At 48.7% G+C, this 57,531-nt stretch carries 56 protein-coding genes (1 of these 56 only partly in view); 33 read left to right on the top strand and 23 right to left on the bottom strand.

The features are described from left to right. On the top strand, positions 1-96 hold the final stretch of the coding sequence (gene purL / locus RW114_RS07095) for a phosphoribosylformylglycinamidine synthase (protein WP_340122042.1). It extends 3,852 nt beyond the left edge of the window; the window shows 96 of its 3,948 coding nt (coding positions 3,853-3,948); the start codon falls outside the window, past its left edge; it ends in the stop codon at positions 94-96. 303 nt (positions 97-399) lie between these two features. Continuing rightward, on the top strand, positions 400-1,320 hold the full coding sequence (locus RW114_RS07090) for a PilZ domain-containing protein (protein ID WP_340122041.1): 921 nt from the start codon (positions 400-402) through the stop codon (positions 1,318-1,320). A 264-nt stretch (positions 1,321-1,584) separates the two neighbouring features. On the opposite strand, the gene RW114_RS07085 is transcribed toward RW114_RS07090, so the two are convergent. The 4 genes from RW114_RS07085 to RW114_RS07070 form a co-directional block, all read right to left on the bottom strand. Continuing rightward, a complete protein-coding gene (locus tag RW114_RS07085; protein WP_340122040.1) occupies positions 1,585-1,995 on the bottom strand; it encodes a hypothetical protein in 411 nt (136 codons plus the stop codon). Positions 1,996-2,068: 73 nt separating this feature from the next. Continuing rightward, complete coding sequence (locus tag RW114_RS07080) at positions 2,069-2,383, bottom strand: glycine zipper 2TM domain-containing protein (protein ID WP_340122039.1); 315 nt, start codon at positions 2,381-2,383, stop codon at positions 2,069-2,071. Positions 2,384-2,732: 349 nt separating this feature from the next. After that, the gene (locus tag RW114_RS07075) at positions 2,733-3,746 is read right to left on the bottom strand and encodes a Gfo/Idh/MocA family protein (protein ID WP_340122038.1); all 1,014 of its coding nucleotides are present in this window, start codon (positions 3,744-3,746) and stop codon (positions 2,733-2,735) included. 22 nt (positions 3,747-3,768) lie between these two features. Then, positions 3,769-4,029, bottom strand: coding sequence for a DUF5062 family protein (locus RW114_RS07070; RefSeq protein ID WP_340122037.1), 261 nt, complete (start codon positions 4,027-4,029; stop codon positions 3,769-3,771). Positions 4,030-4,445: 416 nt separating this feature from the next. Between RW114_RS07070 and RW114_RS07065 the strand changes: the two genes are divergently transcribed. The 4 genes from RW114_RS07065 (at position 4,446) to RW114_RS07050 (ending at position 9,061) form a co-directional block, all read left to right on the top strand. Then, positions 4,446-4,796 carry a c-type cytochrome gene (locus RW114_RS07065; protein ID WP_340122036.1) on the top strand — a complete coding sequence of 117 codons (351 nt, stop codon included), beginning with the start codon at positions 4,446-4,448 and terminating at the stop codon, positions 4,794-4,796. Between the two features lie 271 nt (positions 4,797-5,067). Further along, the gene (locus RW114_RS07060; protein WP_340122035.1) at positions 5,068-6,000 is read left to right on the top strand and encodes a DmsE family decaheme c-type cytochrome; all 933 of its coding nucleotides are present in this window, start codon (positions 5,068-5,070) and stop codon (positions 5,998-6,000) included. Positions 6,001-6,020: 20 nt separating this feature from the next. Beyond that, positions 6,021-8,324 carry an MtrB/PioB family decaheme-associated outer membrane protein gene (locus tag RW114_RS07055; RefSeq protein ID WP_340122034.1) on the top strand — a complete coding sequence of 768 codons (2,304 nt, stop codon included), beginning with the start codon at positions 6,021-6,023 and terminating at the stop codon, positions 8,322-8,324. A gap of 11 nt (positions 8,325-8,335) precedes the next feature. Continuing rightward, positions 8,336-9,061, top strand: a complete 726-nt coding sequence (locus RW114_RS07050) for an elongation factor-1 alpha (RefSeq protein ID WP_340122033.1) — start codon at positions 8,336-8,338, stop codon at positions 9,059-9,061. A 216-nt stretch (positions 9,062-9,277) separates the two neighbouring features. On the opposite strand, the gene nqrF is transcribed toward RW114_RS07050, so the two are convergent. The 6 genes from nqrF to RW114_RS07020 form a co-directional block, all read right to left on the bottom strand. Then, positions 9,278-10,513: an NADH:ubiquinone reductase (Na(+)-transporting) subunit F gene (nqrF, locus tag RW114_RS07045; protein ID WP_340122032.1), complete on the bottom strand. Its 1,236-nt coding sequence runs from the start codon at positions 10,511-10,513 to the stop codon at positions 9,278-9,280. A gap of 27 nt (positions 10,514-10,540) precedes the next feature. Further along, positions 10,541-11,152 (bottom strand): NADH:ubiquinone reductase (Na(+)-transporting) subunit E, encoded by a 612-nt coding sequence (gene nqrE / locus RW114_RS07040; protein ID WP_340122031.1) that lies wholly within the window; start codon positions 11,150-11,152, stop codon positions 10,541-10,543. After that, entirely contained in the window at positions 11,145-11,960 is an 816-nt protein-coding gene (locus tag RW114_RS07035) for a Na(+)-translocating NADH-quinone reductase subunit C (protein WP_340122030.1), read from the bottom strand. The genes nqrE and RW114_RS07035 overlap by 8 nt, the downstream gene beginning before the upstream one ends. Continuing rightward, on the bottom strand, positions 11,960-13,159 hold the full coding sequence (locus RW114_RS07030; RefSeq protein WP_340122029.1) for an NADH:ubiquinone reductase (Na(+)-transporting) subunit B: 1,200 nt from the start codon (positions 13,157-13,159) through the stop codon (positions 11,960-11,962). Before RW114_RS07030 ends, RW114_RS07035 begins: the two co-directional genes overlap by 1 nt. Continuing rightward, entirely contained in the window at positions 13,152-14,501 is a 1,350-nt protein-coding gene (locus tag RW114_RS07025) for a Na(+)-translocating NADH-quinone reductase subunit A (RefSeq protein ID WP_340122028.1), read from the bottom strand. Before RW114_RS07025 ends, RW114_RS07030 begins: the two co-directional genes overlap by 8 nt. Before the next feature lie 113 nt (positions 14,502-14,614). Next, positions 14,615-15,316, bottom strand: a complete 702-nt coding sequence (locus tag RW114_RS07020) for an arginyltransferase (RefSeq protein ID WP_340122027.1) — start codon at positions 15,314-15,316, stop codon at positions 14,615-14,617. A 165-nt stretch (positions 15,317-15,481) separates the two neighbouring features. Between RW114_RS07020 and RW114_RS07015 the strand changes: the two genes are divergently transcribed. The 4 genes from RW114_RS07015 to RW114_RS07000 all read left to right on the top strand — a co-directional run bounded on the left by RW114_RS07015 (position 15,482) and on the right by RW114_RS07000 (position 21,122). Beyond that, on the top strand, positions 15,482-15,778 hold the full coding sequence (locus RW114_RS07015; RefSeq protein WP_340122026.1) for a hypothetical protein: 297 nt from the start codon (positions 15,482-15,484) through the stop codon (positions 15,776-15,778). Between the two features lie 779 nt (positions 15,779-16,557). After that, positions 16,558-17,862 (top strand): sigma-70 family RNA polymerase sigma factor, encoded by a 1,305-nt coding sequence (locus tag RW114_RS07010; protein ID WP_340122025.1) that lies wholly within the window; start codon positions 16,558-16,560, stop codon positions 17,860-17,862. 85 nt (positions 17,863-17,947) lie between these two features. Further along, positions 17,948-19,870 (top strand): ATP-dependent zinc metalloprotease FtsH, encoded by a 1,923-nt coding sequence (ftsH, locus tag RW114_RS07005; RefSeq protein WP_340122024.1) that lies wholly within the window; start codon positions 17,948-17,950, stop codon positions 19,868-19,870. 163 nt (positions 19,871-20,033) lie between these two features. Continuing rightward, positions 20,034-21,122 (top strand): alkene reductase, encoded by a 1,089-nt coding sequence (locus RW114_RS07000; RefSeq protein ID WP_340122023.1) that lies wholly within the window; start codon positions 20,034-20,036, stop codon positions 21,120-21,122. Positions 21,123-21,176: 54 nt separating this feature from the next. On the opposite strand, the gene RW114_RS06995 is transcribed toward RW114_RS07000, so the two are convergent. Then, positions 21,177-22,031, bottom strand: a complete 855-nt coding sequence (locus RW114_RS06995; RefSeq protein WP_340122022.1) for an NAD-dependent epimerase/dehydratase family protein — start codon at positions 22,029-22,031, stop codon at positions 21,177-21,179. Positions 22,032-22,033: 2 nt separating this feature from the next. Beyond that, positions 22,034-22,969 (bottom strand): YbgA family protein, encoded by a 936-nt coding sequence (locus tag RW114_RS06990; protein ID WP_340122021.1) that lies wholly within the window; start codon positions 22,967-22,969, stop codon positions 22,034-22,036. A gap of 426 nt (positions 22,970-23,395) precedes the next feature. Here RW114_RS06990 and RW114_RS06985 point away from each other — a divergent pair, with 426 nt between their 5' ends. The 4 genes from RW114_RS06985 (at position 23,396) to RW114_RS06970 (ending at position 27,846) form a co-directional block, all read left to right on the top strand. Next, positions 23,396-24,802, top strand: a complete 1,407-nt coding sequence (locus tag RW114_RS06985; RefSeq protein WP_340122020.1) for a cytochrome ubiquinol oxidase subunit I — start codon at positions 23,396-23,398, stop codon at positions 24,800-24,802. 85 nt (positions 24,803-24,887) lie between these two features. Then, positions 24,888-25,883 (top strand): cytochrome d ubiquinol oxidase subunit II, encoded by a 996-nt coding sequence (cydB, locus tag RW114_RS06980; RefSeq protein WP_340122019.1) that lies wholly within the window; start codon positions 24,888-24,890, stop codon positions 25,881-25,883. Between the two features lie 110 nt (positions 25,884-25,993). Next, positions 25,994-26,422 carry a DUF1499 domain-containing protein gene (locus RW114_RS06975; protein WP_340122018.1) on the top strand — a complete coding sequence of 143 codons (429 nt, stop codon included), beginning with the start codon at positions 25,994-25,996 and terminating at the stop codon, positions 26,420-26,422. Between the two features lie 62 nt (positions 26,423-26,484). Continuing rightward, positions 26,485-27,846, top strand: coding sequence for a cryptochrome/photolyase family protein (locus RW114_RS06970; RefSeq protein WP_340122017.1), 1,362 nt, complete (start codon positions 26,485-26,487; stop codon positions 27,844-27,846). 77 nt (positions 27,847-27,923) lie between these two features. Here RW114_RS06970 and RW114_RS06965 read toward each other — a convergent pair whose 3' ends face one another. The 4 genes from RW114_RS06965 to RW114_RS06950 all read right to left on the bottom strand — a co-directional run bounded on the left by RW114_RS06965 (position 27,924) and on the right by RW114_RS06950 (position 31,030). Continuing rightward, the gene (locus tag RW114_RS06965) at positions 27,924-28,826 is read right to left on the bottom strand and encodes a TIGR01777 family oxidoreductase (RefSeq protein WP_340122016.1); all 903 of its coding nucleotides are present in this window, start codon (positions 28,824-28,826) and stop codon (positions 27,924-27,926) included. A 294-nt stretch (positions 28,827-29,120) separates the two neighbouring features. After that, positions 29,121-29,990: an alpha/beta hydrolase family protein gene (locus RW114_RS06960; RefSeq protein WP_340122015.1), complete on the bottom strand. Its 870-nt coding sequence runs from the start codon at positions 29,988-29,990 to the stop codon at positions 29,121-29,123. 7 nt (positions 29,991-29,997) lie between these two features. Then, positions 29,998-30,591, bottom strand: coding sequence for a hypothetical protein (locus RW114_RS06955; protein ID WP_340122014.1), 594 nt, complete (start codon positions 30,589-30,591; stop codon positions 29,998-30,000). A 112-nt stretch (positions 30,592-30,703) separates the two neighbouring features. Next, entirely contained in the window at positions 30,704-31,030 is a 327-nt protein-coding gene (locus RW114_RS06950; RefSeq protein WP_340122013.1) for an EthD family reductase, read from the bottom strand. 114 nt (positions 31,031-31,144) lie between these two features. Here RW114_RS06950 and RW114_RS06945 point away from each other — a divergent pair, with 114 nt between their 5' ends. Next, complete coding sequence (locus RW114_RS06945; RefSeq protein WP_340122012.1) at positions 31,145-32,017, top strand: LysR family transcriptional regulator; 873 nt, start codon at positions 31,145-31,147, stop codon at positions 32,015-32,017. A gap of 359 nt (positions 32,018-32,376) precedes the next feature. Next, positions 32,377-32,679, top strand: a complete 303-nt coding sequence (locus RW114_RS06940) for a hypothetical protein (RefSeq protein ID WP_340122011.1) — start codon at positions 32,377-32,379, stop codon at positions 32,677-32,679. Here RW114_RS06940 and RW114_RS06935 read toward each other — a convergent pair. Both RW114_RS06935 and RW114_RS06930 read right to left on the bottom strand, forming a co-directional pair. After that, a complete protein-coding gene (locus RW114_RS06935; protein WP_340122010.1) occupies positions 32,633-33,016 on the bottom strand; it encodes a hypothetical protein in 384 nt (127 codons plus the stop codon). The two genes, RW114_RS06940 and RW114_RS06935, sit on opposite strands and share 47 nt — an antisense overlap. A 48-nt stretch (positions 33,017-33,064) precedes the next feature. Then, positions 33,065-33,202, bottom strand: a complete 138-nt coding sequence (locus tag RW114_RS06930; RefSeq protein WP_340122009.1) for a hypothetical protein — start codon at positions 33,200-33,202, stop codon at positions 33,065-33,067. A gap of 212 nt (positions 33,203-33,414) precedes the next feature. On the opposite strand from RW114_RS06930, the gene RW114_RS06925 reads away from it, so the two are divergent. The 10 genes from RW114_RS06925 (at position 33,415) to RW114_RS06885 (ending at position 44,160) form a co-directional block, all read left to right on the top strand. Continuing rightward, the gene (locus RW114_RS06925) at positions 33,415-33,744 is read left to right on the top strand and encodes an exosortase system-associated protein, TIGR04073 family (RefSeq protein WP_340122008.1); all 330 of its coding nucleotides are present in this window, start codon (positions 33,415-33,417) and stop codon (positions 33,742-33,744) included. Between the two features lie 456 nt (positions 33,745-34,200). Continuing rightward, on the top strand, positions 34,201-34,716 hold the full coding sequence (locus tag RW114_RS06920) for a Mut7-C RNAse domain-containing protein (RefSeq protein ID WP_422614795.1): 516 nt from the start codon (positions 34,201-34,203) through the stop codon (positions 34,714-34,716). Continuing rightward, the gene (locus RW114_RS20955) at positions 34,700-34,951 is read left to right on the top strand and encodes a Mut7-C RNAse domain-containing protein (protein ID WP_422614794.1); all 252 of its coding nucleotides are present in this window, start codon (positions 34,700-34,702) and stop codon (positions 34,949-34,951) included. Before RW114_RS06920 ends, RW114_RS20955 begins: the two co-directional genes overlap by 17 nt. A gap of 485 nt (positions 34,952-35,436) precedes the next feature. Next, on the top strand, positions 35,437-36,027 hold the full coding sequence (locus RW114_RS06915; RefSeq protein ID WP_340122007.1) for a PilZ domain-containing protein: 591 nt from the start codon (positions 35,437-35,439) through the stop codon (positions 36,025-36,027). A 25-nt stretch (positions 36,028-36,052) separates the two neighbouring features. Continuing rightward, on the top strand, positions 36,053-37,048 hold the full coding sequence (gene birA, locus RW114_RS06910) for a bifunctional biotin--[acetyl-CoA-carboxylase] ligase/biotin operon repressor BirA (protein WP_340122006.1): 996 nt from the start codon (positions 36,053-36,055) through the stop codon (positions 37,046-37,048). Then, positions 37,048-37,779, top strand: a complete 732-nt coding sequence (locus RW114_RS06905; RefSeq protein ID WP_340122005.1) for a type III pantothenate kinase — start codon at positions 37,048-37,050, stop codon at positions 37,777-37,779. Before birA ends, RW114_RS06905 begins: the two co-directional genes overlap by 1 nt. 143 nt (positions 37,780-37,922) lie before the next feature. Further along, positions 37,923-39,152: a nucleoside recognition domain-containing protein gene (locus RW114_RS06900; RefSeq protein ID WP_340122004.1), complete on the top strand. Its 1,230-nt coding sequence runs from the start codon at positions 37,923-37,925 to the stop codon at positions 39,150-39,152. Beyond that, entirely contained in the window at positions 39,153-40,445 is a 1,293-nt protein-coding gene (mtaB, locus tag RW114_RS06895; protein ID WP_340122003.1) for a tRNA (N(6)-L-threonylcarbamoyladenosine(37)-C(2))-methylthiotransferase MtaB, read from the top strand. Further along, positions 40,442-41,497 (top strand): FAD:protein FMN transferase, encoded by a 1,056-nt coding sequence (locus tag RW114_RS06890; protein WP_340122002.1) that lies wholly within the window; start codon positions 40,442-40,444, stop codon positions 41,495-41,497. Before mtaB ends, RW114_RS06890 begins: the two co-directional genes overlap by 4 nt. Positions 41,498-41,514: 17 nt before the next feature. Continuing rightward, on the top strand, positions 41,515-44,160 hold the full coding sequence (locus RW114_RS06885) for an MMPL family transporter (RefSeq protein WP_340122001.1): 2,646 nt from the start codon (positions 41,515-41,517) through the stop codon (positions 44,158-44,160). Positions 44,161-44,189: 29 nt separating this feature from the next. Here RW114_RS06885 and RW114_RS06880 read toward each other — a convergent pair whose 3' ends face one another. From RW114_RS06880 to RW114_RS06870, 3 genes are all read right to left on the bottom strand, one after another. Continuing rightward, entirely contained in the window at positions 44,190-44,618 is a 429-nt protein-coding gene (locus RW114_RS06880) for a YcgN family cysteine cluster protein (RefSeq protein WP_340122000.1), read from the bottom strand. Between the two features lie 139 nt (positions 44,619-44,757). After that, entirely contained in the window at positions 44,758-45,591 is an 834-nt protein-coding gene (locus tag RW114_RS06875; RefSeq protein ID WP_340121999.1) for a PHP domain-containing protein, read from the bottom strand. Between the two features lie 99 nt (positions 45,592-45,690). Then, positions 45,691-47,544: an ABC transporter ATP-binding protein gene (locus RW114_RS06870; RefSeq protein ID WP_340121998.1), complete on the bottom strand. Its 1,854-nt coding sequence runs from the start codon at positions 47,542-47,544 to the stop codon at positions 45,691-45,693. An 82-nt stretch (positions 47,545-47,626) separates the two neighbouring features. On the opposite strand from RW114_RS06870, the gene RW114_RS06865 reads away from it, so the two are divergent. The 7 genes from RW114_RS06865 to lysS all read left to right on the top strand — a co-directional run bounded on the left by RW114_RS06865 (position 47,627) and on the right by lysS (position 55,960). Further along, entirely contained in the window at positions 47,627-49,531 is a 1,905-nt protein-coding gene (locus RW114_RS06865; RefSeq protein WP_340121997.1) for a transglycosylase SLT domain-containing protein, read from the top strand. An 81-nt stretch (positions 49,532-49,612) separates the two neighbouring features. After that, positions 49,613-50,128, top strand: coding sequence for a 3-hydroxyacyl-[acyl-carrier-protein] dehydratase FabA (fabA, locus tag RW114_RS06860; RefSeq protein WP_340121996.1), 516 nt, complete (start codon positions 49,613-49,615; stop codon positions 50,126-50,128). 11 nt (positions 50,129-50,139) lie between these two features. Beyond that, entirely contained in the window at positions 50,140-51,363 is a 1,224-nt protein-coding gene (fabB, locus tag RW114_RS06855; protein ID WP_340121995.1) for a beta-ketoacyl-ACP synthase I, read from the top strand. Positions 51,364-51,435: 72 nt separating this feature from the next. Continuing rightward, positions 51,436-52,341, top strand: a complete 906-nt coding sequence (ttcA, locus tag RW114_RS06850) for a tRNA 2-thiocytidine(32) synthetase TtcA (RefSeq protein ID WP_340121994.1) — start codon at positions 51,436-51,438, stop codon at positions 52,339-52,341. Beyond that, positions 52,338-53,072 (top strand): SAM hydrolase/SAM-dependent halogenase family protein, encoded by a 735-nt coding sequence (locus tag RW114_RS06845; protein ID WP_340121993.1) that lies wholly within the window; start codon positions 52,338-52,340, stop codon positions 53,070-53,072. Before ttcA ends, RW114_RS06845 begins: the two co-directional genes overlap by 4 nt. 166 nt (positions 53,073-53,238) lie before the next feature. After that, positions 53,239-54,337, top strand: a protein-coding gene (gene prfB, locus RW114_RS06840; RefSeq protein ID WP_340121992.1) for a peptide chain release factor 2 whose coding sequence is annotated in 2 segments (ribosomal slippage) — positions 53,239-53,313 and positions 53,315-54,337 — 1,098 coding nt in all. Because the reading frame shifts where the segments join, the coding sequence is not laid out codon by codon here. A 123-nt stretch (positions 54,338-54,460) separates the two neighbouring features. Next, positions 54,461-55,960: a lysine--tRNA ligase gene (gene lysS / locus RW114_RS06835; protein ID WP_340121991.1), complete on the top strand. Its 1,500-nt coding sequence runs from the start codon at positions 54,461-54,463 to the stop codon at positions 55,958-55,960. A 135-nt stretch (positions 55,961-56,095) separates the two neighbouring features. Here lysS and gloB read toward each other — a convergent pair whose 3' ends face one another. Further along, positions 56,096-56,860, bottom strand: a complete 765-nt coding sequence (gene gloB / locus RW114_RS06830; protein ID WP_340121990.1) for a hydroxyacylglutathione hydrolase — start codon at positions 56,858-56,860, stop codon at positions 56,096-56,098. 100 nt (positions 56,861-56,960) lie between these two features. Beyond that, entirely contained in the window at positions 56,961-57,290 is a 330-nt protein-coding gene (locus tag RW114_RS06825) for a DUF2845 domain-containing protein (RefSeq protein ID WP_340121989.1), read from the bottom strand. Between the last annotated feature and the right edge of the window lie 241 nt (positions 57,291-57,531).

Genomic DNA, 57,531 nt, shown 5'->3' with positions numbered 1-57,531 from the left:
TTCAGAACGCTGCAAAATTCATGGCACCCGGATGATTGGGAGGAATACGGTGCGTGGATGCGCCTGTTCAGGAACGCCAGAGTTTGGGTAGGCTGATCTTGTCCACGGAAAGCACGAAAAGCACGAAAAGCACGAAAAGCACGAAAAGCACGAAAAGCACCAAAAACGGGTGAGGAAATTGAATCATTAGTGCTGGTTGTAAGGCGAAAACAGTTGAACCGTAACTTCTCATGAGTTGTAAGTGGCACTCATAATCAAACTGGCTAAGCGTGGAATGCAGGTAAGTCGGTCATTAAGAGTCTTTTAATTTTTTTTCGTGTCTTTCGTGCTTTTCGTGGACTAATATCAAATATCTAGCGATATAAGGTTTAAAGGTTACAGCTTGTGGATAAAGTCAACATGACGAAAAATAAAAATCGCAGAGATTTTTTTCGTATTTATGATGAGGTTCATCTTTTTTATAAAAAAATAGATGAAAAGCTGGTGACCGAACCGTACTCTATTTTCGATACTATTTTAAATAACCTGTCATTATCTGCCGATATTGACAGGATATCCCACGATTCTGAATTGCTGTCGTCAGACTTAGAAAAAATATCGCCGGATGTTATGATTCCGGACTCTAAAATCAAGGAAAATAAAACCCACAACGTCAATATCGGTGCCAACGGCATGGCTTTTATTTGCGAGGACGCGCTTGAAGAAGGTGACTACCTGATCATCAAAATAGTGCTGGTATCCAGCATGGCTGTCATCGTAACTTACGGTCAGGTTGTTTTTTGTGAAGCAATGCCATCAAATGGCAGCCGATATCCGCATTTTGTCGGTGTTCATTTTGTCAATATGAAGGATGAAGATCGGGAATTACTAATTAACCATGCAAACAAAAAACAGCGGCAACATCGATGGGTTAATGGATTTCTACTAGCCGTCGTTCTTACAGTTTTCATTGCCCCCGATACGGTATTCGGTTCATTATTCGAACTGTCCCATTTCCTGCTTGAGTTTTCCCATATTGCATTTGAGGTTGTCGAGACGGCTCTTGATGAGTTCGTTGAACATCTTTTTCATACCGATCTTCAGCAGACTCAGCTTATTGTGTTTTATATTTTAGTGTCTTTTGTTGTCTGTGGACTTTACCTTCTGTGGCGGGTATTGCCGCCTTTTTACCGGCATAGTAAAGAAAACCTGTTGGCAAGCTATGCGCACAAGAAAGCAAGTCTGCTTTATTGTTGGTGGGAGCAGTCTTTGTTCAATAAAATTAAACTGGTCGTAATCGGCATCGCGACCATCACTCTCTATGTTCTTTTTGGACTATAGGCTGATCAAATCAGCGTCAAAATGATGATTCGGAGTTCAAAGCTGGCTTTGAATGATTTTCTTAAGCCGTTCATGCCGAATCCAGAGCAAAGACGCGGTAGGAGCGGGCCATGCCCGCGATATTTTGGTAACGATGTGTGAAATCTTAACCCATAGTTTTCGCGGGCATGGCCCGCTCCTACAAAGCTTAAGCTGTTAGCGTACCCCATACATTTGTTGATTGTAGAGGATTAGTCGGCCCAATATTTCATTGGGCCGATTGGACTACCATCTTCTTGGGTAGTCCTGGCCAACTCCGTTGCCAATGAAAGAACCGGCGGCGGCACCCAGTCCGGTAGCAATAGGGTCGCCACCCCCCAGTTCATAGCCGAAAACGCTGCCTATAACTCCACCGGCTAAACCTTGGTGGGAGCGTGGATCGTTTGAATACTGCGGTTGTTGGTAATAACGAACCGGCGGTTGCTGATAATAGCGAACTTCAGGTTGCTGATAATAGTAATTGACTTGTGGTTGCTCATAATAGTCATCGTGGTGGCGACCATGATGACCATGATGTCCTCCATGATGTCCCCAGCCGTGACCACGGTGTCCCCCGCCGTGACCATCAGCATAAGATAATGGTGAAAACAGGATGACAGCGGCAGTTAATTGAATTAAAAAAAATAATTTTTTCATGATATTTTCTCTTTGAGTTATTGGATTCGGTGTTGAGTTAATAAAATCAAGTTTGCCGGTCAATTAAACAGGGTTAGCGTCTTCCGGCAACGCCATTGCCGAGATAAGAACCTGCGGCAGCGCCCAGTCCCGTAGCAATTGGGTCGCCATTACCTATTTCGTAGCCTAAAACGCTACCGACAACACCGCCGGCTAAACCCTGGTGAGAGCGCGGATCTTGAGGCTGTGAATATCGAGGCTGTTGCTGATAATATCTGGCCTGTTCGGAATGATGATGCTTGTGGTGTTTTCTGCCATGACCGCGACCTTCGCCTCCTGACGCGTAGGATGCAGATGAATATATAATGGTAAACATAGCCAATAGAGTAAAAAAAAGTGATTTTTTCATGGTTATCTTCCTTAAATGATTAATTTAATCTGGTTGTATATGAGTCGGTACAGGCATGATGCCCAGTCATAAGCTTTGAGCTCATATTATTCGCCTGAACCTTAATGGCCGCTTAACAAATTGAATTGCTTGATGGTGGCGCTAAAGTTATGCTTGAATTGCAGTCTCCTCGTTTCGTACAACAATTAATTACCTGAATGATTTCGCTGTTTCGCTTATGGCGGGTAATAGCGTCCAATTGGAATCAACATTTACATAGGTACCGTCGGAACTCTCGACAGCATAAGCTGTTGGATTCATCCGCCGTTGCGGAAAACCGCATTACCCCGCCTGATCGCATGTTCGTGGTTTAACCCAGTCTGACCCGTTGGCCACTAGCCGAAGATTGCAAGGCGGCAACGATGATTTGGCAATTGGCTTGGGCATCTTCCAGCGACAGCTTCGGAGCAGTGCCATTTAATACGCAAGCGCTGAAATGTTCGATTTCCAGCCGGAAATGATTTGCCGCAGGCAGCGGCTCTTCACCGAGTTGACCATCTTCAGTCCACCATGAAATTACCGGTACATCGCCGGGCATAGACCAGACGTTGTGACATTTAATACCGCCTTTGGTGCCGATAATTTCATATTCACAGCGTCTTGCGCGTTCAAAGCTGAAATCGAAATGCGCGTATTTCCCGTCGCCGAAATCGATGATGCCGCTGGTCGCAATGTCCGCGCCGCTTTCGACATATTTGGCTATGGCCGTTACCGCGACAGCTGGCTGGTTAAAAAACATCCGCGCTGAATGGATCGCATAACAACCGATGTCCCACATCGCGCCGCCGCCGTTTTCGACGCTTTCTGTCAGACGATAGAGCCTGGCAGGTTTCATCATGAAAGAAAAACTGGAGCGCACCGACCTGACTTCGCCGATGAGTCCCGACTGAATCAATTCCTGCACGCGCTGATGTTGCGGATGGAATCGGTACATAAAGCCTTCCATGACGGTGACTTTATGCCGCTGTGCGGCGGCTTTAATGGCTGCTATGTCGGTTACGGTTAACGCCATAGGCTTTTCGCACAATACATGTTTGCCGTGTTCGATGGCGCGCAACGTCCATTCGGCATGTTCGTGGTTGGCCATCGGTAGGTATATGGCATCGACTTCAGGATCATCGAGTAACGTTTGCAGGTCGTCGTAAGTGCGCACCTGCTGCTGTTGCGGTGCGTATTGCGCCAGCGTTTGTGCGGCGGCACCGGGGCGACGACTGGCTATCGCAACCAGCTCGGCATTGGACGCTTCGACGATAGCAGGCATCAGACGCTCGTTGATGCGCGCCGCACCTAAAATGCCCCAGCGCAGTTTGGTTTTGTTGTTCATTGGATTTACCTTGAATTAGGGTTTACTGCAAAAGAGGGTGATCTTTCGGCAATTGTCGCGCTATCCATAACGCTAGTTTATGTTTCATGTTCACTCCGTTTTCCTGGTCAATCGCCAGCGGCTGAATAAGTTGGTCATTGACCAGCAGGCGATAAAGACATTCAGTCTTGTCTTTTGATGAATCCGTCGAGGCAAAATTTGCGTAGCCACGATTTTTCGCATAATTTTCACCAACTTCCATCGCTTTTTTCAGCAGCCGGGATTCGTTTTTTAACTTAGCCATTGATGCGTGTCCTTTGCTAACATTGAGTTGTTGTTGCTTTAAAAATTAAGCGACTAAAAAGGCTGATTTATTCTTTTTGGAATTGAGTAAATAGCCGTTCGTTGAGTGTTTGCATTTTAACTCCTATCTTTCCATTGCGTCTTGAATGCGTGATAAAAATTCAGATTTAAGCGGGCGATTCATCAAATGTTGGCGTAACTGAAGGCTAGCGATTTTCGGGATAAGCTGTGCGCGGACTGCTTGCTTGCATCTTGAAAAGTCATCAACAAAAAGCTTGAATCATTGGTTTGATTATTATTGCTATAGCTGCCGAATTAAAATAAGAGGTGGCTATGGGTGTTTTCTTTGACAATAGTACATTAGTTGACTACATTTATAATGTAATGTTAATTATTCTTTACTCTTGAGGCACATTCATGAAACGTTTATATTCGTTAAATCTGCATACCTTTTTCGCTATCGCCCTGACCACATTGTCTTTATCTGTTCATGCAGAAACACTCGATGTCGATGCTGCGAAAGCCTTTGCTAAGCAAAACAATTGTTTTAAATGTCACGGCACTAACAAAGATAAAGACGGTCCTGCATTCGCCAAGATTGCCGCCAAGTTTAAGGATGATCCTAAAGCGGAAGAAAAGATATTGCAGCACCTGATCTCGGGAGTTAATGTCAAGTTTCCCGATGGACACGAAGAAGCTCACATGATCTTGAAATCGGACGATTCCAAAGAAATTAATAACTTAGCGGCTTGGATTTTGTCCTTTTAATAGCTGATATCTGCCGGGTGGCAGACTTCTGGTCTGCAACGCGCCTTTCCCCGAAAATCCTGTTTGTGCTGAATTCAGCCAACTTTAGTTGGCTGTCTGAAATATAAAAATTGCACTAATCTGCGAGCTAGCAAAGCCTCGCAGGAGTAAGCAGTAAGTTGTATTTTATTTGAATCGCCTTGGCTGAGCGCTGACTGTCGATCTTTAAACCTGTTGGAACTACTGTCTAATGAAAATAATAATTAAAATTATCCTGCTATGCGGACTAATAATGATGTCTGCACACGCCGAAAACATACCGACACCAGCGGCGACACCTGCACCAGTCGGCAAGGTCGCTGATAAGACTGCCGCTGATGCGTTAGACAGAGACTCGGAATGTACCCGGTGTCACGATGAAAACGAAATAAAGCCTATTCTTTCTATTTATCAAACCGCGCACGGCAATAAAGCCGATTCGCGTACGCCATCCTGTCAATCTTGCCATGGCGAGAGTGAAAAACACCTGAGTGGCAAGAGTGCGGCTCCCGATGTTGTCTTTGGCGCTACGTCCGGTGCCTACTCGCCGAGCGAGGTAAACGAGCAAAATACAGCCTGTCTGACCTGTCACGAAAAAGATCCAACACGCACGCACTGGCAGGGCGGCGCTCACCAGGTTGCTGACGTAGCGTGCAGTTCATGCCACGTAAGCCACACGGCACATGACAAGGTGCGTGACAAGAAGACTCAACCCGATGTCTGTTTTACCTGCCACAAAGAGCAAAGGGCGCAAACGCGCAAATTTTCTCACCATCCGATTACGGAAGGCAAGGTCGCTTGTTCCGATTGCCATAACCCGCATGGTTCAGCCGGGCCAAAAATGCTTGCTAAAAACACGGTCACCGAAACCTGCTACACCTGTCATGCCGAAAAACGCGGGCCATTCTTGTGGGAACATCAGCCGGTGACCGAGGATTGCACCAATTGCCATACCCCGCACGGCTCCAACATTACGCCGCTACTCAATTCGCGTGCGCCATTCCTGTGCTCGGAGTGCCATGATGGTCCGCATCGCAGCACGAATCCGGCTGCCGGTAGTGCTGCAGGCACACAAGGCGGACTGACTGCTGTGCCAAGCGAAAATTTCACAGGACGGGCTTGCTTGAATTGTCACAGTTTGGTTCATGGTTCGAATCATCCTGCCGGCGCCCTGTTACAACGCTAAACCGAAATTCGGAGACAATCATGAAAACTCGCAATGAAGAATTGAAAGTCAGCGCCTTGGTTTTAGCGGTGCGCTGCGCATTGATGGTCGTTTTTGCCTTGCCGCTGGGTGCGCATGCAGATGATGAAGATGAGGCGATTGCCTTAAAACATCCTAGCAACACGGTAGAGTTTGGCGCATTGTATTCCAGCCAAAATTCGGCCAAATTCGGTGAATACAACGGTCTGGATGATGAGGGCTTCTATGGCCTTGGCGGCTTCGATGTGCGTGGCGGCAAGGGCTACGATAGCAAAGATAGTGCTCTGCGCTGGAAGCTAAACGGAGCAGACCTCGGTACTACCTCCCGCACACTCAGTGGCTCAATCAGTGATCAGGGTAAATGGAAATTTAGTGCAGGTTACGACGAATTGCGCCATAACATCACGGATACTTTTCAAACACCGTTACAAGGCAAAACCGGCGGGAATGAATTTAACTTACCTGAAGATTTTGGCACAATTAACGGAAACAATGCTTTTCCTAGTGCCAGAGAGCTGACTCCGAACCAGTTAGGTGCTTTCCATACCGAAAAAGAGTACACCACGCGCAGAAACGCACCCATCAGCGCCTCATATACCTTCAATCCACAGTTTAATGCACAGGTTGATTACAATCACCTTGAGCAGACAGGTGCCAAGCTGATTGGTACCGCATCACAGGGCGGGATAAATCTCCTTGGTGGATCTACTGGGCGCGCCGAGGCCGTTAACATCATCATGAACCCGACCAGTTACACGACCGATAACATCAATGCCGCGCTGAACTGGACCGGAGACAAGGCGCATCTGACCGGCGGCTACTATGGCTCGCTGTTTCATAATGATTACAACAGCCTGAGCTGGCAGAATGCGCTCGCCAGTAATGTAAGCGCTTGCTCGGGTCCAGATTGCTACGTTAACAACACCATGAGTACGGCGCCGACCAACAGTCTTCACCAGGCGAACCTGAGTGGTGGTTATGCCTTTTCACCAACCACAAAGCTGGCCGGTGGATTTTCTTACGGCTACAACAAGCAAGATAGTAGTTACGCTGCGACCAGCATAATGCAAGCCAGTGGAGTGCCTTTTGAAATGATACAGGGTGGACTGCCTGCCTCGTCGCTGAATGGGCAGGTGGAGACTACACATGGGGACTTAAAGTTAACTAATCAGAGCATCAAGGATCTTACCCTGAGCGCCGGGGTTAAATATAATGAGCGTGATAATCGCACGAATTCAGACATCTACAATTACAAGAACACCGCTAATATTCTTTATACGGGAATCAATACGCCCTATAGCAATAGAAAGACGCAATACCAGGCGGCAGCCGATTACCGTATAACTAAGGGGCAAACATTACGCTTGGCTTATGATCGTGACCACCTCAGGCGCTGGTGTAACGGTGTAGTCGGTGGGGCTGAATGCCTGGCGAGTCCTTCCAGTGACGAGGATAAAATCGGTTTGAGCTACCGGCTAAAAGCGATAGAAGACGTTAATTTTAATGCCGGCTACAGCTTTGCTACCCGCAATGCGGATTTTAATGACATCTACCAAGCAAATACCGGCGACTATGAGGAGAACCTAAATAGCCAAAATAAAGTAGGCTTCGTGGCTTACCCTTATGACTCGCGCAAGCAGCATGTGATGAAAACCGGCGTCAATTGGCAGGTTACCCGAAAACTGGATTTGGGTGTGAATGGCCGTTATACCTTTGACGATTACAATGCGACGCTAGGTGTGCAGAAGGGGCACTCAGCGGGCGTTAATGTCGACGCTACTTATAGCTACGCTGAAAATAGCAGTGTTTCTGCCTATTGGAGCTGGCAAAATCGGGAGAGAGACTTACGCAGTGGCTTCGATGGCAGTCCACTGACTGCACCTACACAAATCTGGACTAATCAGCTTACAGACACCGGCAATGCCGTTGGCCTTCTTACCCGACATGGAGGGCTGATGGGCGGCAAACTGGAAATCATCGGTGATTTTTCGTATGCCCTAGACGAGACCCGCTACTCAACGCAGGTGCCTTATCTTGCCACTTGTGGAAATGCCAATACGCTGAGTTGTGGCACTTTGCCAGCCATTAGGAACGAGCTGCTCAGCTTTAAACTCACCGGTAATTATAAAGTCCATAAAAATGGCAAGGTTGCTTTGGCCTACATCTACCAAAAATTAAATAGCAATGACTATTTTTATAACGGACAGCAGTTTGGTTTTACACCAAACCGCGTTATGCCAACCGGACTGCAGGAGCAGGATTACACGGTTAATGTAGTCGCCCTGTCTTATTTGTATAGTTTTTAGGAGTATTGATAATGATTGAACCAAGGGATGATTTAACCTTAGGCAAGCTTTCTTTGACCTACAGGGTTTTATTCACCGGCTTTTTATTGGTGATGGGTTTGGGTTTGCTGATGGCGGGCGCCCAGATCATGCTCACGCATGGCATGGCCGATGGTAAGCCGGGCTTATCGATGAATGATATTGTCTACAGTTATTATGGCAATCGCTCAGGTTCCAAGATGGAGGCTGCCCTTACCGGTAAAATGAAAGACAAAGCGCCGGCAGATGTTAATTTTACGCTGATCAAGTGGGTGCGTGACGATGCCCCTGTTGCAGAGTGGGACAAGGTGGGGCCTTTATTAGAAAAACACTGTGCTTCTTGTCACGATGAGGAATCGGGTTTGCTGGAAGTGGCTAAACTTGACGTAGCAAAAAATTTGGCCGAAATCGATCATGGCAGCAGCATTGCCACATTGACACGTGTTTCCCATATCCATTTGTTCGGTATCGGCTTCATTTTCCTGTTTGTCGGCTGGATTTTCGGCATGGCCGAGTTTAATCAGCTCTGGAAATTGATCCTGATAGCAACACCTTTTGCTTTTCTGGTTCTGGATATTGCATCGTGGTGGCTGACCAAGTTCTGGCCGGGATTTGCCTGGCTTACCATGATTGGCGGTATTGGCTATAGCTTGGCATCAACAGTGATGTTTGCGACCTCACTGGCGCAAATGTGGTTGCCGCGCTGGACGCAGAAATAATCCCCAAATGATTCCATAAAAAACATTCCAAATTTGCACATTTTTACCTGGTGTAGCGTAAAGCCCGCCGTTCAGGGTATAGCTATTTATACAACTTAAAAATGCTAAGCGGGACGGGTTCTGATTCTGTATGTCGCCATGCTTTCGTATGCATTCCCACGCGGAGCGTGGGAACGAGCCATGCACGAAGTCGATAGGCGATAATCACTAAAACGCTTAACTGCCAAATTTATCGAACATGATATTTTTTGCATTGACGCCAAGATCATCAAGCATTTTTTCCACGGCGGTTATCATCATCGGCGGCCCGCACAGGTAATACTCGCAGTCTTCGGGAGCCGGGTGATCTTTCAGGTGATTTTCGTACAGGATTTGGTGAATAAAACCGGTCGCCCCCTGCCAATTATCTTCCGGCTGAGGATCTGAGAGTCCGATCGTCCATACAAAATTTTCATGTTCCTGAGCTAGCCGGTTGAAATCGTCGTTGTAAAAAACTTCGCTCAAACTCCTCGCGCCGTACCAGAAAGAGATTTTACGCTGGGCATGCAGGCGTTTTAACTGGTCTAAAATGTGGGAGCGCATCGGTGCCATTCCTGAGCCGCCACCGACGAAGATCATTTCACGATCGGTCTCTTTGGCGAAAAATTCGCCGTAAGGGCCGGAAATGGTGACTTTATCACCCGGCTTTAAACTGAAAAGATAGGATGATACCTTGCCGGGGGGAACATCGATTTGTTTGGGCGGCGGGGATGCAATACGGACATTCAGCATGACAATACCCGTCTCTTCGGGGTAGTTGGCCATCGAGTAGGCGCGCGAAACCGGTATATTAACGGTGGAGTGGTATTGCCAGAGATTAAACCGGTCCCAATCCGCCCGGAATGGCTCTTCTATATCGAAGTCGCTGTATTTCAGGGTATGCGGGGGAACCTCGATCAGGATGTAACCGCCGGCACGAAATTTGAGCAGTTCACCCGGGGGCAACTCCAGCACCAGTTCCTTGATAAAGGTTGCGACATTATGATTCGAGCGCACCCGGCATTGCCATTTGTTGACGGTCAATAATTCATCCGGCAGCTCCAGCGCCATGTCTTGCTTGACCGCCAGTTGGCAGGATAAGCGATAGTGTTCTCGTATTTGCTTGCGGGACAGATTGGCCCGTTCGGTATCCAGTATCTCTCCCCCGCCGCTTTTGACGATCACCTTGCATTGGCCGCAAGTTGCTCCACCGCCGCACGCGGAAGGCAGGTAAATGTGCTGTTCGGCTAAGGTATTCAGTAATTTACCGCCTGTGGCGACCTCTAAAGCTTTGTCGGTATCGTCGTTGATGAACAATTTTACTTTGCCGCCGACGATCAGCCTGGATCGGGCCGCCTGAATGATGAACGTCAATAACAGCACGATCAGGGTAAACAAAGCCATACCCAGGATGATTACGTTTACCTCGCTCATTAGTCTTCTCCCTTGACTTTCATCGATCTACAGCTCAATTCCGGAAAAAATCATAAACGCCATCGCCATCAGCCCGGCAGTAATAAAAGTTATCCCCAGTCCTTTCAAGCCATCAGGTACATGGCTGTATTTCATTCTTTCCCGTATTCCTGCCAGGCCGATAATCGCCAACGCCCAGCCGGTACCGGAACCGGCCCCGAAAACCACGCTTTCCCAAAACCGGTAATTGCGCTCGACCATAAACAGACTGCCGCCTAAAATGGCGCAATTGACGGTAATTAACGGTAAAAAAATACCCAGCGCGTTATACAGCCAGGACACATATCTATCCAGAAACATTTCTAAAATCTGGACAGTTGCCGCGATGACGCCGATATAGGTGAGCAAGCCGAGAAAGGTCATATCCACGCCGGGCAGACCGACCCAGGACAAGGCATTGTATTTAAGCAGGTAATGGTAGATCAGATTGTTAATCGGCACGGTAATCGATTGCACCACAATGACGGCAATACCCAAGCCGACAGCGGCGCTCATTCGCCGGGATATCGCCAGAAAAGTACACATTCCCAAAAAAAAGGACAACGCCAGGTTTTCTATAAAAACCGAGCGGATAAACAGGCTCAGATAATGCTCAAACATCGCTATGCCCCCGAGGTAGGTGCCATTCCTGCCTGAGTCTTGCCAGCAGGGGGCCGTAACCCTGTTCGCCGAGCCAGTAATTCAACAGGCGATCAACGCCGCGGCTGGTCAAGGTGGCCCCGGCAAGGCCATCGACCTGATGGTCGGCATCGGCTGACTCCGCATCTACTTCGCCTCTGAGGACTTTAATGATCACGCGGCCCTCGCGGTCAAAAGCCTGCTTGCCCGGCCATTGCTGTTTCCAGCGCGGGTTATCGATTTCCCCGCCCAGTCCGGGGGTTTCGCCATGTTGATAAAAGCTTAGGCCGGTAATCGTTTGTAAATCCCTGTCCAGCGCGACAAAGCCGTAGAGCGTCGACCACAAGCCTTTGCCAAACACCGGCAGGATCAGTTTTTCCGCCTGCCCGGCTGTTTTGACCAAATACACCGGCATATATTTGGAGCGGCGGTTTATCTTGGCGCTATCCAGATTGGCAGGTACATTTTCGCCCAACTCGGGGTCGTTGGCGAAACGCTGAATGTCAAAATCATCCAGCGTAAAATCGGGGCTAATGCGCTGTTCAGCAACGGGATCACCGCTAGCCAGGTCGATCAGTACCGGTTCGATGCGCTGCTTATAAATCTCGTCACTGTTGCCGTCAGGCTGATAGAGGTCTGCTGCAATTAAAATATTGTTGATTTTATTCAGCCGCTGATTTTCTTGTTGCCGAGCATTCAGCAACACCACCGCACCGGAAACCAAAAACGAGCAAACCAGACAGAGGCTTAAGACCACCTTAATAGACTGTTTGAGGCTGTCATTGCGCATCAGCCAAATCTCCGCTGCCGTCTTCGGATATGTGCGCTGATCACGATTCGGTCTATCGTCGGCGCAAATATATTGGCAAACAAAATGGCCAGCATAATGCCTTCGGGAAAACCCGGATTGATTACCCTGACCAGCACCGTCAGTGCGCCGACCAGCAGTCCGAACAGCCACTGGCCGGTCTGCGAATGGGCGGAACTGACCGGATCGGTAGCCATATACACGGCGCCGAACGCAAACCCGCCGAGCAGCAGATGCCACAGCGGCGTTACCGCAAACATCGGGTTGCTGTTGCTGCCGATTTGATTGAATAACGTAGCCATAGCGGTCATGCCCAGCACCACGCTTAACATGATCCGCCATGAACCGACTTGGCTGATAAGGAGTATGGCCGCACCGATTAAACAGGCAAATACCGAGGTTTCGCCCATCGAGCCAGGCATCCATCCCCAAAAAGCCTCCTGCCAGGTGACGGAAAGTATGCGCTCAGGATCGGCAAGCTCCGCCAACGGCGTCGCCCGGCTATAGCCGTCCACTGCGACCCAAACATTATCGCCGGTCATTTGCTGGGGATAGGAAAAATACAAAAAACAGCGACCTGCCAGAGCCGGATTCAGGATATTCATCCCGACGCCGCCAAAGACTTCTTTAGCGAGCACGATGCCAAAGGAAATGCCCAGTGCGACCTGCCACCAGGGCATGTCAGGGGGCATAATCAACGCAAAAAGCAGGCTGGTAACCAGAAACCCTTCATTAATCGGCTGTCTTCTGACACAGGCAAACAAAACTTCCCAGAAACCGCCCGCCAGCAGCGTAACCAGATAGATCGGAAAAAAATACAAAGCACCGTGCACGGTATCGGCCACGATATTGTCCGGTGCGATGCCTACATCGAGTAGGGTCAAGATAGTTCCGCGCCAGCCTTTTACATCGATTGCCCCCACATCCTGCAAAGCCAGATTGGCTTGCAACCCGGTATTGTAGAGCGCCATGATCACCGTCGGCAGCAATGCAATGACCACGGTAATCATCAATCTTTTAAAATCCAGCGCATCCCGGACATGAGGCGCGCCTCGGGTGACGGTGCCCGGGGTCAATAAAAAATTATCGGCGGCGTCATACAGAGGCCGCAGGCTTGCCCAGCGCCCGCCGGGCGAAAACAAGGCTTTCAGCCTAGCCGATAAAGGCTGTTGTTCAGTCATGATCTTCCTCCTCAAGCAGCTCCAGGTTGCTGCGCAGCATGGGGCCGAATTCCAGTTTGGACGGACAGACAAAAGCGCATAGAGCCAAATCCTCCTCATCCAGTTCCAGACAGCCAAGCTTTTCTGCCTCTTCAATATCTTCGACCGCTAACGCCCGAAGCAGAAACAACGGCATGATGTCTAAAGGCATGACCCGTTCAAAATTGCCGCTGGGAATAATGGCGCGCGTTTCGCCCTGTGTGGATGTGGTGAAATCGCAGGCCCGATTTGGAAAAAACCGGGATAGGACAACGCGCTTGATCGAAAAACGATTAAGCCCCGGATTTAGCCAACCGAGTAGTTCGCGCTGGCGGTCTTCAGGCAGAACCGAGACCTGCTGGTGATAACGGCCCAAGAAAGCCGTTTCGCCTTGGGCATGGAATCCGGACAGCACCGAACCGGATATGACGCGATGTTCCCCCGGCAGCAGCTGATCTGCGGTCAAATCATCCAATGCTGCGCCGATTCTGGATTTATACAGCCTCGGCTGTTTTACCGATGGTCCAGCCAATGCAATGATCCGATCCACATGGAGCCGACCTGAGCTAAACAGTTTGCCGACCGCAATAACATCCTGAGCGCCGATGTGCCAGACCGTTTTACCGCGCCGAACCGGGTCGAGAAAGTGGATATGGGTGCCGACATTACCGGCAGGGTGAAGGCCGGAAAAATCATGGATAGACAGGTTGTCAATAGCTATGGCCGGCAAGACTGTTTCGGGCGACTTGCAAAGGAAAAGCGCACCTTCGGTCAACCGGGATATCAGTTGTACGCCGTTGGCAAAATCCTGCTCTTGGTCTTGCAGGATCTTATTCATGGCAGGCGCCAATGGATTGGTGTCTATTGCGGTAATGAAAATGGAATGCGGAATAATGGCAGGATCCGCAACCTTGCTGTAGGGGCGGGCGCGCAATGCGGTCCATAGACCCGATTCCAATAACTGCCCGATAACCTGTTCGCGCTTCAGTGCGGCCAGCTCAGTTGCCGTATAGCGGTTGAAAGTGGCTTGCCCGTCTCCGTTGAGCTCAATCACCACAGACTGCAAGATGCGCCTGGCGCCGCGATTGATGGCTTTAATATAGCCGGTTCCGGGAGACGTGAATCTTACCGCCGGCTTATTCTTATCGGTAAACAGCAATTGACCTTGTTGAACCGTATCCCCGACCTTTACCGCCATTGCCGGCCAAAGGCCAAAATAATCGCCACCGAGTACCGCAACAGTTTGAGGTACTTTAGAGCCTTTAATGAGTTGCTCAGGTTTGCCTTTAATCGGAAGGTTCAGACCTTTATTGATTTTGATCATGGCATATTCGGCTTTATCAGTTCATCGTGAATATTTTAATGGTATTAATTTCCAGTGAATTTAAGCGTGACACAAAACCGCCTATTTGCCAATATTTATCCGGTTCAGGGTTGTCAAGGGCTTATCCAGGTCCACTGTTGACCGATAAAGCCTTGCAGAGGCCGGTATTGGTCTTTGTAGTTCATTTTCCGGCAGTCGGCAATCCAAAAACCCAGATACAACCACTCCAGGCCCTGATTCTGTGCATGTTGTATTTGCCACAGCACTGCATAAACGCCGAGGCTGTAGCTGGAAAATTTGGGGTCAAAGAAGGTATAAACGGCAGAGAGGGCGTCATCGAGGCGGTCTACAATCGCAACGGCAGCAAGTTCATCGGCACAAAAAAACTCTATAAATTGGGTGTTACACCATGAGCTGCCTAAAAATTTAATGTACTCGTCGGGACTGGTGTTTGCCATGTTGCCTTCGGCATGACGTTGATTTTGGTAGCGCAGATAAAGATCGTAATGGGCTTGTTCGAAAACGGCGGGTTTGATGATGGCGGTGGTTTGCCGGTTTTTTTGCAAGCAACGCTTTTGGCTGCGGTTGGGTTTGAATTGCGCCACGGGCACACGCACCGGAACGCATTGCGAGCATTGCGCACATTGGGGGCGATAAACGTCGTTGCCGCTACGCCTGAAACCGTGAGCAATCAGCAGCGAATAAACGGCGGTATCAAGCCTGAATAACGGATCAACAAACGCGGATTGCGCTTGTTCGTCGTCCAAATAGCTGCAAGGATGTGGGGCGGTAATCAATAAAGGAATAGAGGTCATGGTAAATTCAAGAGGTATTTAGTCCGGCCGGATGCGTAGTTTATCGTGCTCGCGCTCCGGAGATTGCGAAAGTAATAGCCAAATCAAGTTAAGAAAAATTTACCACAGAGAGCACGGAAAACACGAAGAAAATAATTCAGTTAATTCCATATACTGAAAAAATTTGTGCCCTCGGTATGCCGCTCCGCTGTTTTTCCGGCAGTGTTTTTAGTATTGCCAAACGCGACGCCGGAGTGTTGGGACGATGATAATATTTGGCGGCCCGGTTTATGGAATCCACCATCCACGCGTTTGTCTGCCTTAGTTGCTGCCGTTGATCGCTGGAAAGGCCTCCAGGGTCGAAATGCAACCGGTAATGCAGCTGATAAAGCCGGTTTAATGCCGGTAGTTGCAAACGAGACTGTGAAAATATTCGATATAGAAGAAATAACCATGAAGGGCATGAAGAGCATGAAGATTTAACGGCGGTTACACGGAAACTTTTACACCCTCATTTAATGCATTGATTGACTTAGTCTTTTCTTTATGTGCTTCATGAACTTCATGGTTAATAGTACTTTTTATGCCGTACTCATTCATTCTTTCACAGTCTCAAACGCTTGACCCATTGTCGAACGCTTATGATAATAAGCGGATTTTATCGTTACCACAGAGAGGACACGGAAAAATGTACAATTCATTGAAAACTTCGTGGTTATCTCCTAATCTGCACTGAAATATAAATTCTTTCACAACCTCTGGAGTGTAAGCACGATACAAGAGACTTGTATTTATATAGGAAAAACCTATTGATCCATAGAATATCAGTATTGTACAAACGCTTGATTTCCAATATACGATTGTAAATATTTTATGAAAACGATATGAAAAAGCTATGAAAGTAGCTTTGGCGTATTCAGGTTTCAATGGCTCGGTATTTTATCGTTCCTGCGCCGGAAAGCCCGATTTAGTATTGACTAAATCAGGAAAAATCATTCACCACAAAGGGCATGAAAGACACGGAGAAAATATTCACATTAATTCGATAGAGTGAATCTCCGTGATCTTTAAGCTGATACTTATGGAGTTGCCCTGAATATACCCTACTGCTGAAAGGATTTTTATTCAATGAAAGGGGTATTATCATGTGAAATTAATAAATTCCTTTAACCGCACTATTTTCCACAGTGGACTTTCGTCAAATAAGCTTTTAAAAACAGTGTGTGCAAGGTTTGGGGGCTATGATGTATTCAAATAAATGTTTGTTAATACCAGAAAAAGCGCTGGTTAATGAAGCGAAAGAAAGCGCTGAGCATTGCAATTTACAAATGGCGATCAATTTAGAAGCCGGTAAGTCCAGCCTGATTAATATCCTGTCACAATTTCCTGCCACTGCGTTATGGTTGCTTCATCGATACGAAGCAGACGCATCCAAGCCTGAGCAGGCTGTCGAAGTGCTGACGGTTACGTTAGCAAAAATCAAGAGCCATTACTTGCTGGCGAGCCTGTTGTTTTCAGGCCGAGGTTTTAATCATAAGGCTGATGCCGATGAAAAACAGCAATTAACCGAGGCATTAGAGGTATTTCCTTTTTCGATTGAAGACCTGCTGGTGCTGACGGAGCTTATTATTTATGCCTTCAAGACCCGAGATGATTGCGCTCAATCAGCCAAAAATTGTCCCGATTTGGTTTTCAAACGACTGCAAGGATCAAGGCGGCGCGACAAGTTAAAACTGCCTGATATAATCGATGCCATGCGGGCTAGTCAATTTGATGAGCAATTTCTGTTTTTGTCCGGTGCCGATATGCAACACTATGTGACGGATATGATTTTTGCAGAACATCTTTGGTTAAGTTCAAGGCAGGCATTAGCCGAGGCAAATTCCGGCTTGGTGTTGTTCATAGCCAACCGGTACCGATGCGGGTTTTTAGACTTTGACGATCTGGTTCAGGAAGGTCAAACCGGCTTATTACGGGCTATCGACAAATTCGATTACCGCTTGGGATTCCAGTTTTCAACCTATGCGGCTTATTGGATCAGACAGGCTATGTCCCGTGCCCTGTCTCGCGGCGAAAGAGTTGTGCGTGTGCCTTGTGAGCAGGTGGCTAACATACATAAAGTGTTGCGCGCTAAAACCGATTTGCTTTCAAAAATGGGCAGGGAGCCTTCGGTCAAAGAATTAAGTGAAGACTCGGAAATGCCCGTTGATCAAATAAATGCTATTTTAGCCATCTCGCAAACGGCAGTGTCGCTGGAAAATTTAGAGGAAGATGAAGATTCATTGGCACCGATAGCTTTTTTAGAGCAGCAAATTTTTGATCAGCCGTTTAAAAAAATAGAGCAATCCGACCTTAAGGCCTGGATTAGCAAGGCGATTAAAATCCTTGATCCGCGGGAGTTAACGATTATTTGCTGTCATTTCGGTATCAATACCGATAATGAAATGACTTTACAGGAAATTGGCGCAGAACTTCACTTGACCCGAGAGCGGGTTAGGCAGATTCAAGTGAGGGCGCTCAAAAAAATAAAACTCAATTATGGTGAGCAATTAATGAGTTTTTTATGATTAATGCTCGTTATGGGTCGCATCGGTTCCCTACCGATTGCGACACTTCCACCATCCATGGCAGTCGCGGCCAGGAGAGACACACATGAAAAAACATTTGTTTAATATTCTGATTTTCGGCGTTGTTATTGCCGGAGCCTTTTTAATCTATGATCGCCTGCATGCCACGCCCCCTATAATGGATACTCTGGCTTATTCGGATTTTATCAGCAAGGTAAAAAGTGGGCAGGTTGAGCGCGTGGAGGTCAGCGGCCAGCAGATTGGCGTTCGGACTTCAGACGGTCAAAACTACCAGACCTTTAATCCCGGCGATGGGCACTTAATCGACGATCTTCTGACTGCCGGTGTGCAGATAAGGACAGTGCCGCCGGAGCAGGAGACCTTGCTGATGAAGATTTTCATCTCCTGGTTTCCGATGCTGTTAATGATAGTGGTGCTGGTCATTTACATGCGCAGAACGCAAGGCGGCATGGGCGGCGGTGGCTTTGGCAAGAGCAAGGCCAAGATGCTTGAAGAAGACAAAATGACCGTTACCTTTAGCGATGTTGCCGGTTGTGAGGAGGCCAAAGAAGACGTGGCCGAGCTGGTTGATTTTCTGGCCGATCCGCAGAAATTTCAAAAACTGGGCGGAAAAATACCGCGCGGCATTTTGATGGTCGGCCCGCCGGGAACCGGTAAGACCCTGATTGCCAAAGCCATTGCCGGTGAAGCGGGGGTCAAGTTTTTTACCATTTCGGGTTCGGATTTTGTCGAAATGTTTGTCGGCGTCGGCGCGTCCAGAGTCAGGGACATGTTTGCCCAAGCTAAAGAACATGCCCCTTGCATTATCTTTATCGACGAGATCGATGCGGTCGGTCGCCAGCGCGGCGGTCCCGGCATGGGTGGCGGCAATGACGAACGGGAGCAAACTTTGAATCAATTGCTGGTGGAAATGGACGGTTTCAACGGTAATGAAGGCGTTATCGTGATCGCCGCAACCAACCGCGCCGACGTGCTCGATAAAGCCCTGCTCAGACCGGGACGTTTCGATCGTCAGGTGAATGTCGGCTTGCCCGATGTGCGCGGCCGCGAGCAAATTCTCAACGTGCATATCAAAAAAGTGCCGGCGGCGGCCGATGTCGAATTGAAATATCTTGCCCGAGGTACGCCCGGTTTTTCAGGTGCCGATTTGGCCAATATTGTCAATGAAGCCGCGCTGCTTGCCGCACGTTCCAACAAGCAGGAAGTCAGCATGAGCGATCTTGAAAAAGCCAAGGATAAAATCCTGATGGGCGCAGAGCGGCATACCATGGTGATGACCGAAGAGGACAAATTGTTAACCGCCTACCATGAAGCGGGGCATTGTATCGTCGGGCAAAAATCCCCTGACCATGACGCCGTTTATAAAGTCAGCATCATGCCCAGAGGCCGAGCCCTGGGGATCACCATGTTTCTGCCTGAGCGGGATCAATACAGCGCCAGCAAACGCAAACTGGAAAGCCAGATAGCCAGCTTGTTCGGCGGCAGGATTGCGGAGTTGATGATTTATGGCGGCGACCGGGTAACCACCGGCGCATCGAATGATATTGAGCGAGCTACAGAATTGGCCCGCAACATGGTGACGCGCTGGGGTTTTTCCGAAAAACTCGGGCCACTGGTTTATGGCGAGGAAGGCGGCCAAGCATTTTTGGGGCATCCGGGTACTCAAGGCAGTTCCGTATCCAGTAACGTTGCTCAGCTGATTGATGAAGAAATACGTTCGGTGATAGACCATAACTATCAACGTGCTGAAACCATTCTGCAAGAGAATATCGATATCCTGCACAAAATGGCCGATGCGCTGATGAAATGGGAAACCATAGATCGCTTGCAAATTGGGGATTTAATGGCCGGCAAAAACCCTAGGCCGCCTGCGGAAGACGATGACTTGCAAGTGGGCAAGCCTTCGGAACCGGGTGATGAAGTGAAGGATAAAGTTGATAAAAAAACGATTAAGGCGGCTACCCATAAACCCGCCGGGCAGGTTTGATGGGGTTCGCGGAGCGCTTAACTTGAGGCAATGGTATCGTTAAGTGTGGTCTAATGGAGTGCAGGCTTCGCCTGCTGCAAGCGAAGCTTGCACTTCCGTTACCCTGTATTGACTTAATCCCCAATCCTTTCACCTTGTATATATTCTAATCAGTGAACGCATCATGACATCTGTAACTACCGATAAAAACACTTTGTTTAAGCCGATATTGTTGGGGGATTTGGCCTTAGCCAACCGGATCATCATGGCGCCGTTGACACGGAACCGGGCGGGCGAGGGCAATGTGCCTCAGGCTATGAATGTGGAATATTACCGGCAACGCGCCGGAGCCGGTTTGATTATTAGCGAAGGCAGTCAAATATCGGCTAGCGGCATCGGCTATCCGGGAACGCCGGGCATTCATTCAAAAGCACAGGTTGCAGGCTGGAGGCGCGTCACTGATGCCGTTCATGAGGAAGGCGGTCGGATTTTTATCCAGCTCTGGCATACCGGCAGAATCTCCCATTCATCGCTACAACCGGGCCAATGTTTACCGGTTGCGCCGTCCGCGTTGAAAGCCGCCGGTCAGGCTATGACCCATCAGGGTTTGCAGGATTTTGAAACGCCGCATGCGCTGACTCTCGATGAGCTGCCGGGCATTGTTGCCGAGTATGCAAGTGCTGCAGAAAATGCCAAAGCGGCCGGTTTCGATGGCGTGGAGATTCACGCCGCCAACGGTTATCTGCTGGACCAGTTTTTACGGGGCGGCACCAATAGGCGGGAAGACGCTTACGGCGGGGACATTGCCAAGCGGATGCGCCTGTTGCTTGAAGTGGTTGAAGCCGTTATCGCTGTCTGGGGCGCACATCGTGTCGGGGTTCGGGTGTCGCCAGAAAACAGTTTTAACGATATTAAAGACAGTCAGCCGCAGCAAACCTTTAACGCGGTCGCCAAAAAGTTGTCCGATTATCCGTTGGCCTATCTGCATGTGCTGGAAGGCGACATGCTGACCGGCAAGCGGCAGGTGGATTATGCGGCATTAAGAAACTGTTTTGCCGGTTTCTACATGGCTAATAACGGTTATGACCGGGAACGCGGCAACAGCGCCATTGAACAGAACCATGCCGACATGGTGGCGTATGGTAAGTTATTTATCGCTAACCCGGATTTGCCGGTGCGGTTTGCCAAAAACCTGTCGTTGAATACGCCCGATCAGGCGACTTTTTATGGCGGAGATGAAAGGGGTTATACCGATTATCCGAAGTATAATTAGTATTTTCTTTATTGTGGGCGTGAATAAATTCGCGCCCACAGTATTCAGACATAACTATTTATGGCGGCAGTGACGCTGCTCATGGTAATGCGTAATTAACTCCAAATAACCGTCTTTATAGCTTGGGTAGTGGAATTCATAACCCAACGCTTTTAACAGGGCATTGCTACAGCGCTTATTCATCCCTACACCTGCTTTAGCAGTCGGTGGAGGGCAATGCAGTCGATCTGCCAGCCAGGTCATTACGTCCCAGGTCGGAGCGGGATCATCATCGCTGGCCAGATAACATTGAGCTAAAGTCTTTTCTGCCAAACGCTGTTCCAGTAAAAAAGATAAAACGCCCACGCAATCCTGCTGATGTATCCGGTTGGTAAAATAAGTTGGGTTTTGCTGGATGGCCGGTGTCTGTAGCGCCTGCCTTAACAGGTATTCCCGTCCCGGCCCGTAAATTCCGGAAAAACGCACTACGATATTAGCCGGGTTCGAATCGATCAATGTTTGTTCAGCCTGTCTGAGCAACCGGCTGGTGATATTGGCCGGCTCTGCGACTGAATCTTCATCCACCCATTCGCCTAACGTCTGTCCGTAGACGCTGGTGGACGAGACCATCAGCCACTGCGTTTTTGGCAGCTTGGCCAGCAGGTTGTTCAAGCCGGTTTGATAAACAGCGCGATAGCTTTGTTCATTGCGCCCGTCAGGCGAAAGGATAAAAAACGCCTGAGTAAATTCGGTGTCCAAGTCGCTCATATCTGCAACTGAGCTTATATCGGCAGCGACATAGTTGATAGGGCCGGACGCGGATAAAGGCGGCTTGCGTTTTAGCCCGGTTACCTGATGACCCTGAGCCGATAACACCCGACCAAGTTCCGAACCTATCGCGCCGCAGCCGACGATTAAAATTTTTGCCATGGTTACAATTGATTGATGAGTTGCAGCTCTTGCGGATAAGGCGATAGGTAATAGGACTCTTCTATATACGGATCGGGGCTTTTACGGAAATGGTGTTTAAGCAGCGTCAAAGGCACTATCAGCGGGACGTAGCCATTGCGGTAATTTTCAACCACTTCGCAAAGTTCGGCTTTATCGTCGGCGCTTAAGGTCTTTTTTAAATAGCCTTGAATATGCTGCAAGACATTGATATGGTTTTTGCGGGTAGCGATCTTTTTAAGGGTCGTCATCAGCTGCAAAATATACTGCTCTGCAACATCTGCAAGGTTGGTTTTGGTGAGTCCGGCTAATAGTTGTCCCAGGTCGCGATAATCTTCATGGCTCATGATGATCAATTTATGACGCGCATGAAAATGCGTCAGGGCGCTTAGCGTAAGCCCTTCTTCCAGCATGGTTTTCCAGCGATGGAGTACATAAACGCGCTGGATAAAATTCTCGCGCAGTCCGGCATCGCCAAGCCGACCTTCTTCCTCTACCGGCAACAGCGGGTTCAGACGCATCATTTCCCGGGCATAAATGCCTGCGCCGTCTTTATGCGCTTGAACGCCCACATAAATCTTGACCCATTCCATGCCGCAACTGGGCGAATCCTTTTTTAAAATATAACCGCATAAGCCGGTGTGCAGCTCTTTTTGATATTCAGCATGATTACGCAGCCGATCTGTTACATCGATTTCAGGATCTTTAATACCCACACAGCGTACTGCATTATCTATCTTTACCAGGTGAATGGTTGGGCGCGGCGTACCCAGGCCGATTTCCACTTCCGGACAGAAAGGTTGGAAATCAAAATATTCGCCCAGGGTGCCGGTGATATAAGAATCCCGCTTGTGGCCGCCATCATAACGGACATTCTGGCCCAATAAACAACCGCTGATACCGATAGGAATTTTTTTCATAGGTTTTTGATGCGTATTGAATGAATGAGTGATCGAGTCTATCGGCTTTGCCGAATTTTTCAATCGATTTTTAGCCTTCCATTTTAAGGGACAGGCAGGAAGCCTTAACCATTCGGTTAAGCTCATGACTAAAAATATAATGGTTAAGCCAATAAAAATAAAAGACTTATATTATTCAAGACATTGGCCAGGTAGTGGGTTTACCTACTAGGTAATGGCACTTATTGATTGAAAAAATTGAATGCTCTATTTTACAACATGAGTATCTACACAAGTGGGATCGCACTTTTTCTTTCAAAGGGATGTCTACCGGGATACGGTGAATGCATGCTTTGCATAACGTCATGGATGAGGTGTAGTCGGGTAATGCAGTCGTCGTGTTCTTCGTGGTTTATTAATCACTCTGCTTGTTTTTTTCGTAGAACTATGGACTTACTGAACGATTCATTGATGTTGTCGCGGCTCCAGTTCGCTGTAACGGCTATGTTCCACATCCTTTGGCCATTGCTTACCGTAGGCTTGTCAATTTTTCTGGTGGCGGTCGAAGTCATGTGGCTTAAAACCGCTGATAAGGACTACCTTATTCATGCTCAATTTTGGGCGAAGTTGCTGTTGCTCAATATTGGCATAGGCGTGGTAAGCGGCATTCCTCTCGAGTTCGAATTTGGCACCAACTGGGCGGCGTTTTCCAGAATCACGGGGGAGTTTTTCGGCAATATCCTCGGTTATGAAGGCGCTACGGCTTTGATGCTTGAAGCGGGTTTTTTGGGGGTGATGATGCTCGGCTGGAACAAGGTTACGCCGGGCATGCATTTATTCGCCACATCCATGGTTGCATTCGGCTCATCCCTGTCGGCTTTTTGGATCATGATCGCCAACGGCTGGATGCAGGCGCCTAGCGGAGGCCATATAGAGGCCGGGCGTTACGTCATGGACAGTTATGCTAAAGCTATTCTTAATTCCGATTACTTTTTGGGCTTTGTCCATATGTGGATGGCTTGCGTGGAAACCAGTCTGTTCGTCGTGGCCGGGATTTCAGCCTGGTATCTGCTGCGCACCGGCCATACCGCACTATTTCGCAAGTCCTTCGGCATGGCTTTGGTGGGGTTGTTACTGATTGCGCCAATGCAGATTTTAAGTGGGGACCTTGGCGGCTTGCGGTTGTTTGAAATCCAACCGGTCAAAGCGGCGGCAATCGAAGCGCATTGGGAGACTAATAAAACGGCTGAAGGTGCAGATTGGCATGTTTTGGGCTGGCCTGATAAGGCGACTCAAACCAACAACTGGATCATTAGTATACCCAAGGGTCTTAGTCTGATAGCCACTCGCACTCTGCATGGAAAGGTGTTGGGGTTGAAAGAATTCGCCGCCGCCGACCAGCCACCTGCAATACCATTGATTTTTTACAGTTTCAGGGTGATGGTCGCCGCTGGCCTTGTCATGGCGGGACTATCCCTGCTCACCGGCTGGTTGTGGTGGAAAAGACGCAAGGCAGCGGATGAATGGGTACTGCCGGTTTGGCTGTTAAAGAGCTGGGTGGCAGCCATACCGTTGGGTTATGTGGCGACTGAATGTGGCTGGCTGGTACGTGAAGTGGGACGTCAACCCTGGGCAGTTTACGGCTTATTGCGCACCGAGCATGCCGCATCCCATTTGCCGGCTGGCGCAGTGGCGACCAGTCTGGTGTTGTTTGTAGCTATATATACGCTGTTGTTGACGGTGTTCTTGCTATGCGTCCGGCGCATTATTGTCACTGGCCCTGACATGAATCCGCAGATTGCCGTATTTGTACCCTCCAACGAAGTTTACTCAAGCCGACGAGCTAAGGAGTGATCATGGAATACCAAATAACCGAATTGTTGATTAATATCTGGGGTACCGTTTTGATATTGATGTTGTTTAGGTATAAGAGCTGATCATGGCGCCTCAGGCATCCGAATTGTTAATTAATATCTGGGGCGTTATTTTGATATTGATGCTGTTCATGTATGTGGCATTGGATGGCTTCGATCTGGGTGTAGGCATGCTTTCCCTGATGGCACGCGATGAACATCAAAAAACGCAGATGATGCACAGTCTTGGCGGCGTGTGGGATGCCAACGAAACCTGGTTGGTGTTGCTCGGCGGCGCTCTGTTTGGCGCCTTTCCTCTGGCTTATGCGGCACTCTTGCAAGCGCTTTATGTCCCTGTCTTGATGATGCTGTTCGGCCTGATTTTTCGCGGCGTGGCTTTTGAATTTCGCTCATATGCCAAACACCCCGCCGTCTGGGTTATTGCTTTTGGCATCGGCAGTCTCTTAACGGTCCTGGCTCAGGGTTTGGTTTTGGGCGGTCTGCTGAGTGGCTTGCCTTTAAGCGAAAGCGGTGTGATTGCAGTTTTCGCCAGATTGACATCTTTTTCGCTGATAACCGTGGCATTACTGATAGCGGGTTATACCCTGCTGGGCGCCTCCTACCTGCTTTGTAAAACAAATGGGCAGTTGCGTGATTCTGCGGCTGTCTGGATCTGGAGGTCGGCAATGTTACTTATCCTGCTGTTGTTTACGTTAATTATAGCCAGTCCTTTGATGACGCCTTATGTTGTAGAGCGCTGGGCTGCAGCCCCGTTTTTTTATGTCATGCTGGCAACCGGTCTTGGCATAGCGTTTACGATGATGCTATGGAGCCTGAAGCAACAACGGTACTCAATTCCGTTCTTATGGAGTTTGGTCTGCTTGTTTCTAGTGTTGGCGGGTTTGATGAGCAGTCATTATCCGTTCATTATCCCTGGCGTGATGACCCTGCAGTCCGCCGCGTCCTCCGCCAAAACGTTGGAGTTCATGCTGTATGCGGAGGGGGGATTGCTGCCGGTAATACTGATTTACAATGGCTATCAGTATTACGCATTAAGAGGGGCGGCCGGTGAAGATTATTGAACGGTTGTCTGGATCAACGCAAGTCACAAGCCGATTTGTTGTTGCCTCGGTTCCAGTAGGCAGTCATCGGAAATGTCCAATATCACAAATCTTTTTAAGAGGTTACACTGATGAAGTTTAAAACCATTTTTTATATTATCGTTATGACATTAAGCACAGCAACTCAGGCATCAGAAAAACAATTACCGCCTTGTCCAAGCAGCCCAAACTGCGTTTCCAGTCAGGCGGCAGACGCCGATCATTCTATTGCGCCTTTTAAGATCACCGGCAATGTTGAAGAGGCTTGGGCGGCACTGAAAAAAGCCCTGATCAGCCAAAGCCGGACGGTGATCACCAATGAAACCGGCGACACGCTTCATGCCCAGGCAACCAGTCTGGTGTTTCGCTTTGTCGATGATATAGATGCGATACTGGATACGGAAGCCAAGTTAATCCATATCCGTTCCGCATCGCGTACCGGTCACGGCGATTTCGGGGTGAATCGCAAACGGGTGGAAATGCTCCGTTTGCAACTGCAGCAGGCGCATGTTATTGAATAAAAAGGCTAAGGGCTAAAAATGCTCGTTCAATATCTTTTGTACAGTTATTAAAAAAGGCTTCGATGACTCAATATACAACCTCGCTGTTCATATTCCGTCGCGACCTGCGTCTTGAAGACAATACCGCGTTGCTTGAAGCCTTGCGGCTTTCAGGGCAGGTGATTCCCTGCTTTATTTTCGATCCCCGGCAGATTGAGCCGCACCCTTACCAGAGCAAACCGGGCTTGCAGTTTATGTTGCAGTCCATTCAAGATCTTCAACAGCAGTTGCAGTCGGCAGGCGGCAAACTGGCGCTTTACCATGCGCTGCCGGAGCAGGTCGTCAAGCAGCTGGTCGAACGGCAACAGATACAAGCCGTGTTTATCAATCGCGATTACACGCCTTTCAGCCGGCGGCGTGATGATGAGCTGGCCGCCGTATGCAAGCAGCTGGGCATTGCACTGCATACGCTCCCTGATAGCCTGCTGAATGAGCCGGAGCAGGCGGTAAAAATGGATAAAACGCCCTATAAAGTGTTCACGGCGTTTTATAGCAATGCCAAACAGTTTCCTGTTGCCTTGCCGGAAGCGTTGGTCAGGCATAATTTTTTGGCGGCGGTTTCCGAATTTACCATCGATCAGTTAGGTATATCGCTGGTCGAAACTGTAATCAAAGGCGGCCGTAATCAGTCGCTGGCGATACTGGATAGGCTCGGCGACTACGCCGATTACCAAAACACCCGCGACTTTCCTGCGCTGGATGCGACCAGCAAACTTTCCGCACATTTAAAGTTCGGCACTTGCTCGGTTCGGGAAGTGTTTTATGCGATTATCGAACGGCTCGGCAGTGAACATCCTCTGATTCGGCAACTGTACTGGCGCGACTTTTTCACCCATATCGCTTATCACTTTCCGCAGGTTTTCGGACGAGCTTTTTTGGAAAAGTTTGCCGATCTGCGTTGGGATAATCATCCCGATTATTTTCAAGCCTGGTGCGATGGAAAAACCGGCTTTCCGATAGTGGATGCAGGGATGCGCGAACTCAACGCCACCGGTTACATGCATAACCGGGTGCGCATGATCGCCGCCTCATTTCTGGTCAAAGACCTGCATATCGACTGGCGCTGGGGCGAACGTTATTTTGCCCAGCATCTGGTTGATTACGATCCTTGCGTCAATAACGGCAACTGGCAATGGGCCGCCTCGACCGGTTGCGATGCACAACCGTATTTCAGGATTCTCAATCCCTGGCTACAGCAGCTTAAATTTGATCAGGACTGCCGGTACATTTATCGCTGGCTGCCCGAACTGCAAGCTTTTCCGTCCAAAACCATTCATCAATGGGATAAAAAGCACAGCGCTTGCAGTTATCCCGCGCCGATTATCGATCATAGCCGAGAGAGCCAACTGAGCAAGGCCCGGTTTAAGCAAGCGACCAATCCGTAGTGTTGGGTTGCAAGGCAAGCTTTGAACTCCTGCATCTGTAAATCTTGGAGTCCAAAGCTTGTTCAAAGTCGGCATTGCTATTTATGCGACAACGCCTCATTTAACGCAGCGGCAAGGTCGTCATATTGAAACTTGAAACCCTGCGCCAACAGCCGTTCCGGTATCACGCGCTGACCGCCCAACACCAGCTGCGACATTTCGCCGAGCAGTATTTTTAACAGCCAGGCCGGAACCGGCAGCAGGGCGGGGCGTTTCAGGCATTGCGCCAGTATTCGGGTGAATTCGGCATTGGTAACAGGGTTCGGAGCGGTCGCGTTATAAGCGCCCTGCATCGTTGAATCGGCCATCATGGTCAGGGCGATATTGATCCAGTCCTGACGATGTACCCAGGACATCCATTGCCGCCCGTCGCCCAAGCGCCCGCCCAATCCCAGGCGAAACGGCGGCAACATGCGCTGCAGAAAACCGCCGCCGTTGGCAATGACCAAGCCGGTCCTGATCAGGCAGACCCTGACGCCGAACTGCTCGGCCTGTTTTGCGGCGGCTTCCCAATCGGCGCAAAGCTGCGCTGAGAAATCTTCATAGGGAGTGGATTGTTCGGTTAACACCGTGTCGCCCTGATCGCCGTAATAACCGACAGCGGAACCGCTGATTAACAACTCGGGTTTAACGGTCATGCGGGCGATGCAGGTTATTAATTGTTCAGTCAGACCGATGCGGCTTTCCCTGATCAGCTGTTTCCGGTCCTCGCTCCAGCGGGCGTCGATAATCGGCGCACCGGCAAGATTGATGACGACCTGATAGCTGTCTTCCGCTTTAAGTTGCGAGAGGCTGCCCAACGCATTAACGCCCGAGCCGCATATTTTGGCGACCTTATCGGGGCTGCGGCTTAACACCGTAACCGCATGGCCTTGTTCGATCAGGCTTTTAGTCAAGGCACTGCCAATAAAACCGGTACCTCCGGTAATAAGAATGTTCATAATCGTGTCCTCATAACCATTAAGATTGATTTGGAAAACTTTTATCAATGCCCAAAGAGCATTAACCCGATAGTGACAGTAAAACGGGTGATAGACCAATTAAAATTGCGGGAGTTTTCAAATTAAAAAAATGGGGGTTTAGATGCACCCCCGAATGAGCGCACCTCAAACTTGTCCGGTCGGTTTGTTGATATGGGTTATTACCGAATTATGACCAACTTTATTCTGACGTTGGTAATTACGAGACGTAAAGTTTTCATCCAGGCTGCGATTCTCAACTATTGTCCGTGACGCCTAGCGGCCCACCGAAGCCAAAAAATCCAGCAAGGTGTCGTTAATGCCCGGCCACTGCGCATGGAGTTTGTCGCCTTCGCAATACCACGTTTTTACACCGTTAGCGCAACCGGAATAAGCCATGCAGCCATTGGCAATCTTTTCCGGTATAGGCTCACATTGATTGCACGCCGCCCACCAGCCGGAAGACTGCTGACCGTACTTCGGGAACAAGTGATCGTTCACGCTGTGCATGACCATCACGGGAATCGGAGCCGGACACTTGTGATCGCGCAAATCCTGAGAATCGATTCCTGCGGCGCTAGGCGCAATCGCCTTGGGAATATGTTTGGTGCCGGACATAAATGCCAAGGCCATCGCAGCAGTACCGCCATCGGAATGGCCGGTAAGAAAAATGCGCTGTTTATCAACACACCATTGCTTGGCAATTAAGTCGGGAATAGTCCCGAGTTCGATGGTAGAGGTAGGCGATAAATCGGGATGATCGGCATAAGCGACGATAAATCCGGCAGTCGTTGCTTTCAGCGTAAGTGCTGTCGTTTTCTCGGTTTTTGCCCGGTTTGAGCCTGCCGGGGAAAACACCATCAGCAACGGATGGGCGATAGTGGCATCATAATTCAACGGCGTGCGTATATTGTATTTAATGCCTTCAAGCGTCGATTCGCCATTGATAAGGCCTGATTCTCCGTCGAACTTACCGGCAACGCATTGCGGATTTGCGTTTTCTCCGGCATAAGATGCGCTGCCTATTTGAGAGTACTCATCATTATCTTCGCTGAAAAAAACTAGCAGCGTTATAACAACGGGTAGCAAAAAAAGTGATTTAAAAACGGTTTTCTGAAAAGGCGTAGCCGTTTTTAGTTTATCCATATAGTCCTCAAACATCGGATGGCCTCGCTGCGTGTTTGCCGACAGCGCGTTTCATTAAGTAAACAACTCCCGCGATAAGTGCCACGACGAATAGAGATTTTATCGGCAAATTGTCTGAAGCTTCCGGTCCAAGACCTATCGAAAGCGGGATATGGCTATCGATGCTTTTGTCTTTATGCACTATCGCGACATGGATCAGATAATTGCCTGCGCCGAATTGACTGAAATCAACCACGGCATTCACCGTACCCGATTTTATTTTCGTCGGTTCCCTATAGAAAACCCGGGTTCCTTCCGGTTCTTTGGTGACCTCAAATTCGACGGTTAAATTACGCAGGCCTTTGCCTTCATAATCGAATACCAGATTAGTGGAGCCCAGATGCGGAATAATCTGGCAATACTCTTTGTCGCTGCTCAATGCCGGTGTATAAGCGGTAAAGTGCACTCGCTCATGACCCACCAGGATATTGCAGGCATCGACTTCATTATTCGCCCCGCGATGCGCATAGACGGTTGACGGCAAAGCCAAGGTCAATAATCCCAATAAACCTAAAGTATGACAACACTTGACTAATGCAGACAACCATATGTTCTCGTTCATGTTCAAAACCTCTCTTTAACTTTATTGAAAGCAGGATGATCAACGCGCCCGGTGGTGCGGTTATTTATCCGGCAAGCCGGACAAGATATTAATGTCCGTATTTGTCGGCATGTTAAAAATCGAAACTTTCAACTTCCGCGATTAAAAACAATGGTGCGCCGCCGGTCGAAATATCAACGGCATGTTGCGCGGTTTCCTGACCGCCCTGAGAATTTAAACAAGCCTCCAAATCCTGCATAGACGGGAAATAAACTTCGGCAATGCGATGGAAAGGCGCTTGTTCCTGGCCTACACTGCTCATAATCAGCGACGCGACAAAGCGGGTTTTTCCGGCCAGTTTTTCTACCGCCATCGGAACATGCTCCTGCGCATAGCGTTGTTCAAATATTTCGACATCGGCAGGCGTTGGATACATCACAATCAATTTTGCTGTTTTCATAGCTTCCTCATATGGTTTTTTTAAAAGAGAGGCAATCGTATAGTGAAATACAAAGGTTTGTATAATATCGGCTTTCTATGGAACAATAGGTTTTTGCTATATCAGGAGGTTCTCATGGAAATGCAGCAAATCCGTTATTTTCTGGCAGTCTGCGATCAGGGAACAATCACGCACGCGGCGCAACTCACTTATGTGTCGCAACCATCTTTGACACAGGCCATAAAAAAACTGGAAGAGGAAATGGGCGGGGCATTGTTTACGCGGACCCGCTCCGGTTGCCAGTTAACGCCGTTAGGTCGCATGGTTGAATCCAATCTGCGCAAGATTTATAAAGAGCTTCAGGCGACCAAAGCGGAAGCGATTCGTTTTACCCGGTTAAATACCGTTCCCTTGCGCATCGGTCTGATGTCCACGATAGGCGCGCAACGCTTAAGCCCTTGTCTTGCCTGGTATCAGCAAGAATACCCGAATATCGAATTGGAATTAATCGTCGATAGCGAAGCGGAGTTATTGAAACAACTGGATTCAGGCTTACTGGATCTGGTGATCAGCGCCCCGGCGCAATTATCGGGACCACCGTATCAATCGGCCTTGCTTTATGAAGAACGCTACGTGGTCGCATTCAGCAATACCCATCGTTTTAATCAATTGCAAAAAATCGATCTGAAAGCGATACAGTCGGAGCCCTATTTAGACCGGTTAAACTGTGAGTTAAGGGAAGATCTGAAATGTATTTGCCAGAGTCAGGAAATCAATCTTTATGCTGCTTACCGCAGTAACAGCGAAGAATGGATTTTGCGTATGGTGCAGGAGGGTATTGGCGTTGCATTAATGCCTGAATACACCCTGCCCAAACAGGCAACCGACATCAGTTATCGCTATCTGTGCGAGCCTGAAATCAGCCGTCAGGTTTATGCGATTTATACGCAGCAGACACCAGCTAAACCCGAATTGCAGGCATTGATAGTTAATTTGAGCAGTACGTAATAATCAGTTCCGTAGGCCGGCTTACGCTACCGAGACTGTGAAAGTATTCGATATAGAAGAAATAACCATGAAGCACATGAAGAGCATGAAGATTTAATGCATTGATTGACTGGGCCTTTTCTTCATGTCCTTCATGAACTTCATGGTTAACAGTATTTTTTATGCCGTACTCATTCATTCTTTCACAGTCTCTACCGCTAACCCGACATTCTTTGTATCTTAAGATCAATTAACGATAATATTCGATCTATTAGCTATATAAATACCCTGGCATTTTAATTGCTTGTTAGAAATTTGAGTTACCCACATCCATCTGATGTGTGTACTTGACGTTTTCCAAATAATTGCGAGGTATTGATATGTTCGAAGTTACTCTGTTGTTCCTGGTCATGCTTGTCATTGCAGCATGCGCTTTTTTACCATCGGGTTGTAGCAGCCCTGAATCTTCCCAACAATCCGACGCCGTCAGTGATTCCTGCTTGAATTCAGAGCTGGGAGTCCCCGAGGATTCGACATTCAAGCAGAATTTTCTCACGCATCTGCAAAGTGAAATCGAATCTGCTCTGTGGCCGCGTCCTACCGACTCTATCCTGCAGCGCCATTACGATGCTTTGGTCAGCGCCGAACTGGAGAACCGTCTGGCGGCAATGCCGGATTCATAGCAATGACTATGAAGCACCAAGCTAAATCGCTAATGATTTCGATACTTGCACTCGGTTTTATGTAAGCTTTCCGGCAACAGCCTGCTCTTTTTGTTGTATTTGTTGCATGATAGACATTAGTTGATTTTTTTTTCGTCTCCTTTTTCGTTATTTCTGCCATAATCAAAAAGGTTTCTTGACCAACGCTGCTCCGCATGGCTGTTGCTCCAGCTATGCGGAGCAGCGTTGGCAGTTCCGTAATAGCGATAGCGTAACCTAACACTTCACGCGTTAAATATTGGGCTCTCCCAAAAACCAATGCATCAAGCCATAGCCAGCCGATAATAGCGTTCGGCATTTCCGGTCAATTTGGTATCGAGATGGCCGGTTGTAACGCGCGACATATTCAAGACTCATGGTACGGCGATAAGGCCTGGAAAATATCGGCAACGGCAATAATGCGGCATTCCAGATCCAGTTCTTTGTGGCCGTTTTTAAACGAATAACTGTCGCCGATCAAGGTTTCATGGTGGAATCCCGCCAACCCATTTTCCCGAATACTTTTTGAGAGCGCTTCAATCTTAAAATTCGAGGCGATAGAAGGTAGATTGGCTTTCTTGATTTTTGAGTAAGGAAAGTTATTGGCATCGAACAGTTACCGGCATTAAAATTGAACAGCAAAAATTCAATTATTAGCACTTTTATCTCGGTTAAGATATGATTTTCCATTTAAGGAAAAAATAAGGAGAGTAGCATATGAAAAGGTTACGTATTTATGTATTGGCAGCTTTTACGGTTTTAGCACTATTGTCGTTTCCCAATGCTTATGCGCATACCTCGGCGCAGAAATTCGGTAGAGGTTTGGCCGGAATGACCTGCGGTTTTCTTGAAATACCGGGTAATATTGTTAAGGAGACTAAGGCTCAAGGGGCGATTGGTTTTCCCATCGGCCTTGCTACCGGCTTGGGGATGACGGTAACCCGTGAACTGGTTGGCGTTTATGAATTTCTTACTGCGCCTTTTCCTCTTCCTGCAGGTTTTCGACCTATTTTAGCTCCGGAGTACCCATGGGATTATTTTGAATAAACTCCTTTAAGATACTTAAGGTGTGACAAGTCAAAGGGGTGCTGATGCAGTACAATGTTTTTTATAAAATTTTTCACCTGTTTTTATTACCATGAAGGACATGAAGGACATGAAGATAATGAAGCTTGCGTATGATACTCAAAGTAAGGGATAAAAAAGTTTAGTTTTTTATGACTTCGTTTCAATATAACACCTGAAGTCAATACCAATTTCTTCAAGTTCTTCATGATCTTCATGGTAAAAATTTATTACATTTTTTGGATCAGCACCCAGTCAAAGGGTTCAGGCTCGATTGATTTTAGTTGATGTGCGTTGATTTATGCCTCTATCAGTTGAGTCCGATCCCGATGATTTGCGCATCCAAGAAGTTTGATTTAAACGAGTTAAGATCAAATTGACTTATGGGAGTGAATTTTCTATTGTTTGCCAAATGGCTGTCATCGACAGGCGGACAATATGAAACCGGAACACGCTGCTGAATTTCGTTTCTACGCGGAGTTGAACGACTTTCTTCCGCCGAAACAACGCATGCGAACTATCCACTATCGTTTCAGCGGCCATCCGGGAATCAAGGATCCTATTGAAGTTTTCGGTGTGCCTCACCCCGAGGTAGAGCTGATTATCGTCAATGGCCAGTCGGTGGGATTCGACTATCAACTGCAAGCCGGTGACCGTGTCGCAGTCTACCCGGTTTTCAAAAATCTGGACATTAGCGCCTTGATCAAACTGCGCGAAAAATCCTCGCCCAATAATCCACACTTCATTCTGGACGTGAATCTTGGGAAGCTTGCCAAACTCATGAGGTTGTTGGGTTTCGATAGTCTGTATCGCAACGACTACTGGGATGCTGAGTTGGTGAATATTGCGGTGAGTGAGCAGCGCATCGTGCTGACTAGGGATCGCCGCCTGTTGTATGCCAAACAGATCAGCCATGGTTACTGGGTACGTAGGGTTGATGCCGAGCCAGATTGATGAGGTCTTGCAGCGTTTCGACCTGTACGGCTTGATTAATCCTTTTGCCCGATGCCTGGTTTGCAACGGTGTCCTGGTACCCGTTGGCAAGGCGGATATTTTGGACCGTCTCGAACCCAAGACTCGGCTTTACTATGAGGATTTTCATCAATGCGCCGATTGCCGACGAATCTATTGGGAGGGGTCGCATATGGGAAATATGCGGAAACGCTATCCGGGTTTTCTGGTCCCCTAAAATAGCAGTCGGTTTTTTCATCACTAGCGCATCATGGCGAAATACGGCATAGCGTTGAGAACGGCAGCGGCTTGCTAAGCCGAATCGACTTGGATCGCTCGGGCTTTAATGCGTTGAAACCAAAAAATAAAATAATCTAACTGATTGAAGTATAATTTGAAAAACCCTGGGTAAGGGCTGCGAGTGCATATGAAAACGCTTAAAAAGCTTGAGTGCTAGTCATAGCTGCATAAATCTTTTTTAGCATTAATTTCGTTTTATGCTTATAAAATCGCATAGTGCGATTGCAGTGTTTGCACATCACCGCCGATTTTTAAAATAGCTTCTCCCTAGCTCTTTCCAGCAGGATGTCTACGCGGATGAGGTGGCAGAGCAATGCAGGAGCAGCGTAGCGGCGTGCCGAGAGGAGATAAAGGTGCCGAGTTTAGAAGTGCGATGGGCATAATCAAATCATGAAAATAATTAAGGTGTAGAGGATGCAGATTATGGCTAAGATCAACATGACGAAAATTGAGGAGCGAAGGGGTTTTTTTCGCATTGATGATGAAGTTAATCTGTTTTACAAAAAAATAGATGAGCAACAGGTAACCGAACCGCACCATGTGCCCGACAATGTTTTGAATAGCTGTTCATTGTCTACCGCTCTTGAAATAGTGTCGCAGGATTCGGCAATACTGTTACGCAGGCTGGAAAAAATCTTGCCGGATGTGATGGATTACTTAAGGTTAATTGACACTAAAATTGATCTTCTTGCCCAAGCCATCATGATGCAGGGCCATCAATTTAAGGAGAATGACACCCGTAACGTTAATATCAGTGCGTCCGGCATGGCTTTTAATTGTGAGGAAATGCTTAAAGAAGGCGATTATCTGGAAATCAAGATGCTGCTGGTATCCAGTATGGCGGTCATTGTAACTTACGCCAAAGTTGTTTTTTGCAAAAACAGTCAGACTAACGATAGCCAGTTTCCCTATTTTGTTGGCGTTGATTTTTTCAATATGAAAGAGGACGATAGAGAGCTGCTGATTAAGTATGTGGTCAAAAAGCAATTGAAACAGATCAGGGAGAAGCAATAGATGATTAATAAAGCTCAAGCGGTTTGTGAATATTTCAGATAAGCAAAAACAAATCCTTAGCCTATTGGCTGACGGAGAGTTTCATTCCGGCACTGAGTTGGCTGTTGCCTTGGGTATTAGCCGTTCGGCTGTCTGGAAACAGCTGAACGGCTTGGCTGAATTGGGTTTGCAGCACTCGGCAGTCAGCGGCAAAGGTTACCGGCTGGAAAAATCGCTGGAATTGCTGCTGGCAGCAAAAATCAATGAAGTCATTAGTGATCAGGCTGGCGCATTAATTTCATCGCTGGAAATTCATGATCAGATCGACTCGACCAACCGTTATTTAGTCGAACGTTCTCAAAATAATGCGCTTTCAGGCGCTGTTTGTTTTGCCGAGTATCAAACAGCCGGTAAAGGCAGGCGAGGGCGGCAATGGGTTTCGCCTTACGGCTGCAATATTTACCTGTCGATACTGTGGCGTTTTCAGCAGGGGCCTGCCGCCATTTCCGGCTTAAGTCTGGCTATCGGCGTGGCGGTCATCAGGGCGTTAAAGCAGCATCAAATCAATGATATTGGCCTTAAATGGCCAAATGACATTTACAGCCAGGGTAAAAAACTGGGCGGTATCCTGGTTGAGGTATCGGGTGAGACTGACGGCCCATGCAGCGCCGTTATCGGTCTGGGACTAAATTTGTTTTTACCGGAAGCGGAAGCTCAAGGCATTACTCAAGCCTGGACCGATTTAACTAAAATCACCGGGCAAAAACGGCTGTTCAGAAATAAATTGGCAGGCACGCTGTTAAACCATCTGCTGCCGGTCATTGCCGAGTATGAAGGTGTCGGTATTCAAGCGTATCTCGATGAATGGCGCGATTATGATTGCCTGTCCGGCCAATCTGCGACCTTGTTTGTCGGTCAGCAACAATTTGAAGGCATCGTGCGAGGCATCGACGATAACGGCATGTTGTTGATTGAACGCCCTGATGGCAATGTGCAGACCTTTGCTTCCGGCGAAGTCAGTTTTAACGGTTTTTCCTCGTAATGAATTTGCTGATTGATATGGGCAATACCCGGTTAAAGTGGGCGGTTACGACCGCCGGTCACATCATGATCGGCTCACCTTTGGTCAATAGCCGGATTAATCGGGAGGAGCTTATTAAACTTTGGCAAGGCCGCTATCGCCCCAGGCGGATCGCCATTTCCTGCGTGAGCGCAAATCAGTTACTCGAACTTGTGCAGTCGGTAGCGCGTGAGCTTTGGCTTGATGTGGATATTATTCTGGTTAAATCCCGAGCGAAGGCGTTTGGCGTGATTAACGCTTATCAACAGCCGGAAAATCTGGGTGTTGACCGCTGGTTAGCGTTAGTTGCAGCGTGGCAACAATATCACCGTCCGGCCTGTATCGTCGATTGCGGAACGGCCATTACCGTGGATTTAATCGATGCCGATGGCAGGCATCGAGGCGGCCTGATTAGTCCCGGTTTGATGCTGATGAAAAAATCTCTGGGGCTAGGAACGGAGGCGCTGCCCTTTAGCGAAATCAATCATGCAGTCGGTCTGGCCGATTATACCGAGGCCGCTATTTACAGCGGCACCTTAATGGCGGCTGTGGGCTTGATCAAGCAAGTGCTGGCAACACAAGCAGACGATACGCAATTGATTTTAACCGGCGGCGATGCCGGACTTATCGCCGGACAGCTTCATCTGCCCTGTAGTATTGACCCGGATTTGGTGCTGCGGGGATTGTTGTGTGCTCTGGAAGGGCGCACGTGAAGCTTTTGTTCCTTCTGGGGGCGCTTCACTGCCATTAAGTTAAGGATTGAATATTATTGTGGGCGCGAATTTATTCGCGCTTTTTAACACCTGTTGCGCGAATAAATTCGCGCCCACGGCATTCAACCATATTTATTCCTATCGTGCTAAACATCATCTGGATTTTCTTTTTCCTGGCCGCTTTTTGTACTGCGCTATTCAAACTGGTTTTCTTGGGCGACCAACAGGTTTTTGCGCAAATCATGGGAGCCATGTTTGCGCTGTCGAAATCGGCTTTTGAAATATCCCTAGGTCTGACCGGCGTGCTGGCCTTATGGCTGGGCATTATGCGCATCGGCGAAAAAAGCGGCTTTATCCACTTATTAACCCAAGGTCTGACGCCGTTATTCAGCCGGTTAATGCCGGATGTGCCCAAAGGCCATCCGGCTTTGGGCGCCATCGTGATGAATATTTCCGCCAATGCGCTGGGCCTGGACAATGCCGCAACGCCGTTGGGCATTAAAGCGATGCAGGAATTGCAAACCCTTAACCCCAATCCGGAAACCGCCAGCAACGCGCAAATCCTGTTTCTGGTGATCAACACCTCAGGCGTTACGCTATTTCCGGTGACGATATTCACCTACCGCGCGCAAATGGGGGCTGCCAACCCTACCGACGTCTTCATCCCGATTTTGATCGCCACGTATATGTCCACGCTGGCAGGATTGCTTGCGGTCGCCTTCGTGCAAAAAATCAACCTGCTGGATAAGGTTGTCCTGGCCTATCTGGGCGGCTTTACGCTGGCAGTCGGCGGCATACTGGCGTATTTTTCCAGCTTGCCGCAGCAGCAGATGCTGGAGCAATCCGCGATGATCAGCAATTTCATCCTGTTTTCTCTGGTTATTACCTTTATTCTCGGCGCGATCAACAAGGAGATTAACGCTTATGACGCGTTCATTGAAGGCGCCAAGGAAGGTTTTCATACCGCAACCACCATCATCCCCTATCTGGTCGCGATGCTGGTTGCGATTGGCGTGTTCAGAGCCAGCGGCGCGCTGGATTTGCTGGCCGATTTAGCGCGGATTATCGTGCATTACTTCATGCTCGACGACCGCTTTGTCGATGCGCTGCCCACCGCATTGATCAAACCGTTCAGCGGCAGCGGGGCCAGGGCGATGATGATCGACACCATGAAGACCATGGGTGCAGATTCGTTTGCCGGGCGCTTGTCGTCGATCGTGCAAGGCAGCACCGAAACCACCTTTTATGTCCTGGCGATTTACTTTGGTTCGGTCGGCATCAAACATATCCGCCATGCGGCCGCGTGTGGGATAATAGCGGATTTTGCGGGCATTGTTGCGTCCATTTTTATTGCGTACTGGTTCTTTGGATAAATGTTAATACACCTTAAAACACTCGGTTGCCGCTTAAACGAAGCGGAGCTGGAAACCTGGGCTCAGGCTTTTCAAAAATCCGGCCATCAAATCACCAGGCAAGCCGAAGCGGCCCATCTTATCGTGCTTAATTCCTGCGCGGTAACCCAGGATGCTGCCAGAAAATCGCGCCAGCTGATACGGCGCATTCATCGCGATAATCCGCAAGCCAAGCTCGTGGTCAGCGGCTGTTACGCCACCTTGAATGAAGATGAGGCCGCGTCTTTGCTCGGCGTTGATCTGGTGGTCAGCAACAAGGATAAAGATCAACTGGTCGAAAAAACCCTGACTGAATTGAACATGGACAGCATGCCGGCTTTATCCACCGAGCCGGGAGAAATATCGCTGTTCACACGAGGCAGGCAACGTGCTTTCGTCAAAGTGCAGGACGGTTGCCGCTATCGCTGCACATTTTGCATCGTCACCGTGGCGCGTGGCGAAGAAAACAGTCGTCCGGTGCAGGCGGTTATCGACGAAATCAATGCCCTGCACCGGCAAGGCATCACCGAAGTCATTTTAACCGGCGTACATTTGGGCGGCTACGGCAGTGACTTGGGCAATAATCTATCCGATTTGATCAAAGCGATTTTGGCGGAAACAAGCATCCCGAGACTGAGATTAGGCTCGCTGGAGCCGTGGGAATTGCCGGGCGATTTTTTCGAGCTGTTTAGCAATCCGCGCCTGATGCCGCATTTGCATCTGCCTTTGCAAAGCGGCTCCGACACCGTGCTCCGCCGTATGGCAAGACGCTGTAAAACCGAGGAATTTGCGGCTATTGTCAGCCAGCTGCGAGCGCAAATTCCGCATTTTAATGTCACCACCGATATTATCGTCGGCTTCCCCGGCGAAACCGAACAGGAATGGCAGGACAGTTTTGACTTCATCAAACAGACCGGTTTCGGCCATATCCATATCTTTACCTATTCCAGTCGGGAAGGAACCAAAGCCGCCGGCTTGCCGGATCAACTGAGCAATGACATCAAAAAACAGCGCAGCAGGCAGTTGCATGAACTGGCTGACGACATGAAGCAGACGTTTTTTGCCGATAATGTAGGCCTTGAGTTTCCGGTGTTATGGGAAGGCTACAGTGAAGCTTTGGATGATGGCAGGCAACGGGTTTTCGGTTATACGCCGAATTATCTTCGGGTTGCTTGTGTGATTGATGGCGACGTGTCAGTTGAAAATAGGACGCTTAATTGCGTGGTAATGGCAGTGGCAGAGGGCAGTGTTTGTGGGGAGCTGGTATTAAAATGATATTATTGGATTATAGACAAGGCAATCGCCTGCAACGCCTGATTTTAGTTGCCGTTTGCTGCCTGTTTTTAGGCGTACTGACGGCCTGCTCGGAACCTGTGGTTGAAAAACTTGAGGGCCCAACTCAGGGCACAACCTACCATATTAGCTACTGGTCTGAAGCTGCGGTGGACGCTAAAGACATTAAAGATCGTATCGAAAACGAATTAGCGGACATCGATAAACTGCTGTCCGATTATCGTCCCGATTCGACCATAGAAATCTTCAACAACACCGAAAACACCGATAGCCAGGAAGTCGGCGCTGAAATCGTGGCACTGGTTAAGGTCGCGAAAACCGTGCATCAGGCCGGTCAGGGTTGCTATGATTTAACGATCAAACCGTTGTTCGATTTATGGGGCTTTCAGGGCGATGCGCCGACAGTTCCCCAAGATTCAGCCATTGTGACCAAGCTGAAACAAGTCGGCATGGACAAGCTGGAAGTGGTCGATGCAACGCATCTGCGTAAAAAACAGGCCGACCTCAAAGTTGCTTTATCGTCCATTTCCCAAGGCTATAGCGTGGAACGGCTTAGTCAGGTTCTGGAGCAAAAAGGCATAGTGCATTATCTGGTCGAGATTGGCGGCGAACTCAAAACCAACGGCTACAAACCGGATCTCCAACCTTGGCGTATCGCTCTGGAAAGACCGCTGCCCGAAGAACGGGTGATGCATAAAGTCATTACCATGCCCAAGGACGCGCCAGTCGCGGTGATGACATCCGGTACTTACCGGCATTATTTCGATGACCATGGGCAGCATTATAGTCATGTCCTTGATGCCCGTAATGGCAGGCCGGTTATCCATAATCTGGTTTCCGTTACTGTTTTATTGGATGATCCAATACTTGCCGATGCCTGGTCTACTATGTTGCTGTGTTTGGGGCAGAAAGAGGGCATGCTGGCTGCGAATACAGCAAAAATCCCCGCCCTTTTCATCGAACTGCAAGGCGACGAATTGACCGAAACCCGAAGTGATGCTTTGAATACTTTGAGCAATCTCGCCATACACTAATATCCGAATCCTAAGTTATGTCATTAAAAACTCGTAGTCATGCTATTTACTCCCATTTGGCAAACCTGACGCTAGGTCACCCGATTGCGGTGTTGTCGATAGTGGTTATACTCAGTATTTTTGCTTTGCAATATACCGTCGGTCATTTAAGCATTAATACCGATACCGAAGAACTGATAGCGCCCGATGCGCCTTTTCAGCAAAACCGCCGCAATTATGAAAAAGCCTTTTCGCAGGATATGCACACGCTGTTGTTGGTGGTTGAATCGGCTACGCCGGAATTGACCAAAGCGGCTACTAAAAGATTGCAGCGCCTGCTCAGCGCCAATAAACATGATTTTGACTTGGCCTATATTCCCAACGATAACGCCTTTTTTCGTCAGAACGGCCTGCTTTATCTCGATACTGACGAGTTGCAAACCTTATCCACTAACTTGTCGCTGGCTCAGCCTTTTATCGGCAGAATTGCCCAGCAACCTAATCTGACCGGCTTCTTTTCAATTTTTGACGATGCACTGACCTCCTCAGATCAGACCCAGGTCGTGCCTATCGATCTGACCTCGCTGATTAACAAGGTTGCTCAGGCTTTACATAAAGCAGTCAATGGCGAAAACGCGCTGCTGTCCTGGGAGTCGTTGATTAGCGACAAGAAAGTCCATTCCGGCAACGGCTTTATTGTCGTCTCACCCAAGTTCGATTACTCCAAAATCCGTCCCGCTGAAACTGCGATTGGATCTATCCACAAAGCTATTGCCCAGATTCAGGATTCCAATCTGCCTAGCGTTACCGTTTGGGTTACCGGCGAAGTCGGCCTTGAAGATGATGAATTGTCAGGCATGAGCACAGGTACTTTTACTGCCAGTATTTTCTCTATTGTGCTGGTGTTATTTATTTTATTGATTGCCTACCGTTCGATTTTGCTGACGATAGCCACGTTGATGACGCTAGCTTTAGGCATGCTTTTTTGCGGCGCGTTCGCGGCCTTTGCGGTACAGGAATTGAATCTGATTTCAGTGGCTTTTGCCGTATCCAATATCGGTTTGGGTGTCGAATATGCGATCCATTTTTGTTTGCGCTATCGGGACAACCTGACCCATCATGTGCACAAGGAGCTGGCGCTACGCAGCACTTTAAGGAGTACAGCGCCTTCGCTGTTATTATGTGCAGGTACCACATCCATCGGGCTTTATGCTTTTATACCGACCGATTACAAAGGCGTATCCGAACTCGGTTTGTTGGCAGGTACCAGTCTGTTTATCTGCTTGTTAATTACCTTGATTGCGTTGCCGGCGCTGTTGAAAATGCTCCCGGCTCCGGCAAAGTTCGAGAAGGCCGAAGAGCAGAATGGCCTGGCAAAACTGTCGGAAAAGCTGGCGATTTTGCCACTGCATTATGCCAAGCAGATTTCCGTCGCAACTTTTGTTGTCGCTGTTATCTCCATCGTGTTGACATTGAATGTGGAGACCGACTTTAATCCGATTAACCTTCGCGACCCTAATACCGAATCGGTCATCGCGTTTAAAAATCTGATGAAAGACAAGGAAACCACGCCGATGACCTTGACCGTTATGGCCAAGGATGAACATAGTGCTAAAGCGCTGCAACAAAAACTTTCGACATTACATTCGGTTGATAAAACCATCAGTCTGTTCGATTTTCAACCTACCGCTCAGGACGACAAACTGGCCTTGATTGACGAAATGGGACTGATGCTTGGCGCACAGGCGCAGCGATTTCCCGCGTTAAAACCCGATACCGATCCGATCCCCGGCATTAATCGTCTGATAAAAACTATCGACACCATCTTGCCTGAAAAAACCGACGCTGATCAGCGTGCCGCGTTAACCCATTTTAAACAAGAGCTGCAGGATATTTTGATCGAGCTTGATGCGCGGCAACAACCTGACCGACGCCTGTTCATCGAAAAAATTCAGACCACGTTGCTCGGTACGCTGCCGAGTGTGATGAACGAACTATCGGACAGCTTCAATGCCAGAGAAATTACCTTGGTTGATCTGCCTGCCGACATCAAAGACAAATGGCTGAGCAAGGACGGTTGGTACCGCATTCAGATATTGCCTAAAAAAGACCTGAACGATTTGGCCAGTCTGGAAGAGTTTATTACCGAAGTTCAGTCCATCGCACCTGAAACAACCGATTTACCGGTTATGTACTGGGAATCAATGAAAGAGGTTATCGCGGCTTTTCAGCAAGCCATTGTGATCGCGCTGATCACTATCGCGCTGCTGTTGTTTGCCATGCGACGCAATATTATCGATACCGCGTTGGTTATGACGCCGCTGATACTGGCCGGGTTGTTTACGATGGCAAGCGCAGTTATTACCAACACCCCGATTAATTTTGCCAATATCATCGCCTTGCCGCTGTTACTTGGACTGGGCGTGGATAACGGCATCCATATGGTCGAAAAGCTGCACCATTCGCTATCCGAGGAGCAGAATATTTATCAATCCAGCACCGCCAGAGCCATGTTTTATGGAGCACTGACTACCGCATCCAGCTTCGCCGGATTGGCGTTCTCACCGCATCAGGGTATCGCCAGCATGGGATTGATCATTACCATGGGTATATTCTGGATCATGGTCAGTACCTTTGTTATCCTGCCTGCGCTGAGCAAATTGGTGTTGAGGGTTCGGGGATAGGTAACTGCTTTCCCTGCCGCTTGTTGGTATTACTCCAGCCATTCAATAATGTGATCTTCCAAATCATCGATCTCGGATTCCTTCATCGCATAGCTGCTGATTGAAACACCGGCGTCCTGAACGCTTTCCGGGCTTCCTGATAGCAGCGGATGCCAATCGGGAAGATCTTCACCATCGCTTAATAAGCGGTAAGCACAGGTTGCCGGTAACCAGTTGTATTCGGCAAAGTCGTGTTGTTTTAAGTCCAGGCATTCGGGAACTAATTGGGTGCGTTCGCTATAACGGGTGCAGCGGCACGTATCCAGGTCAATCAGATTGCAGACGACACTGGTAAAGTAGATGTCGCCGGTGTCTTCGTCTTCGAGTTTGTGCAGGCAGCATTTGCCGCAGTTATCGCATAACGACTCCCATTCTTCGGTGGTCATTTCGGATAATTTCTTGGTTTTCCAAAAGCTCATAGGGTGGTTCTCGTTTATCTAAAACAGCGGCTTGTCCACGAAAAGCACGAAAGGCACGAAAAATATGAATTTCTTGATTTTTTTTCGTGATTTTCGTGTCTTTCGTGGACATTTTTTGGGGTATATTTATTATTGAAAATCACTTAAGCAGTTCCCAAATCGGTGTGATGTTCGCAGGCAACGATCCAAGTCGACCTAATTCTACCCAGGGGTTGGCCGGATTGTGAAAATCGGAACCGACGGAACCGGCCAGTTCAAAGCGTGTTGCGTAAGCGGCCACTATTTTTATTTCATCAGCATTATATCTGCCGGTAACGACTTCAATACCGAGTCCGCCGACTTCCTTGAATGCGGCTAACAGGCGTTTCATCCAGCTGGCGGTCAGTTTGTAGCGTAAAGGATGCGCCAATACCGCTACGCCGCCGGACCCGGTAATCCAGCTTACCGCCAGTTCCAGGTCAGACCAGGTCGTCGGTACAAAAGCGGCTTTGCCTGCACCTAGATAGCGGTCGAAAGCTTCCTGTTGGGTAGATACATGGAACTGCGACAACAGAAAATCGGCGAAATGGCTGCGGGTAATCATGCCGTCGCCGGCCGCTTTTTTGACGGCTTCCAGCGCACCGGGAATGCGTTTTTTCTCCAACTTAGCAGCGATTTTTTCGGCGCGTTCGGTGCGCATGATTTGCAGGTTGAGAGTGGCCTCGCGCAACGGCGGATAGTCAGGATCAATACCCAGTCCGACAATGTGAAAACATTTATTCTGCCAGCTGGCTGATAGTTCTATGCCGGGTATTAAATGAATGCCTGTCTCGATCGCGGCAGTCTGGGCCTCCGCGATGCCTGCTACGGTATCGTGATCGGTTAAAGCCAGCGAGGTAACGCCGTGTTCATGCGCCCGTTGCACTAATGCGGTGGGCGATAATGCGCCGTCTGAAGCGGTCGAGTGGCAATGTAGGTCGTAGTTTTCAGGCATGGATTTTTTTAGGTTAAAGATATTAAAGATATTAAAGATAAAAGGCTAAAGGCGGGCATGTTGAAGGCTGGTTTTTTCGCCTTGCGCCTTTCATCTGCGCTACTGATACTCGCCATAAAGTTTTGCATAAAGGCCGTTTTGGCTGAGCAAGGTTTCATGTCGCCCATGTTCGCAGATTTTACCTTGTTCAAAAACATAAACATGGTCGGCCTGCTTAACGGCGCTCAGGCGATGGGCAATAATGATGGTGGTGCGGCCGGTTAAAAATTTTGCCAGCGCCTGATGTAATTTGTGTTCTGTTTCGCTGTCCAGCGCCGAGGTGGCTTCATCCAGTATCACCACTTTGGGGTCGGCGACGATCATTCTGGCAATAGCCACGCGTTGCCGTTGGCCGCCGGAAAGCCGCATGCCCAGTCGTCCGATGATGGTATCCAGTCCTTGAGGCAGATCATCTACGATGTCTTTTAATTGCGCGATAGCCAATGCATTCCATAAGGCGGCGTCTGTCGCGGGTTTACCCATCGTCAGGTTGGCGCGGATGGTGTCGTTGAACAGTACAGGGTGCTGCAGGACGGTGACCACATTTTCTCTGACCACTTCCAGGCCGATCCGGTCGATGGCGACTTCGTCGTAATAAATCTGTCCGTGGTCGGGTGGGTACAGGCCGATCAGGGTTTGGATCAAGGTTGATTTGCCGCCGCCGCTGGCTCCGACCAACGCCACTTTGTCACCGGCTTTGATTTTCAGTTGGATGCCGTCGAGGATTTTTTCATGCTGGGCTGTCCTGCCCGGCACCCCGTGGGTAAATGCCAATTCGCTCCCGGCGAATTGGTCATCGCTGTAACTAAAGTGCAGATTTTCTACGCGCAGGGACACGGTTTTTTTGTTTAAAAACGGATTTTCAAGGTGAGGGTAATGCGGTTCCTGTTTCAGCGCGTTAAGCCGGTTGATGCGCATTAAGGCGGCCTTGGCGGCATAAAAGGCATATTGGATGCTCAGGATTTCCTGCACCGGCGCCATCATGAACCAGAGATAACCGAACACCGCCAGCATTTGGCCGATGCTGAGATCGGAATAAAATACCATCAGCATCGCAGAGGCGCGGAAGATGTCGAAGCCGAACAGGAATACCAGAAAACTCAGGCGCGATGCGGCATCGCTTTTCCAGGCAAAAGCGGTGGAAAAATCCTTAACGGATCGGGCCGATTCGATCAGCTGCTGACAATAATGTTTCTCGCGGTTGCTGGCGCGTATTTGATGGATGGCTTCCAGGGTTTCGGTCAAGGATTGCTGGAAAATTTCAAAAGCGGAGTTTTCCTTTGATTTAAGGTCTTTAACGCGAGAGCCGATAATGCGGGTGAAATAAATGACTACCGGATTCAGCAGCAGGATAAATAAACCCAGTTGCCAATGCATCCATAAGAGTATGACGGCTGTTCCAATAATGGTCAGTCCGGCGACCAGCAGCTTGCTGACGGTGGTGCTGATAAAGGTGTCGAGGGTATCCAGGTCTTTGACCAGATGGGTCGCTACGGTGCCGGTGCCCAGGCTTTCGTATTCGGACATGGAAATGTTTTGCAAATGCCCGATCAGGTCGGTACGGATGCGGAACACGATGTCCTTGGCAATACAGGAAAATTGCCGGGACTGGATGATGTTGAAAATGATCGCAATAATGCGCAGCACGACGCTGATCAGCAAAACAACGCCGATATACAGGATGGGGATTTGCCAGGCTACAGGAAACAGCAGGTTGACGGTCTGGATGATAACGCCGGGTTTGTGCAATAGGACTTCATCGACCAGTAGCGGCATCATCAACGGCACTGGAACGCTGGCAATGGTGGCCAGAATGGCGATAAAATGGGAGCCAATCAGCTCTTTTTTGTGTTCTAAAGCAATTTGGTAGATAGTGTTCCAGTTATAAGATTTTGTCGCCTGTTTTGATTGCACGGGATTTGATCGGGCTGTTTATGAGTCCTTGATTATATCCGTCTGAACCCCTCTTTAGGAATATATTTACTGTGAGTGAGCTATGAAGTACCTGCGTGGAGAACTGTTGTTGTGTCTGTTTTTATTTTCCGGCGCAGTGCTTGGCAATACGCTCAGCCAGCAAAGAAATGATTTCTTGCAGGCAGAAAAGCTGATTGCCCAAGGAGAAACTGGCGCATTTTTAGAGCTGAGTGCTTCATTGACTGATTATCCTCTTTATCCTTATCTGCGCTATCTGTGGTTAAAAAATAATTTGCACGACACCGACAAAATTCTTGATTTTTTGTCGTCATATCAGAAAACGCGTTACGCCGGGTTGTTGACGTTTAAATGGCTGGATTATCTCGCTAAGAATCAGCGTTGGAGCGAGTTTTTGCAGTATTATAAACCAAGCCAAAATAACGCTCTTGAATGCCAATACAGCTTGGCGATCTATCATCAAGGTAATCAGCAGCAGGCATTAAATGCCGCTAAACGCTTGTGGGTAAGCGGAGATTCGCTGCCGCAAGAATGTGATCCGCTCTGGGCGATATTGATGAGTTCGCCCAGCTTTACGCCGGAATTGATTTGGCAGCGATTTGAACTGGCCTTGAACAAGGATAATGTCTCGGTGGCCGAATACGTGCGTCGGTCGATGAGTAAAACAGATCAGGATATTGCCGATGATTGGTTACAGGTTCATCAAAAGCCTGCTTTACTAGAAGATAGTCATTTTTTAACTAAGCATAATAAACAGTCCGGACGTATTTTTGCGCATGGCGTAGATCGTTTGGCAAAGTCTGAGTTGAGTCAGGCCATCAGACTTTGGGATGCTGGAAAACACGATTTTTGGATAGATAACCCGGTTTTCATGCACTTGGAGCGCCGTCTCGCGCTGGGCATGGCGTACAGTCGAGATCCAGGCGCCTATTACCGCTTAAGCCAATTGCCTGTTGTCGATGCGGAAGTCAATGAATGGAAGGTCAGAGCGGCTTTGCTGGAACAAAACTGGCAGCATGTTACCGAGGCGTTGGAGGCTTTGACGACAGAGGAACGACAAGATCCCAAGTGGCAATATTGGCAAGCTAGAGCGTTGGAGAAAATCGGCAACTCTGTGCAGGCTCAGGAGCTATACAATAAGGCCGCCGAAGACCGAAGTTTTTACGGTTTTTTAGCCGCTGATTATGTCCATAAGCCTTATCGATTTGCCAATAATCCGGTTTTTTCGGAAGAAAATGAACTTAACAGCCTAGCCAACGAAACCGATTTTAAGGTGATCCAGGAGCTAAATTTACTGAACAGGGGCGCAGAAGCCAAACGGCAATGGTGGTATGCGGTCAATAAATTAAGCAAAGAGCGGCGCAGGGTTGCAGCCAAACTGGCGCAGCGTTGGCACTGGGATCAAATTGCCATTATTACCCTGGTTAAAGCGGATTATTGGGATGATCTGGCGTTGCGTTTTCCGGTTAATTACTCGGATCAAATTCATAATAATGCGTCTCGTAACAATCTCGATCCATCCATTGTTTTTGGCCTGATTCGGCAGGAGAGTATTTTTAATAAAGATGCCGAGTCAGCAGTCGGCGCGCGTGGTTTAATGCAAATCATGCCTAAAACCGGTATGCAAATAGCCGGTGAACTCAAGGAACAATGGCGGTCGGATCAAAGTCTGTTTGATTCTGATGTTAACATCAGGTATGGCGCTTATTATTATAAGAAACTGCTGAATCAGTTTCAGGGGCACTTTGCCTTGGCTGTTGCGGCTTATAACGCGGGACCGGCACGGGTGGCAAGATGGTTGCCGAGTGTTAATGCTATGCCGGCAGATATTTGGATAGAAACGATCCCGTTTAAAGAAACCAGGAAGTATGTTGCTGCTGTGCTTTATCATTCCATTATTTATCAGGAAATCATGCGAAAAGAAGGCTTGAAGATGAAGGAATTGATGCTTGATGTGTTGCCCGGCTAAAAATTGAGCTGATTTTTTTTGATGCCTGTTAGATAATGCACAGTTTAGAATAATAATAACTACGCAAGGTATATAAAGAATATGGGGAAACAGCATAGTTTTACTCGCGAAGAGTTGTTGATGTCCGGCAGGGGAGAGCTGTACGGGCCGAAAAATGCGCAATTACCTCTGCCACCTATGTTAATGATGGATCGTATTACCCTGATTACCGATGAAGGTGGCGCCTACGGAAAAGGCGAGATCGTTGCCGAACTGGATATAAGGCCTGACTTATGGTTTTTCGACTGCCATTTCCAAGGCGATCCGGTAATGCCCGGCTGTTTGGGTCTGGATGCGATGTGGCAGTTGGTCGGTTTTTATCTGTGCTGGATGGGCGGACCTGGTAAAGGACGTGCTTTGGGAGTGGGCGACGTTAAATTTACCGGACAAGTTCTGCCTACCGCTAAAAAAGTCATTTATCGAATCAATTTAAAAAGAGTGATTATGCGGAAGTTGGTTATGGGTATCGCCGACGCCACCATGGAAGTTGACGGTAAGGTGATCTATGAGGCTAACGATTTACGAGTTGGTCTATTTACTTCCACGCAAGATTTTTAGAGGTACAAGTGATGAAAAGAGTCGTAGTAACCGGTTTAGGCATTGTTTCCAGCATAGGGAATAACCGAAAAGAGGTTGTCGATTCCCTTAAAGAAGGCAGATCAGGAATCGTTTTTGCAGACGTTTATAAGGACATGGGTTTCCGCAGTCATGTTCACGGACCTATCAATATTGATTTAGACGCCTTCATCGACCGTAAAATTAAACGTTTTATGGGCGATGGTGCTGCGTTCAACTATATTGCGATGCAGCAAGCGATTGACGATTCCGGCTTGGGGGAATCAGACGTGTCGAATTTCAGAACCGGCCTGGTGATGGGTTCCGGTGGTCCTTCAACGTCAAATATTGTTGAAGCGGCTGATATCTTGCGCGAAAAAGGCATCAAAAAAGTCGGGCCTTATATGGTGCCCAGAAGTATGTCCAGCACTAATACCGCCTGTCTGGCGACGCCTTATAAAATCAAAGGCGTCAATTACACGATCAGTTCGGCGTGTGCGACCAGTGCTCATTGTATCGGTCATGCGATGGAATTGATCCAGATGGGCAAGCAGGATGTGGTATTTGCCGGTGGCGGTGAAGAAGTGCATTGGACCATGTCGGTATTGTTCGATGCGATGGGCGCTTTGTCTTCCAAATATAACGACACGCCAAGCACAGCATCGAGACCTTATGATGAAACCCGCGACGGTTTTGTTATCTCCGGCGGCGGCGGCGTTTTGGTGATTGAAGAGCTGGAACATGCCAAAGCCCGCGGCGCGAAAATCTACGCCGAATTGACCGGTTACGGCGCAACGTCCGACGGTTACGACATGGTTCAACCATCCGGCGAGGGTGCTGTGCGTTGTATGCAGCAGGCGATGGCGACTATCAAGGACTGCAAGATCGATTATATCAATGCCCACGGCACCAGTACGCCGGTCGGCGATACCCGGGAGCTTGAGGCTTTGCGCAACGTGTTCGGTCAGGGTGACGTGCCGTTAGTCAGTTCCACAAAATCGCTGACCGGTCACGCACTGGGTGCGGCAGGTGTTAATGAGGCGATTTATTCGTTGTTGATGATGGAAGAAAACTTCCTCAGCGCATCGGCCAACATCACCCAGCTGGATCCGGGCGCAGCAGGCATACCGATAGTGCGTGAACGTAAAGACAACGTTACGTTAAATACCATCATGTCGAACAGTTTCGGTTTTGGCGGCACCAACGCAACGTTGATCTTTCAGCGATATAACGGCTAACGCGATTCTTCTCGGGGTTCGGATACACGAACCCCGTACTCTTTTCCTCTCAACTATTTCATATCTCTGACCATGTCAGATCCAAACCAAAAATCCAGAACCCAGTTTAACAAACTACAAAAAAAATTGCGGCACACGGTCGGCGATGCGATTGCCGACTACAACATGATCGAAAATGGCGACAAGATCATGGTGTGTTTATCCGGCGGCAAGGATTCCTTCACGCTGCTGGATATTCTGATGCACTTGCAACAAACCGCGCCGGTTGAATTTGACTTGATCGCGGTCAATCTGGATCAGAAGCAGCCCGGTTTTCCGGAACACATATTGCCGGAATATTTCGAAGCACTGGGCGTGCCGTATCATATTATCGAAAAAGACACCTACAGCGTGGTAAAGCGGGTCATCCCCGAAGGCAATACCACCTGCGGCTTGTGTTCGCGCTTGCGGCGCGGCACTTTGTACGGTTATGCCGAAGCCAATAATGTCACCAAAATAGCCTTGGGCCATCATCGCGATGACATACTCGAAACCTTTTTCCTGAATATTTTTTACGGCGGAAAATTAAAAGCGATGCCGCCCAAACTGTTAAGCGATGATAAGAAAAATATCATTATCCGGCCTTTGGCGTATACCCGTGAAAAGGATATTGAACGGCTGGCCGTATTTAAAAACTACCCGATTATTCCGTGCAATTTGTGCGGCTCCCAGGAGAATCTGCAACGCCAGGCCATGAAAGTCATGTTAAAAACTTGGGATAAACAGTTTCCGGGACGCTTGGAAACCATTTTTACCAGTCTTAAAAATGTCGCGCCTTCGCAGTTGGCCGATACGCAGTTATTCGATTTTGCCGGGTTAACGCGGAGCCAGCAAGCCGAAGAGCAGGTGATGACCTTTATCGCCAGGGATGGCGTGTATGCCGCTAGCCAGTCGGGAACTGGCGCGGCGGATGCCGGTTTGGATGTGTTGGCTCAGTGAGCCCTGTTGTTTTGTTTACCGATTTTGGGCCATATGGCCCTTATGCCGGGCAAATGGAATCGGTGTTAAGACGGATGGCGCCCAATGTCACGGTGATTAATCTGCTGAGTAATGCCCCGACAGCCGATCCTCGCTTAAGTTCCTACTTGTTAGCCTCATTGCGGCACAGTTTTCCGGTAAACAGTATTTTTTTGACCGTGGTTGATCCAGGTGTCGGCGGTCAACGCAAAGCCGTGGTGTTGCAGGCCGACGGACAAACCTTTGTCGGGCCTGATAACGGCTTGTTGAATACCGTCGCCGTTCAGGCACAGAACACGCAATGGGCGGAAATTATCTGGCAGCCGGAACAGTGCTCGATGAGCTTTCACGGCCGGGATCTGTTCGCCCCCGTTGCCGCAAAGCTGTCCATCAATGCGGCAGATGATTTATTGCGGCCATTTGACCGGAATGATTTAAGCGAATGGCCTCAAGACTTGGCGGCAGTGATTTATTTCGATTATTACGGCAATGCGTTGACCGGATTGCGCTATTGCGCAGCCTTTTTCGATAAGGTTTTAATTATTAACGGGTTTGCTATCAAACAGGCCGATACTTTCGGCGCTGTCGAGGAACAACAGGCTTTCTGGTATAAAAACTCCAGCGGTCTGATCGAGATTGCCGTCAATAAAGGCCGCGCTGAACAGCAAATGGCTTTGACATTGGGCATGCAGATCGGTTTTTTAGCCGATTGAGGAGCGTGACTCATTTCATTGCCAATTCCTCAACTTATTGGTATCAAGCGGTAACTTGGGATGAACAAGCCCTGGCTTATGGTTTATAATGATCCCCCTGTTTAAAGTTTTCATCGACCGGCGTTCGTATGCGTTGGGTCATGGCTGTCATTGGTAAAAACACCTCATGCAAGAAATAAATCCGATCAAAAACAAAATAGCCGACTTAAAAAGCCGTGGCGATGCCCTTAGGAGGTATCTTTGACTTTGACATTAAGAGCGAGCGGTTAGTCGAAGTTTTACGGGAGCTGGAAAACCCGCTTATCTGGGATAACCCGGAAGAAGCTCAGGCTCTGGGTAAAGAGCGCGGCCAACTGGAAGTCATCGTTAATACCATTAATGACCTGGAACGCGGCCTTAGCGACGCTGAAGAGCTGCTGCTGATGGCGGTTGAAGAAGATGATGAAGACACGGTTGAAACCGTCGTCGATGACCTGGCGCATTTTGAAAAAAGAGTCGCAGACCTGGAATTTCGCCGCATGTTCTCCGGGCAAATGGATGCCAATAATGCGTTTCTGGACATACAGTCCGGCTCCGGCGGCACCGAAGCCCAGGATTGGGCTTCGATCATCGAGCGCATGTATTTGCGTTGGGGTGAGCGTAAGGGTTTTAAAACCGAATTGATTGAAGAATCATCGGGCGACGTGGCCGGCATCAAAAGCGCCACGATCAAGTTTGAAGGCGAATATGCGTTCGGCTGGTTGCGTACCGAAACCGGCGTGCATCGCTTGGTCAGGAAGTCGCCGTTCGATTCGGGCAATCGCCGCCATACCTCGTTTGCGTCGGTATTCGTCTCGCCGGAAATCGACGACGATATAGACATCGACATCAATCCCGCCGATATCCGTGTCGATGTCTACCGTGCCAGCGGCGCAGGCGGTCAGCATATCAATAAAACCGAATCGGCCGTGCGCATGACTCACAACCCGACCGGAATCGTCGTGCAATGCCAGAGCGACCGTTCGCAGCATAAAAACCGCGATACCGCGATGAAGCAATTGAAAGCCAAATTGTATGAGCTGGAAATGCGCAAACGCAGCGAAACAGCTCAGGCACTGGAGGATACCAAGTCGGATATAGGCTGGGGCAGTCAGATCCGTTCCTATGTACTGGATCAGTCGCGGATCAAGGATTTGCGCACCAGCGTGGAAACAGGCAATACCCAGGCGGTTCTGGATGGCGACCTGGATCAGTTTATCGAGGCCAGCTTGAAGAGCGGCTTGTAAAGCTTCCGCTCCTCGGCAATAGCTCCTGCATTGCTCTACCTCCTGCGTCCATGTAGTCGTGCTCATGCCCCTTACCTACATCCCTGTAGGCAAAAAACACAAACAAAAGAGTCAATAAATAACATGTCAGAAATTCAACAAGACGAACAAGAACAAATCAGACAACGCCGCAGCAAATTGAATGAGTTGCGTGAAAACGGCGGCATTGCTTTTCCTACCGATTTTCGCCGCAATGTGGTGGCCGGTGAATTGTTGGCAGAATACGGCGAAAAAACCAAGGAGGAACTCGAGGCCGAGCCGTTGCGGGTAAAACTGGCCGGGCGGATGATGACCCGGCGGGTGATGGGTAAGGCGAGTTTTGCGCATATTCAGGATATGTCCGGCAAAATCCAGCTTTATGTAACCCGCGATGCTTTGCCCGAAAGTTTTTATAACGAGCAGTTTAAAAAATGGGATATAGGCGACATAGTCGGCGCGGAAGGCGTGTTGTTTAAAACCCAGACCGGGGAGCTCAGCGTCAAGATCGATGATATACGGTTGCTGACCAAAGCCTTGCGCCCGCTGCCTGAAAAATTCCACGGCCTTGCCGATCAGGAGATCAAATACCGCCAGCGCTATCTGGATTTGATCATGAGCGAGCAATCGCGCACTACCTTCTTGATCCGTTCCAAGGTGGTCGCCTATATCCGTCAATTCCTGATTGAGCGAAATTTCCTGGAAGTTGAAACGCCGATGATGCAAATGATCCCGGGCGGGGCGACGGCGCGTCCTTTTACCACCTTTCATAACGCGTTGGATATGGAGCTGTATTTACGAATCGCGCCGGAATTGTATTTAAAACGTCTGGTGGTCGGCGGTTTTGAGCGGGTGTTTGAAATTAACCGTAACTTCCGCAACGAGGGTTTATCGACGCGTCATAACCCCGAATTCACCATGCTGGAGTTTTATCAGGCTTACGCCGAATATGGGGATTTGATGGATTTGACCGAAACCATGTTGCGCGGCATCGCGGTTGAAGTGTTAGGGCAAACTGAGATTACCTATCAAGGCGAACAATATGATTTCGGCAAGCCGTTCGAACGGATGACCGTGTTCGATTCGATACTGCACTTTAATCCTAATTTGAAAGCGGCTGATATTAATAATCGTGAGTCTGCGACAGAAGTCGCCAAAGGCTTAGGCATTCTGCTTAAAGACGGCTACGGTCTGGGCAAGATACAGATCGAGATATTTGAGAAAACCGTGGAAAGCCGCTTGATGAATCCGACTTTTATTACCGCGTATCCGGTTGAAGTTTCGCCGCTGGCACGACGCAATGATGACAATCCGCATGTCACCGATCGTTTCGAATTTTTCGTCGGCGGCCGGGAAATCGCCAACGGTTTTACCGAGCTAAATGATGCCGAAGATCAGGCCGCGCGCTTCCAGAAACAGGTGGAAGAAAAAGAAGCTGGCGATGATGAAGCCATGCACTTTGACGCCGATTATATCGTCGCGCTGGAACACGGCATGCCGCCTACGGCAGGTGAGGGCATAGGTATCGACCGTCTGGTCATGCTGTTTGCCGATGCGCCGTCAATACGCGATGTACTGCTTTTTCCGCATATGAGACCGAAGGGTTAAGTTGTTAGTAGATTACACAAAACGTATTACTGTCATCCCGGCAGAGTGCCGGGATGACGAGTTTCTTGGAGGCCAACGTGTTGGGGTAAATTCACACGTTTTCACAATCCATCCGTGATTGAAAAAATCAGGCAGTTAAAAATTGTCTTTCAGCCGCCTGACTTCCGCAAAAACTTCCACCGGCTTTTTGTTCACCATCTTAATAGTTTCCCGCAACTCCAAGCTGTCTTCCCTGAAAAACGGATTGGTCGCCAGTTCTTGCTCTATCGTCGACGGCACCGTCGGCAAGCGGTTTGCCCTCAGCTGATTGACAACAGCCATTCGGTGCTGTAGCTGCCGATTATCAGGTTCTACGGTTAAAGCAAACCGGCCATTGGCTTGTGTGTATTCATGGGCGCAATAGATTTGAGTCGATGCGGGCAAGGCCTTCAATTTCTGCAACGAATGCCACATCTGCTTGGCAGTGCCTTCAAACAACCGACCGCAGCCCATCACAAACAACGTGTCCCCGCAAAACAGCGTGTTGTCGCCTGCAAAATAATAAACAACATGGCCGCTGGTATGACCGGGAGTCGAGATAACCCTGGCGGCATGCTTGCCTAGCGTTATCACATCGCCGTCAACAACCCCGCGATCAATGCCGGGAATTCGATTTTGATCCGAAAGGGGCGCAATAATGGTGCAGCCGGTTTTTTGTTTAAGCTCCAGATTGCCGCCAACATGATCCGAATGGTGATGAGTATTCAGGATGGTGGTTAGCCGCCAGCCCTTTTGCTCCAGAACATCCAGAACCGGCCCGGCAACAGCAGGATCGACAGTAGCGGTTTCACCCGATACCGGGTCGTGAAGCAAATAAATATAATTATCGTTTAAGGCGGGGAGTTGCAAGATGGTCAGCATGTTTTTAAGTCCTCACGATAGGGTGGCCTTGAATGCTAAACAGCATCAGCATGTCAAAGGCCATTTTTAACAGTTTGTGAATATGCGGCAAGAAACCGTTTTAATGTCCTTTCCCTAAACTTCTGATTTCTTTTAATATGCCATTTTCGAAACGAAGGTAATGCTGTAAACGGTAAGAGCCGAAATTGTACAGCCACTCTTCTATCTGGATTTCTTCATATTCATGAATATCAAGGGTTCTGCGCGGATGATGTAGGGTACTGCCCACTATTTTAGTCCGGTATTCAATGGATTCCGGCTCACCACACTGAGCAAGTACATCGCCTTTATGATCACCCAATATAATCAGATTTTGTCCGCATCGCATCGCAGATAAAGCGCTGAAAGAGCATAAGCTCAGAACCAGGATCCATGTAGTGCTAGTTTTCATTGGCATAAACCTTTATCAAAAACGTCAGTATGAATTTTGATGAAATCATAGATATTTTATGTTGCTCGCTGATTCTATTAATGAGTAGATCGGGCATATTTAGCATGTCCGATCGTAAACGTTCACGCCCCTACGCAGGCAAAGGCAATGGAGCCAAATTTTGCCGATGCCGAGCAATAGCTGTTTGTAGATAATCCCAAGGCGAATGACCACGTTGGCGGCATGTGTCGCTAACGCTGGC

The organism is Methylobacter svalbardensis (genome assembly GCF_037671525.1).
Taxonomy (GTDB): Bacteria; Pseudomonadota; Gammaproteobacteria; order Methylococcales; family Methylomonadaceae; genus Methylobacter_A; species Methylobacter_A svalbardensis.
This window is presented reverse-complemented; position numbering and strand designations above follow the sequence as displayed.

Excerpts from the sequence above, each read along its gene's own strand:
- mtaB (WP_340122003.1), top strand. The coding sequence starts at position 39,153 with ATGTTAATACACCTTAAAACACTCGGTTGCCGCTTAAACGAAGCGGAG.
- RW114_RS07080 (WP_340122039.1), bottom strand. The coding sequence starts at position 2,383 with ATGAAAAAATCACTTTTTTTTACTCTATTGGCTATGTTTACCATTATA.
- RW114_RS06985 (WP_340122020.1), top strand. The coding sequence starts at position 23,396 with ATGGACTTACTGAACGATTCATTGATGTTGTCGCGGCTCCAGTTCGCT.
- RW114_RS06890 (WP_340122002.1), top strand. The coding sequence starts at position 40,442 with ATGATATTATTGGATTATAGACAAGGCAATCGCCTGCAACGCCTGATT.
- RW114_RS07085 (WP_340122040.1), bottom strand. The coding sequence starts at position 1,995 with ATGAAAAAATTATTTTTTTTAATTCAATTAACTGCCGCTGTCATCCTG.
- RW114_RS06915 (WP_340122007.1), top strand. The coding sequence starts at position 35,437 with ATGGCTAAGATCAACATGACGAAAATTGAGGAGCGAAGGGGTTTTTTT.
- nqrE (WP_340122031.1), bottom strand. The coding sequence starts at position 11,152 with ATGTTTGAGCATTATCTGAGCCTGTTTATCCGCTCGGTTTTTATAGAA.
- RW114_RS06945 (WP_340122012.1), top strand. The coding sequence starts at position 31,145 with ATGGAAATGCAGCAAATCCGTTATTTTCTGGCAGTCTGCGATCAGGGA.
- RW114_RS07000 (WP_340122023.1), top strand. The coding sequence starts at position 20,034 with ATGACATCTGTAACTACCGATAAAAACACTTTGTTTAAGCCGATATTG.
- RW114_RS06880 (WP_340122000.1), bottom strand. The coding sequence starts at position 44,618 with ATGAGCTTTTGGAAAACCAAGAAATTATCCGAAATGACCACCGAAGAA.
- RW114_RS07065 (WP_340122036.1), top strand. The coding sequence starts at position 4,446 with ATGAAACGTTTATATTCGTTAAATCTGCATACCTTTTTCGCTATCGCC.
- RW114_RS06935 (WP_340122010.1), bottom strand. The coding sequence starts at position 33,016 with ATGCCGAACGCTATTATCGGCTGGCTATGGCTTGATGCATTGGTTTTT.
- fabB (WP_340121995.1), top strand. The coding sequence starts at position 50,140 with ATGAAAAGAGTCGTAGTAACCGGTTTAGGCATTGTTTCCAGCATAGGG.
- RW114_RS06920 (WP_422614795.1), top strand. The coding sequence starts at position 34,201 with ATGAAACCGGAACACGCTGCTGAATTTCGTTTCTACGCGGAGTTGAAC.
- RW114_RS06865 (WP_340121997.1), top strand. The coding sequence starts at position 47,627 with ATGAAGTACCTGCGTGGAGAACTGTTGTTGTGTCTGTTTTTATTTTCC.
- ftsH (WP_340122024.1), top strand. The coding sequence starts at position 17,948 with ATGAAAAAACATTTGTTTAATATTCTGATTTTCGGCGTTGTTATTGCC.
- cydB (WP_340122019.1), top strand. The coding sequence starts at position 24,888 with ATGGCGCCTCAGGCATCCGAATTGTTAATTAATATCTGGGGCGTTATT.
- RW114_RS06965 (WP_340122016.1), bottom strand. The coding sequence starts at position 28,826 with ATGAACATTCTTATTACCGGAGGTACCGGTTTTATTGGCAGTGCCTTG.
- RW114_RS07030 (WP_340122029.1), bottom strand. The coding sequence starts at position 13,159 with ATGACTGAACAACAGCCTTTATCGGCTAGGCTGAAAGCCTTGTTTTCG.
- RW114_RS07050 (WP_340122033.1), top strand. The coding sequence starts at position 8,336 with ATGATTGAACCAAGGGATGATTTAACCTTAGGCAAGCTTTCTTTGACC.
- RW114_RS07020 (WP_340122027.1), bottom strand. The coding sequence starts at position 15,316 with ATGACCTCTATTCCTTTATTGATTACCGCCCCACATCCTTGCAGCTAT.
- RW114_RS06955 (WP_340122014.1), bottom strand. The coding sequence starts at position 30,591 with ATGAACGAGAACATATGGTTGTCTGCATTAGTCAAGTGTTGTCATACT.
- RW114_RS06825 (WP_340121989.1), bottom strand. The coding sequence starts at position 57,290 with ATGAAAACTAGCACTACATGGATCCTGGTTCTGAGCTTATGCTCTTTC.
- RW114_RS20955 (WP_422614794.1), top strand. The coding sequence starts at position 34,700 with ATGCCGAGCCAGATTGATGAGGTCTTGCAGCGTTTCGACCTGTACGGC.
- RW114_RS07035 (WP_340122030.1), bottom strand. The coding sequence starts at position 11,960 with ATGCGCAATGACAGCCTCAAACAGTCTATTAAGGTGGTCTTAAGCCTC.
- RW114_RS07070 (WP_340122037.1), bottom strand. The coding sequence starts at position 4,029 with ATGGCTAAGTTAAAAAACGAATCCCGGCTGCTGAAAAAAGCGATGGAA.
- RW114_RS07075 (WP_340122038.1), bottom strand. The coding sequence starts at position 3,746 with ATGAACAACAAAACCAAACTGCGCTGGGGCATTTTAGGTGCGGCGCGC.
- RW114_RS06905 (WP_340122005.1), top strand. The coding sequence starts at position 37,048 with ATGAATTTGCTGATTGATATGGGCAATACCCGGTTAAAGTGGGCGGTT.
- RW114_RS06990 (WP_340122021.1), bottom strand. The coding sequence starts at position 22,969 with ATGAAAAAAATTCCTATCGGTATCAGCGGTTGTTTATTGGGCCAGAAT.
- RW114_RS06975 (WP_340122018.1), top strand. The coding sequence starts at position 25,994 with ATGAAGTTTAAAACCATTTTTTATATTATCGTTATGACATTAAGCACA.
- ttcA (WP_340121994.1), top strand. The coding sequence starts at position 51,436 with ATGTCAGATCCAAACCAAAAATCCAGAACCCAGTTTAACAAACTACAA.
- RW114_RS06940 (WP_340122011.1), top strand. The coding sequence starts at position 32,377 with ATGTTCGAAGTTACTCTGTTGTTCCTGGTCATGCTTGTCATTGCAGCA.
- fabA (WP_340121996.1), top strand. The coding sequence starts at position 49,613 with ATGGGGAAACAGCATAGTTTTACTCGCGAAGAGTTGTTGATGTCCGGC.
- nqrF (WP_340122032.1), bottom strand. The coding sequence starts at position 10,513 with ATGAGCGAGGTAAACGTAATCATCCTGGGTATGGCTTTGTTTACCCTG.
- RW114_RS07090 (WP_340122041.1), top strand. The coding sequence starts at position 400 with ATGACGAAAAATAAAAATCGCAGAGATTTTTTTCGTATTTATGATGAG.
- RW114_RS06875 (WP_340121999.1), bottom strand. The coding sequence starts at position 45,591 with ATGCCTGAAAACTACGACCTACATTGCCACTCGACCGCTTCAGACGGC.
- RW114_RS06970 (WP_340122017.1), top strand. The coding sequence starts at position 26,485 with ATGACTCAATATACAACCTCGCTGTTCATATTCCGTCGCGACCTGCGT.
- RW114_RS07060 (WP_340122035.1), top strand. The coding sequence starts at position 5,068 with ATGATGTCTGCACACGCCGAAAACATACCGACACCAGCGGCGACACCT.
- RW114_RS06950 (WP_340122013.1), bottom strand. The coding sequence starts at position 31,030 with ATGAAAACAGCAAAATTGATTGTGATGTATCCAACGCCTGCCGATGTC.
- RW114_RS06925 (WP_340122008.1), top strand. The coding sequence starts at position 33,415 with ATGAAAAGGTTACGTATTTATGTATTGGCAGCTTTTACGGTTTTAGCA.
- gloB (WP_340121990.1), bottom strand. The coding sequence starts at position 56,860 with ATGCTGACCATCTTGCAACTCCCCGCCTTAAACGATAATTATATTTAT.
- RW114_RS06885 (WP_340122001.1), top strand. The coding sequence starts at position 41,515 with ATGTCATTAAAAACTCGTAGTCATGCTATTTACTCCCATTTGGCAAAC.
- RW114_RS07055 (WP_340122034.1), top strand. The coding sequence starts at position 6,021 with ATGAAAACTCGCAATGAAGAATTGAAAGTCAGCGCCTTGGTTTTAGCG.
- lysS (WP_340121991.1), top strand. The coding sequence starts at position 54,461 with ATGTCAGAAATTCAACAAGACGAACAAGAACAAATCAGACAACGCCGC.
- RW114_RS06995 (WP_340122022.1), bottom strand. The coding sequence starts at position 22,031 with ATGGCAAAAATTTTAATCGTCGGCTGCGGCGCGATAGGTTCGGAACTT.
- RW114_RS06960 (WP_340122015.1), bottom strand. The coding sequence starts at position 29,990 with ATGGATAAACTAAAAACGGCTACGCCTTTTCAGAAAACCGTTTTTAAA.
- RW114_RS07025 (WP_340122028.1), bottom strand. The coding sequence starts at position 14,501 with ATGATCAAAATCAATAAAGGTCTGAACCTTCCGATTAAAGGCAAACCT.